This is a genomic window from Pseudaeromonas pectinilytica, assembly GCF_054780855.1.
This window is the reverse complement of the sequence record NZ_BAAGVN010000012.1, coordinates 1-52,105: the sequence shown is the minus strand read 5'-3', so window position 1 is coordinate 52,105 and position 52,105 is coordinate 1. Positions and strand designations below refer to the sequence as shown.

Annotated in this window: 45 protein-coding genes, 1 tRNA gene, 1 rRNA gene and 2 pseudogenes; 38 read left to right on the top strand and 11 right to left on the bottom strand. The window is 55.2% G+C overall.

Annotated elements, in window-relative coordinates; genetic code table 11:
- The first annotated feature begins 168 nt into the window (after positions 1–168).
- The 3 genes from ACYVG7_RS00995 to ACYVG7_RS00985 all read left to right on the top strand — a co-directional run bounded on the left by ACYVG7_RS00995 (position 169) and on the right by ACYVG7_RS00985 (position 1,259).
- A tRNA-Thr gene (locus ACYVG7_RS00995) sits at positions 169–244 on the top strand.
- 16 nt (positions 245–260) lie between these two features.
- Positions 261–375 (top strand): 5S ribosomal RNA (gene rrf / locus ACYVG7_RS00990).
- Positions 376–533: 158 nt separating this feature from the next.
- Positions 534–1,259, top strand: coding sequence for a heparan-alpha-glucosaminide N-acetyltransferase (locus tag ACYVG7_RS00985; RefSeq protein WP_460881388.1), 726 nt, complete (start codon positions 534–536; stop codon positions 1,257–1,259).
- Between the two features lie 47 nt (positions 1,260–1,306).
- Here the strand turns inward: ACYVG7_RS00985 and ACYVG7_RS00980 are convergent, their stop codons facing one another.
- Complete coding sequence (locus ACYVG7_RS00980; RefSeq protein WP_460881387.1) at positions 1,307–3,217, bottom strand: methyl-accepting chemotaxis protein; 1,911 nt, start codon at positions 3,215–3,217, stop codon at positions 1,307–1,309.
- A 51-nt stretch (positions 3,218–3,268) separates the two neighbouring features.
- Between ACYVG7_RS00980 and ACYVG7_RS00975 the strand changes: the two genes are divergently transcribed.
- The 8 genes from ACYVG7_RS00975 to ACYVG7_RS00940 all read left to right on the top strand — a co-directional run bounded on the left by ACYVG7_RS00975 (position 3,269) and on the right by ACYVG7_RS00940 (position 14,232).
- A complete protein-coding gene (locus ACYVG7_RS00975; protein ID WP_460881386.1) occupies positions 3,269–5,560 on the top strand; it encodes a patatin-like phospholipase family protein in 2,292 nt (763 codons plus the stop codon).
- A 186-nt stretch (positions 5,561–5,746) separates the two neighbouring features.
- The gene (gene acnB / locus ACYVG7_RS00970; protein WP_460881385.1) at positions 5,747–8,344 is read left to right on the top strand and encodes a bifunctional aconitate hydratase 2/2-methylisocitrate dehydratase; all 2,598 of its coding nucleotides are present in this window, start codon (positions 5,747–5,749) and stop codon (positions 8,342–8,344) included.
- A gap of 100 nt (positions 8,345–8,444) precedes the next feature.
- Positions 8,445–8,816 (top strand): YacL family protein, encoded by a 372-nt coding sequence (locus ACYVG7_RS00965; protein ID WP_460881384.1) that lies wholly within the window; start codon positions 8,445–8,447, stop codon positions 8,814–8,816.
- Between the two features lie 214 nt (positions 8,817–9,030).
- Positions 9,031–9,369, top strand: coding sequence for a P-II family nitrogen regulator (locus ACYVG7_RS00960; RefSeq protein ID WP_460881383.1), 339 nt, complete (start codon positions 9,031–9,033; stop codon positions 9,367–9,369).
- A gap of 164 nt (positions 9,370–9,533) precedes the next feature.
- Positions 9,534–10,538, top strand: a complete 1,005-nt coding sequence (locus ACYVG7_RS00955) for a Fe(3+) ABC transporter substrate-binding protein (protein ID WP_460881382.1) — start codon at positions 9,534–9,536, stop codon at positions 10,536–10,538.
- A gap of 30 nt (positions 10,539–10,568) precedes the next feature.
- Entirely contained in the window at positions 10,569–12,188 is a 1,620-nt protein-coding gene (locus tag ACYVG7_RS00950; RefSeq protein WP_460881381.1) for an ABC transporter permease, read from the top strand.
- Complete coding sequence (locus tag ACYVG7_RS00945) at positions 12,185–13,243, top strand: ABC transporter ATP-binding protein (protein WP_460881380.1); 1,059 nt, start codon at positions 12,185–12,187, stop codon at positions 13,241–13,243. The genes ACYVG7_RS00950 and ACYVG7_RS00945 overlap by 4 nt, the downstream gene beginning before the upstream one ends.
- A 65-nt stretch (positions 13,244–13,308) precedes the next feature.
- The gene (locus ACYVG7_RS00940) at positions 13,309–14,232 is read left to right on the top strand and encodes a Dyp-type peroxidase (RefSeq protein WP_460881379.1); all 924 of its coding nucleotides are present in this window, start codon (positions 13,309–13,311) and stop codon (positions 14,230–14,232) included.
- A gap of 61 nt (positions 14,233–14,293) precedes the next feature.
- On the opposite strand, the gene argR is transcribed toward ACYVG7_RS00940, so the two are convergent.
- Positions 14,294–14,764, bottom strand: coding sequence for a transcriptional regulator ArgR (gene argR / locus ACYVG7_RS00935; protein ID WP_460881378.1), 471 nt, complete (start codon positions 14,762–14,764; stop codon positions 14,294–14,296).
- A gap of 163 nt (positions 14,765–14,927) precedes the next feature.
- Between argR and ACYVG7_RS00930 the strand changes: the two genes are divergently transcribed.
- The 6 genes from ACYVG7_RS00930 (at position 14,928) to ACYVG7_RS00905 (ending at position 19,875) form a co-directional block, all read left to right on the top strand.
- Complete coding sequence (locus ACYVG7_RS00930; RefSeq protein ID WP_460881391.1) at positions 14,928–15,668, top strand: ATP-binding cassette domain-containing protein; 741 nt, start codon at positions 14,928–14,930, stop codon at positions 15,666–15,668.
- Positions 15,669–15,689: 21 nt separating this feature from the next.
- A complete protein-coding gene (locus ACYVG7_RS00925; RefSeq protein ID WP_460881377.1) occupies positions 15,690–16,427 on the top strand; it encodes a transporter substrate-binding domain-containing protein in 738 nt (245 codons plus the stop codon).
- Positions 16,427–17,146: an arginine ABC transporter permease ArtQ gene (gene artQ, locus ACYVG7_RS00920; RefSeq protein WP_460881376.1), complete on the top strand. Its 720-nt coding sequence runs from the start codon at positions 16,427–16,429 to the stop codon at positions 17,144–17,146. Before ACYVG7_RS00925 ends, artQ begins: the two co-directional genes overlap by 1 nt.
- A 1-nt stretch (position 17,147) precedes the next feature.
- Complete coding sequence (gene artM / locus ACYVG7_RS00915) at positions 17,148–17,813, top strand: arginine ABC transporter permease ArtM (RefSeq protein WP_460881375.1); 666 nt, start codon at positions 17,148–17,150, stop codon at positions 17,811–17,813.
- Between the two features lie 204 nt (positions 17,814–18,017).
- Positions 18,018–18,956, top strand: coding sequence for a malate dehydrogenase (gene mdh / locus ACYVG7_RS00910; protein WP_460881374.1), 939 nt, complete (start codon positions 18,018–18,020; stop codon positions 18,954–18,956).
- Positions 18,957–19,044: 88 nt separating this feature from the next.
- Entirely contained in the window at positions 19,045–19,875 is an 831-nt protein-coding gene (locus ACYVG7_RS00905) for a tetratricopeptide repeat protein (RefSeq protein ID WP_460881373.1), read from the top strand.
- On the opposite strand, the gene ACYVG7_RS00900 is transcribed toward ACYVG7_RS00905, so the two are convergent.
- Together ACYVG7_RS00900 and ACYVG7_RS00895 are read right to left on the bottom strand one after the other, a co-directional pair.
- A complete protein-coding gene (locus ACYVG7_RS00900; protein ID WP_460881372.1) occupies positions 19,868–21,133 on the bottom strand; it encodes an HlyC/CorC family transporter in 1,266 nt (421 codons plus the stop codon). The genes ACYVG7_RS00905 and ACYVG7_RS00900 overlap by 8 nt on opposite strands.
- 46 nt (positions 21,134–21,179) lie before the next feature.
- Positions 21,180–21,968: a cytochrome C assembly family protein gene (locus ACYVG7_RS00895; protein WP_460881371.1), complete on the bottom strand. Its 789-nt coding sequence runs from the start codon at positions 21,966–21,968 to the stop codon at positions 21,180–21,182.
- 144 nt (positions 21,969–22,112) lie between these two features.
- On the opposite strand from ACYVG7_RS00895, the gene ffh reads away from it, so the two are divergent.
- The 5 genes from ffh to rplS all read left to right on the top strand — a co-directional run bounded on the left by ffh (position 22,113) and on the right by rplS (position 25,630).
- Positions 22,113–23,486: a signal recognition particle protein gene (gene ffh, locus ACYVG7_RS00890; protein WP_460881370.1), complete on the top strand. Its 1,374-nt coding sequence runs from the start codon at positions 22,113–22,115 to the stop codon at positions 23,484–23,486.
- Between the two features lie 182 nt (positions 23,487–23,668).
- On the top strand, positions 23,669–23,917 hold the full coding sequence (rpsP, locus tag ACYVG7_RS00885; RefSeq protein ID WP_460881369.1) for a 30S ribosomal protein S16: 249 nt from the start codon (positions 23,669–23,671) through the stop codon (positions 23,915–23,917).
- Positions 23,918–23,944: 27 nt separating this feature from the next.
- Positions 23,945–24,466, top strand: a complete 522-nt coding sequence (gene rimM / locus ACYVG7_RS00880; protein ID WP_460881368.1) for a ribosome maturation factor RimM — start codon at positions 23,945–23,947, stop codon at positions 24,464–24,466.
- Between the two features lie 34 nt (positions 24,467–24,500).
- The gene (trmD, locus tag ACYVG7_RS00875) at positions 24,501–25,250 is read left to right on the top strand and encodes a tRNA (guanosine(37)-N1)-methyltransferase TrmD (protein WP_460881367.1); all 750 of its coding nucleotides are present in this window, start codon (positions 24,501–24,503) and stop codon (positions 25,248–25,250) included.
- A gap of 32 nt (positions 25,251–25,282) precedes the next feature.
- Entirely contained in the window at positions 25,283–25,630 is a 348-nt protein-coding gene (gene rplS / locus ACYVG7_RS00870) for a 50S ribosomal protein L19 (RefSeq protein WP_460881366.1), read from the top strand.
- A 65-nt stretch (positions 25,631–25,695) separates the two neighbouring features.
- Here the strand turns inward: rplS and ACYVG7_RS00865 are convergent, their stop codons facing one another.
- A complete protein-coding gene (locus ACYVG7_RS00865; protein ID WP_460881365.1) occupies positions 25,696–26,019 on the bottom strand; it encodes an isoamylase early set domain-containing protein in 324 nt (107 codons plus the stop codon).
- Positions 26,020–26,154: 135 nt separating this feature from the next.
- Complete coding sequence (gene mutH, locus ACYVG7_RS00860; protein WP_460881364.1) at positions 26,155–26,841, bottom strand: DNA mismatch repair endonuclease MutH; 687 nt, start codon at positions 26,839–26,841, stop codon at positions 26,155–26,157.
- A 690-nt stretch (positions 26,842–27,531) separates the two neighbouring features.
- Here mutH and rppH point away from each other — a divergent pair.
- From rppH to ACYVG7_RS00830, 6 genes are all read left to right on the top strand, one after another.
- Complete coding sequence (rppH, locus tag ACYVG7_RS00855; RefSeq protein ID WP_460881363.1) at positions 27,532–28,050, top strand: RNA pyrophosphohydrolase; 519 nt, start codon at positions 27,532–27,534, stop codon at positions 28,048–28,050.
- An 11-nt stretch (positions 28,051–28,061) separates the two neighbouring features.
- Positions 28,062–30,323, top strand: coding sequence for a phosphoenolpyruvate--protein phosphotransferase (gene ptsP / locus ACYVG7_RS00850; protein ID WP_460881362.1), 2,262 nt, complete (start codon positions 28,062–28,064; stop codon positions 30,321–30,323).
- Between the two features lie 150 nt (positions 30,324–30,473).
- Positions 30,474–31,268, top strand: a complete 795-nt coding sequence (thyA, locus tag ACYVG7_RS00845) for a thymidylate synthase (RefSeq protein WP_460881361.1) — start codon at positions 30,474–30,476, stop codon at positions 31,266–31,268.
- 256 nt (positions 31,269–31,524) lie between these two features.
- The gene (nhaA, locus tag ACYVG7_RS00840) at positions 31,525–32,718 is read left to right on the top strand and encodes a Na+/H+ antiporter NhaA (RefSeq protein ID WP_460881360.1); all 1,194 of its coding nucleotides are present in this window, start codon (positions 31,525–31,527) and stop codon (positions 32,716–32,718) included.
- Positions 32,719–32,843: 125 nt separating this feature from the next.
- Positions 32,844–33,776 carry a transcriptional activator NhaR gene (nhaR, locus tag ACYVG7_RS00835; RefSeq protein ID WP_460881359.1) on the top strand — a complete coding sequence of 311 codons (933 nt, stop codon included), beginning with the start codon at positions 32,844–32,846 and terminating at the stop codon, positions 33,774–33,776.
- A 43-nt stretch (positions 33,777–33,819) separates the two neighbouring features.
- Positions 33,820–34,113: an ArsR/SmtB family transcription factor gene (locus ACYVG7_RS00830; protein ID WP_460881358.1), complete on the top strand. Its 294-nt coding sequence runs from the start codon at positions 33,820–33,822 to the stop codon at positions 34,111–34,113.
- Between the two features lie 86 nt (positions 34,114–34,199).
- Here ACYVG7_RS00830 and rpsT read toward each other — a convergent pair whose 3' ends face one another.
- Complete coding sequence (gene rpsT / locus ACYVG7_RS00825) at positions 34,200–34,460, bottom strand: 30S ribosomal protein S20 (protein WP_460881357.1); 261 nt, start codon at positions 34,458–34,460, stop codon at positions 34,200–34,202.
- A gap of 198 nt (positions 34,461–34,658) precedes the next feature.
- On the opposite strand from rpsT, the gene murJ reads away from it, so the two are divergent.
- The 7 genes and pseudogenes from murJ to ACYVG7_RS00790 all read left to right on the top strand — a co-directional run bounded on the left by murJ (position 34,659) and on the right by ACYVG7_RS00790 (position 43,233).
- Positions 34,659–36,230: a murein biosynthesis integral membrane protein MurJ gene (murJ, locus tag ACYVG7_RS00820; protein WP_460881356.1), complete on the top strand. Its 1,572-nt coding sequence runs from the start codon at positions 34,659–34,661 to the stop codon at positions 36,228–36,230.
- A gap of 64 nt (positions 36,231–36,294) precedes the next feature.
- A pseudogene (gene ribF / locus ACYVG7_RS00815) lies at positions 36,295–37,255 on the top strand (bifunctional riboflavin kinase/FAD synthetase).
- Positions 37,255–40,083 (top strand): isoleucine--tRNA ligase, encoded by a 2,829-nt coding sequence (gene ileS, locus ACYVG7_RS00810; RefSeq protein WP_460881355.1) that lies wholly within the window; start codon positions 37,255–37,257, stop codon positions 40,081–40,083. The pseudogene ribF and the gene ileS overlap by 1 nt, the downstream one beginning before the upstream one ends.
- A complete protein-coding gene (lspA, locus tag ACYVG7_RS00805) occupies positions 40,083–40,595 on the top strand; it encodes a signal peptidase II (protein ID WP_460881390.1) in 513 nt (170 codons plus the stop codon). The genes ileS and lspA overlap by 1 nt, the downstream gene beginning before the upstream one ends.
- 1 nt (position 40,596) lies before the next feature.
- Positions 40,597–41,532 (top strand): 4-hydroxy-3-methylbut-2-enyl diphosphate reductase, encoded by a 936-nt coding sequence (gene ispH, locus ACYVG7_RS00800; protein WP_460881354.1) that lies wholly within the window; start codon positions 40,597–40,599, stop codon positions 41,530–41,532.
- A gap of 178 nt (positions 41,533–41,710) precedes the next feature.
- Positions 41,711–42,481 carry a BPSS1780 family membrane protein gene (locus tag ACYVG7_RS00795; RefSeq protein WP_460881353.1) on the top strand — a complete coding sequence of 257 codons (771 nt, stop codon included), beginning with the start codon at positions 41,711–41,713 and terminating at the stop codon, positions 42,479–42,481.
- A gap of 239 nt (positions 42,482–42,720) precedes the next feature.
- Positions 42,721–43,233 (top strand): DUF4184 family protein, encoded by a 513-nt coding sequence (locus ACYVG7_RS00790; RefSeq protein WP_460881352.1) that lies wholly within the window; start codon positions 42,721–42,723, stop codon positions 43,231–43,233.
- Between the two features lie 101 nt (positions 43,234–43,334).
- Here the strand turns inward: ACYVG7_RS00790 and ACYVG7_RS00785 are convergent, their stop codons facing one another.
- From ACYVG7_RS00785 to pepA, 3 genes are read right to left on the bottom strand one after another with little or no spacing between them, the layout of a single operon-like run.
- Positions 43,335–46,193 (bottom strand): valine--tRNA ligase, encoded by a 2,859-nt coding sequence (locus tag ACYVG7_RS00785; protein ID WP_460881351.1) that lies wholly within the window; start codon positions 46,191–46,193, stop codon positions 43,335–43,337.
- Between the two features lie 2 nt (positions 46,194–46,195).
- Positions 46,196–46,672 (bottom strand): DNA polymerase III subunit chi, encoded by a 477-nt coding sequence (locus tag ACYVG7_RS00780; RefSeq protein WP_460881350.1) that lies wholly within the window; start codon positions 46,670–46,672, stop codon positions 46,196–46,198.
- A gap of 49 nt (positions 46,673–46,721) precedes the next feature.
- Positions 46,722–48,224, bottom strand: coding sequence for a leucyl aminopeptidase (gene pepA / locus ACYVG7_RS00775; RefSeq protein ID WP_460881349.1), 1,503 nt, complete (start codon positions 48,222–48,224; stop codon positions 46,722–46,724).
- Between the two features lie 104 nt (positions 48,225–48,328).
- Between pepA and lptF the strand changes: the two genes are divergently transcribed.
- Positions 48,329–49,510, top strand: a complete 1,182-nt coding sequence (lptF, locus tag ACYVG7_RS00770; RefSeq protein WP_460881348.1) for an LPS export ABC transporter permease LptF — start codon at positions 48,329–48,331, stop codon at positions 49,508–49,510.
- Positions 49,510–50,580, top strand: a complete 1,071-nt coding sequence (gene lptG, locus ACYVG7_RS00765; protein ID WP_460881347.1) for an LPS export ABC transporter permease LptG — start codon at positions 49,510–49,512, stop codon at positions 50,578–50,580. Before lptF ends, lptG begins: the two co-directional genes overlap by 1 nt.
- An 89-nt stretch (positions 50,581–50,669) precedes the next feature.
- On the opposite strand, the pseudogene ACYVG7_RS00760 reads toward lptG, so the two are convergent.
- Positions 50,670–51,876 (bottom strand): annotated as a pseudogene (locus tag ACYVG7_RS00760) (IS256 family transposase).
- Between the two features lie 82 nt (positions 51,877–51,958).
- On the opposite strand from ACYVG7_RS00760, the gene ACYVG7_RS00755 reads away from it, so the two are divergent.
- Positions 51,959–52,105: transposase (locus tag ACYVG7_RS00755; RefSeq protein ID WP_460881389.1), on the top strand; the 147-nt coding region annotated here is incomplete at its 3' end.

Sequence of the window (52,105 nt, the reverse complement as noted above, 5' to 3'; positions counted from 1 at the left end):
CAGAAGTGAAACGCTGTAGCGCCGATGGTAGTGTGGCATTCGCCATGCGAGAGTAGGACACTGCCAGGCACCCAATTTGGTCGCAAGACCCGCATGCGAGAGTAGGAAATTACTTCGCAGGCAAACAATTTAGATATACGGTCAGACCGGATATCGCACGAGATACGTGCTGATATGGCTCAGTTGGTAGAGCGCACCCTTGGTAAGGGTGAGGTCCCCAGTTCGACTCTGGGTATCAGCACCAGTTTTAGAAAGTTTTATTTGACGGCCATAGCGCAATGGAACCACCTGTTCTCATGCCGAACACAGAAGTGAAACGTTGTAGCGCCGATGGTAGTGTGGCATTCGCCATGCGAGAGTAGGACACTGTCAAATACCCATTTAAGAGCCCCGCTGTTTTCAGCGGGGCTTTTTATTTGAGTGATTTTTGACTTTGATGTTGTTGTACCACAAATTTCATGTCTCAATCGACTATGTATTCGGGTGTGACATTAGGCCAATAGGGTACCTATAAGGTTTGATTAGGAGCAGGTATGGAGTCGCAGACGTTTCACCGTTGGCCCTGGCTGGATATGGTCCGTGGGCTTGCGATCCTGATGATGATCGCCTTTCACTTCTGTTTTGATCTCACTTACTGGCACTTGGCTGATTTTCAATTGTTAAGCGATTGGCGCTGGATGGCTTGGCGGAGCTGTATTGTTGGTTTGTTCCTATTCATCATGGGGATGAGCTTAGTCTTGGCTGCGGAGCACACGGCAGCGCACTTCTGGCAGCGACTGATACGGGTTGCTTGCTGTGCAGGGCTTATCTCTGTGGTCAGCTGGGTCATGTTTGCGGATCGATTCATTTACTTTGGCATTCTGCACTTCGTTGTCTTGGCTAGTTTGCTGGGGCAAGTCCTGCTACGACTGAACTTTTTAAGAAGTCGGTATTTTTGGTTACTACTAGCGCTGATCTGCCTCGGGACAGTCTGGTTACCTGGAGCTGAAGCGCTCGATCCTCGGACGCTGAATTGGCTGGGCATGGCGGCCCATAAGCCGCAAACTGAAGATTATGTACCGTTGTTGCCTTGGTTCGGGATTGTCTTGTTGGGCATGGCGCTTGCTCGTAGTCTGCAGCATAGTTCCTACCCTCAATGCAATGCTGATGTGCCGACGATCTGCCAACCTGCGGTGGTTCTAGGGCGTCATAGCCTGCTCATCTATATGCTGCATCAGCCCCTGCTGATGGTGCTGCTCTGGTGTTACTCTTCGCTTTAAAAAAATCAGGCCAGCAGTAAGCTGGCCTAATTCATCAATTTCTGATTCTAAAGGCGAAACTCACCGAGCAAGGTATCCAGTTGTTTGGCGAGCGCTCGTAGCGTTCGACTGGTATGCGTTAATTCCTCTGCAATGGCGGCGCTTTCCTGCGTCAAATTATTAATGTCATCGACATTGCGGTTGATTTCGCCGACGACACTGGATTGCTCCTCGGTCGCAGTTGCAATATGGATGTTCATGTCGTTGATTTGTTCGATGTGTTTGGCGATCCGGCTCAGCGCTTGCTCGGCAGCGCTGGCTTCGCTGACAACCTGGTGCGCGCGGATCTGACCATTTTCCATGGCCACCACAGCACGGCCTGACTCACCTTGCAGTCGATTGATTTTCTTTTGGATTTCTTCTGTGGCCTCGGCTGAACGGCGAGCCAGGGTTCGTACTTCATCAGCTACGACCGCAAATCCTCGGCCTTGTTCTCCGGCTCGAGCCGCTTCAATGGCCGCGTTCAAGGCCAGTAAGTTGGTTTGTTCCGAGATACTGCGGATGACTTCCAGAATCGAGCCGATACTCTGAGTGTGTTCAGCCAAGGTGCCAATCACAGTTCCGGCTTCCGCAATCTCGTCGGCCAGTGAGGAAACGGCTTGGCGGGTGCTGGCAACGACCTCTTGTCCGGTTGCGGATTCGGAGTTCGCTTCATTCGCGACGTCGGCCGCAATGGCGGCATTATTGGCAATCTCGGATACGGTTGCGCCCATTTCGTTGATGGCGGTTGCGACTTGGGTGGTACTGTCTTTCTGCGTCTGGCTATTGCGGAACGTGTCTTCGGCCTTATGCGCCAGCTCATTGGCGGATGTGGCCAATTGACGCGAGTTGTGAGCGACTTGGACCAGAGAGCCATGGATCTTGCCGATAAAGTTATTGAAGCCGCGGGCGACGCGCGCTAATTCATCGTGTCGGCTGGTATCCAGACGCTGTGTCAGGTCGCCGTCACCGGAGCCTAGTTTTTCAAACAGCTCTGCCAATTGCTGGATCGGGCGGCTGATACCTCCTGCCAGCCACAGAGCGAATATGCCCATGACTAACAGAGTGCCAAGTACCAGTAAAATGGTGAAGTACTGAGCCTGATGGAGCTGGGCATAGAGTTCAGATTCTGGCACCTGGGCTATGAGGTACCAATTCAGCGCGGGGATATAACTACTGGTGATAAACATGGGCTGACCATTCAGCGTTGCTCGAGCCAAGGTAAAGGATTGCTTGTTGAGCAGACTCTGGCCGTTGACTCCGAACTGATCCGTTAGCGTTTGCTGGTCAATCAGACTGGTATCTGGATGTAACTTGATCATGCCGTTGCCATCGGCCATGAAGACGAATCCGGTTTGCTCCAGGCGTTTACTGGCTAACTGGGCGATCATGCTATCGAGGGATTTTGATAATCCCGAGGCGACTCGACCATCCAGTTGTTTGTAATTGACAAATAGCTTCACCTCACCGTTTTGCTCACGAAAAATGCTGAGCATGTACGCATCGGCGGTCTGGTTATAGCTATAAAACCAACCATCTTGTTCCGGCGTTAGCAGACGTAAAAAGCCATTCTGGTTGTAATAAGCTGCACTCTTGCGATCCACAATCGAGGCATCAACCAGATCATACTGCTGACGCAGTTGTTGGAGTTTTTGAATCATCAGGGGCTCTAGTTCTTTGGGACGCTCCCCATTGAACCAGCTGGTAATTTGTGGATCGTTGGCCAGCTGACGCGAGGCGTTGGCCATGGTATCGAGATCTTTTTCTACGTCCTTGCGGATACTTTGTAACAGGGTCGGCAACTCCTGCTCAATCAGACGTTTTTCCATGATACCGCCGAGCAATGTCAGATTGAGCCCCCCGACGGCGAGAGCGGAAATCAGGACGGAGAGACAAACTCCAAGCAGGATCTTTTGTTTGATGGTCAATCTCGTTAGCATAGGTCCCTCAGTGGCTTAGGTGAGAATATCGTGAGTGTAGCGGCCGATAAAATGGCAAGGCAAAGACTGTTCTGCTTTTTCGGAATAGCATACGTTTGCGCGCTGTTTTTATGCGCCCCCCAACTACAAGCCGCCGTCCCTAAAGGCGGTGAGCGCCCTCGGATTGCCTTGGTCCTGAGTGGTGGTGGTGCCAAAGGTGCTGCTCATCTCGGGGTCTTGAAGGTTCTTGAGGAGATGCGGATCCCGGTCGACATCGTCCTGGGGACCAGTATGGGGGCTTATGTCGCCGGTATGTATGCCATGGGGTATTCGGCGGATGAAGTAACGACCAAAACGCTCTCGCTGGATTGGAGTAAAGGCTATCAAGATAAAGTCACGCGCCAGGATCTCTCGTTGCGAAAAAAGTCGCAGGCCGATGACTTTCAATTGCAAACCAATATAGGCCTCAGTGACGGTCAGGTTAAATTGCCTGAGGGTATGTATCAGGGGCAGGGGATGGCTTCACTGTTACGGGATGCAACCTCGAACCTACCGGCGTTACGAAGTTTTAATGAGCTGCCGATCCCTTATCGGGCGATCGCGACAAATTTGGAAACGGTGACGCCCGTGGTTTTGGATCACGGAAATCTGGCCGCTGTCATGCAGGCTTCCATGTCGATTCCTGGGGCTTTGAAGCCGATCGAAATTGATCACCAGCTGCTGGCGGATGGTGGCATTGTTAATAATTTACCGGTGGATATTGCGATCAAGATGGGGGCTCAGGTCATCATCGCCGTGGATATTTCCGATAAATTAAAGTCGAAAGATCAGTTGAACTCAGCGTTCGGATTGTTGGATCAATTGACCACCTATTTAACCCGTTCAGGTACAGAACATCAGCTCACGTTGTTGCGTGAACAAGACCTGCTATTAACACCGGAAGTCAGCCAGTTTTCCGTCTCGGATTTCGGTGTGATGGCGGAGATTGTCCAGCGCGGGGAGTCTTCCGCCGAAGGGATGCGTCCTCGCTTGCGCGCCTTGTCAGTTACCGAAGAGGAGTATGAGGAATATCGACAGGCCAAGCTGGATCGCCGTGCTCAGTTTGGTGGCCAGCCCGCTTACTATCTGGATAGAATCGTCATCCATAACAACTCCCGTCTCAGTGATGAGGTGATCAAGGGCATGCTGCAGGTGGAAACCGGCATGGTCCAGACCAGCGAGAATCTGGAGGCCGGCATCGAACGGATCAACGCGCTGGGTACGTTCGAGCGGGTAACCTACGAAATCGATGAGGAACAGGGGCAGAATGTGTTGGTGGTGAATGCCAACGAAAAAAGTTGGGGTCCTAATTATCTGGATTTCAATTTTGCTTTTGAAGACGATTTCAGCTCCCGTTCCAACTACTCCTATGGCGTGGCCTACACCTTGACCAATATTAATCAGCTGGGTGGGGAGTGGCGCAATGAAATGAGTCTGGGTAGCTGGAAGCATTTGCGCAGCGAATTTTATACCCCATTCGATACCGGCCAACAGTACTACTGGCAGTTCGGCGGTGGTTATGACAATGAAACCCGCGCCATCTATATGAATCAAGCCAAAGCGTTGTGGGGTGATGAGGATCTGGGTTCTTCCAATTTCGTTAATGTGGAAAATGGAACCTGGGGACTCGACACCGAGGTGGGGTGGAATCCGCAGCCCTGGAATCAATTCGCGCTGGGGATGCGTGGTGCCCGCTCCACGCTGGATGTGCAAGGGGTGGCGGCAGAGACCAAGGTCTATAGTTGGGGGCCTTATGCACGCTACAGTTATGACACGCTGGATAGCCGCTCTTTCCCCATGCAGGGCCATTATCTGACAGGGCAGCTGGATTATGTGCATAGCCAAGACGGAGATTCGACCGCCACGCTGCGGAGATGGGGTCTCGTCTCGGATATAGATTATTTGCATCCATTTACCTTGTCGGAACGGCAAAACCTGAACTTGCGTCTATCGGGTGGCAGTTCCGCCGTGAACGAGTTGCAGCCGATGTATTTGCAGGATTTGGGTGGGCTGTTCAACCTCTCCGGCTTTCAGCGGTATCAGCTGAATGGTCGATATAAACTGTTTGGCGCCTTCATCTACAGCTATCGACTACTGGATAACCATTTTGGCTCCTTTAAGTCGCCGGTTTATCTGGGATTCTCCGTAGAGCGGGGTAATGTCTGGAATGACAAGTCCGAGATCAATTGGGATGACATGCGGTCCGCTGGCAGTATCTACCTCGGCTCAGATACCTTTTTAGGTCCTATTTATCTGGCATATGGGCAAACGGATAGTGACGATGACTCTTTTTATCTGATGTTTGGGAATACCTTCGGTTTATAAGCCTTAGATATTCAGCGGGTTTATAGCGGTTATATTTTTCATTAAACCAGCAAATCTATATAGTTAGGGCCACGTTACCAGGCCCCACCGGCCGTCTCATGGATGATTGTCATTGTCAGAGACCTCGAACGCGGAGTGCGTGAGCGGTTGCGGGCAGACAACTTGAATAGATAAGAGGAATTCATCGTGCTAGAGAGCTATCGCCAACATGTTGCCGAGCGCGCCGTCCAAGGCGTTGCACCCAAGCCCCTGAATGCCGAGCAGGTTGCTGCTCTGGTCGATTTGATAAAAAATCCCCCTGCAGGTGAAGAGTCCCTGTTGCTGGATTTATTGGCTAATCGCATTCCGCCAGGCGTGGATGAAGCCGCCTACGTCAAGGCGGGCTTTCTGGCTGCCGTTACTAAAGGTGAAGCTGTCTCTCCAATACTGAGCGCCCAGTCTGCCGTCGAGCTGCTGGGTACCATGCAGGGCGGCTATAACATTCAGCCACTGATTGACTTGCTAGATGATGCGGTATTGGCTCCGATAGCTACCAAGGCGTTATCCCATACCCTGCTGTTGTTCGATTCTTTTCATGATGTGCAACATAAGCTGGAAGCCGGGAATAGCTATGCCAGACAAGTGATGGAGTCCTGGGCGAATGCCGAATGGTTTTTGTCTCGTCCCAAGCTGGCAGACAAAATTACCCTGACGGTGTTCAAGGTCAGTGGTGAAACCAACACCGATGATCTGTCACCAGCACAAGATGCCTGGTCGAGACCCGATATCCCTCTCCATGCCTTGGCTATGTTGAAAAACAGCCGTCCCGGGATTACTGCCGATCAGGAAGGGGTCGTTGGCCCAATCCAGACACTCGATGCGCTGAAAGCCAAGGGGTTCCCTTTGGTATACGTTGGCGACGTTGTGGGGACTGGCTCCTCGCGCAAGTCGGCCACTAACTCGGTGCTGTGGTTCATGGGCGATGATATCCCCAATGTACCGAACAAGCGTGCAGGTGGCTTCGTGCTGGGTGGCAAGATAGCGCCGATTTTCTTCAACACTATGGAAGATGCGGGAGCACTGCCCATCGAGCTGGATGTCAGCAAGATGAATACCGGCGATGTCATCGACATTTATACCTATGAAGGTAAGGTGACGGTGCATGGCAGCGATGAGGTGCTGGCTACTTTCGAGTTGAAGACCGAGGTGTTACTGGATGAAGTGCGCGCAGGCGGCCGGATCCCGCTCATCGTGGGTCGTGGTCTGACCGACAAGGCTCGAGACATGTTAGGCCTGCCATTTTCTGAAGTATTTAAGCGTTCACAACCGGTAGCGGATTCTGGCAAGGGGTATACCTTGGCTCAGAAAATGGTCGGTAAGGCTTGTGGCGTCGATGGTATTCGTCCTGGCACTTATTGCGAGCCGAAGATGACCACGGTTGGATCTCAAGATACCACCGGGCCCATGACTCGGGATGAACTCAAGGATCTGGCATGCCTAGGTTTCTCTGCCGATCTGGTGATGCAGTCCTTCTGTCACACTGCGGCTTATCCAAAGCCGGTTGATGTGCAAACCCACCATACTCTGCCCGATTTCATCATGAATCGCGGCGGTGTTGCTCTGCGTCCAGGGGACGGCGTGATCCACAGCTGGCTCAACCGGATGCTGTTGCCGGATACCGTGGGTACCGGTGGTGATTCGCATACCCGTTTCCCGATTGGTGTCTCCTTCCCTGCTGGATCGGGTCTGGTTGCCTTTGCCGCCGCGACCGGTGTGATGCCGCTGGATATGCCGGAGTCGGTGCTGGTTCGCTTCAAGGGAACCATGCAACCGGGGATCACGCTACGAGATCTGGTGCATGCCATTCCCTATCAGGCTATCCAGATGGGACTTCTTACCGTCGAGAAGGCCGGTAAAAAGAATATATTCTCCGGTCGGATCCTCGAGATCGAAGGTTTGCCGGAGTTGAAGGTGGAACAAGCCTTCGAGTTGGCCGATGCCAGTGCCGAGCGTTCAGCGGCTGGCTGTACCATCAAATTGGATGAGGCGCCGATCGCCGAATATCTCAACTCCAACATTGTCATGCTCAAATGGATGCTGGCAGAGGGATATGGGGATGTTCGCACCATCACGCGCCGGATCAAGGCGATGGAGGCCTGGTTGGCCAAACCGGAGCTGATGCAGGCCGATGCTGATGCCGAATACGCCGCGATCATCGAGATTGATCTGGATAGCATCAAGGAGCCGATCCTCTGTGCGCCCAATGATCCGGATGATGCCCGTTTGCTCTCCAGCGTGGCCGGTGACCGTATCGATGAGGTGTTTATTGGTTCTTGCATGACCAATATCGGTCATTTCCGGGCGGCCGGTAAGCTGTTAAACCAGTTCAAAGGCCAGCTGACGACTCGTCTATGGATCGCACCGCCGACCAAGATGGACAAAGATCAACTGACCGAGGAGGGCTATTACGGCATCTTCGGTCGTGTGGGCGCGCGTATTGAAATCCCGGGATGTTCGCTCTGTATGGGCAACCAGGCGCGTGTCGCCGATGGTGCTTCTGTGGTTTCCACGTCAACGCGCAACTTCCCGAACCGGTTGGGTCAGGGAGCGAATGTTTATCTGGCATCCGCGGAGCTAGCTGCCGTGGCGGCCATCCTGGGTCGGATCCCGAGCGTCGAGGAATACCAGGGTTACGCTCGCGAACTGGATACCTTGGCCAGTGATGTTTATCGTTACCTGAACTTTAACCAGATTGCCAGTTACACCGCGAAGGCCGACCAGGTCATTCTGCAAGTTCCGGTGTGATAGATGCTGATCGGCAGGAACGGGGCGCACGATGCGCCCCGTTTTTTTATGATATGCCCTTCTGGCGCTAGAATGAGAAGAGCAAGCTGAGGGGGCTACGATGGATTATGAATTTACCAAACAGGCGGATGGGCGTTTGCGCGTCAAATTGGCCATGGGACACGAGGCGTTTGGTCATTGGTTGAATGATGCGATCGCCACGAACCTGACGCTGTTGGCCGATGTTTTGCGTGATGTTGAACGAGTCCAGCAGGGTGAGGTTGAGATGCTGACCTTGCATAGCGCCGGGTATACCTTGCAATTGGGGGATGGTGAAGCCGAGATCTCGGCCAATGTGGTGCAATTTGAATTTGGCGATGAGTTGGAGCCAGATATGGCCTATTACGATGATGAACAGATGTCGGGCTGTGGACTGGAAGATTTTCAACGCTTGTTATTGGCGTGGCAGGATTTTGTCCAATCTGAGTCCTAAGCTGAGCTGTGGTTTGGGATGATTTTATGCTGCACCAAATTGGCGCCCAGTTCGGTGACATCCCGAACTGGGCTGCACCAATTGTAATGGAAGATGGCTGGTTAATTTGATTTTCTATATTTATCTATATGAATAATATGGATTTTATTATTGTGGCATAGACATTGAATTAGTTTGTTAAACCCAATATCAACCAGGGAGTGGGAGACAAGGTATGAAGCTTATCAGCGCAATTATTAAACCATTTAAGCTGGATGACGTGCGTGAGGCGGTAGCGGCTCTGGGCGTTGACGGTATGACAGTATCTGAAGTGAAAGGTTTTGGCCGTCAAAAGGGTCACACCGAACTTTATCGTGGTGCCGAGTATCAAGTTGATTTTCTGCCAAAAGTGAAGCTGGAAATTGCCAGCGTCAGCGAGAATGTCGAGAGTATCATCGAGGCAATCTGCAAGGCGGCATACACCGGCAAGATCGGTGATGGCAAAATCTTCGTGTATGACCTGGCCCATGTGGTACGTATCCGTACCGGTGAAGTCGACGACGAAGCCATCTAGCGGTCTCGGGTGTTGACTCCGTTCGGAGGGCACCCGCAATTTCATGATGTATTGAGCTGTACTTGAGACCCTTAGGGGTCTTTTTTATTTCTATTGAAACAATAAATGCGAATGACTATCATCAGCGTGAATTTTTTTGATTTACGTCAAGGGATGGTGGGTTTATGGGTTGGCGGCATCTGGTCAGTTTATCTCTATTGTTGGTTTTTCAGACGCAGGCGGCTGAAGAGGTCAATGTCTATTCGGCGCGTCAGGCGCATTTGATTGAACCTATCGTGCGGCAATTTACTGAGCAAAGCGGTATCAAGGTCAATCTGGTTTACGCCGAAGATGGACTGGCCGAACGACTGAAGCGCGAGGGGCGGTTAACGCCCGCCGATCTGGTTTTGACGGTGGATATTAGCCGTCTGATGGAGCTGGTTGATGCGGATCTGGTGCAACCTGTCCGTAGCCCGTCTCTGGAGCAAGCAATTCCGGCTCAGTATCGGGATCCAGAAGGCAAGTGGTTTGCCCTTACCACTCGCGTCCGTGGCATTTACAGCAGCAAAGAGCGTTTGGGGCAGTTGAGCTCCATTCGCTACGAAGACTTGGCGGATTCCAAGTACAAGGGACGCATCTGCACCCGGAGTGGCAAGCATCAGTACAATGTGGCGCTGGTTGCTTCCATGCTGGCTCACCAGGGTGAAGCCAAGACCCGTCAGTGGTTAGAGGGTGTTAAGGCGAATCTGGCACGCAAGCCTCAGGGGAACGATCGGGATCAGGTAAAAGCGATCAAGGAGGGGGTCTGCGATCTTTCTCTCGGCAACAGTTATTACTACGGCAACATGCTGGAGGATGCCAATCAGAAGAGTTGGGCTGAGGCTGTCTATCTTAACTTCCCTAATCAGGCTGACCGAGGCGCGCACGTTAATGTCAGTGGCGTGGTCATGACCAAGTATGCCAAGCACCCAGAGGCCGCTCAACGCCTGATGGAGTACTTGGTCGGGGATCAGGCGCAGCAACTCTACGCCGAGCTGAACAAAGAGTATCCGGTCAAGTCTGGGGTGGCTCTGTCGCCGTTAGTGGCTTCTTGGGGGCAATACCGTGCGGATGATTTGTCTCTGGTGACGATCGCCAAGCACAGAACCCAGGCGATGAAGTTGTTGGATGAGGTGAAGTTCGATCTCTAATCGCATCCGTTCAACCGGCGAAAAAGCCATATGAAGGCGGCTATTTGGATGGCGAGCGGCAGAGGTATTGCTCTGCTGCTCTGTTTCCCGCTGCTGGCTCTGCTGATCGAGGCCGGGTTGTCGCCTCTGGATCTGCTGGCTCATCTCTGGGCCACCGTATTGCCGACTTATCTGCTGAACTCCGCGGGACTGGTGTGCGGCACTGTCTTGCTCTGTTTACTGCTGGGGGCGCCAGCGGGTTGGTTGATAGCCCGCTGCCAAATACCGGGACGGCGTTGGTTGAATTGGGCATTGGTATTGCCACTGGCCATGCCGGGCTATTTGGTAGCCTATGTCTATACCGATCTACTCGATTATGCGGGTTGGGTGCAGCAGAGCTTGCGAAACCTGTTTGGCTGGCAACAGCCAGGGGATTACTATTTTCCGCCTATCCGCTCCCTGGGTGGGGCCATCGGGGTCTTGTCTTTGGTGCTCTACCCCTATGTGTATCTGTTGTCACGGGCCGGATTTGGCGAGTTGGCGCCGCAGCTGGTCGAGAGTGCTCGCATGCAGGGCTATGGTCACTGGCGTCGCTGGTGGCATCTGGAACTTCCGCTGGTCCGTCCTGCCATTGCCGTAGGGCTCTCCCTCGTGGCGATGGAGACGCTGGCTGACTTTGGTACTGTCTCCTATTTTGCTGTGCCAACCCTGACTACAGCCATTAATGATGTATGGCTGGGTTACGGTGAACTGGGGGCAGCAGCTCAGATCTCTTTGGGATTACTGGCGTTGGTGGGGTTGACTCTGCTGATGGAGCGAGTGAGTCGAGGTCGGCAGCAGCGCTATCAACGACAGAGCCTGCTGCAGCCGACAGCGGCCTTGGTGTTGCGGCCGATTGTGTGTGTGCTGGCCGTGGGTTATCTGCTGGCGCTGATTGTGCTGGGTTTTTTGCTCCCCTGCGGAGTCCTGATGTATTACGCCTGGCAAGTTTGGGATGGAGAGTGGCCTGCCGGTTTGTGGGATGCCAGCTTCAATAGCTTGCAGGTCGCGGGGTGGGCCGCGCTGGTCGCCTCAATCATGGCGCTGCTGATCCTGTTTAGCCAACGCCTGAACCTGAAGTTGGCTTGGCCACGCCAATGGGCTGGATTGGGCTACGCTATGCCCGGTACTGTTTTGGCCATCGGGATCCTGATCCCCCTTACTGCGACTGACTTTGGTCTTAACGCCTTGCTGGCCGGGTTGGGGCAGCCTGAGCCAGGGCTTATTTTAACGGGCTCGCTGTTTGCGTTGATCGCGGCGTATGTGGTGCGTTTTATCGCCATGGCGCTGGGGGCTATCGAGAGCAGTTATGGCCGCATTCCGCCATCGCTGGATATGGCCAGCCGTGCGTTGGGGCATGGCGCAAACAGCCTGTTGTGGCGAGTCCATCTGCCGTTACTGCGTCGAGGTATTTTGACCGGGGCTTTGCTCATCTTTATTGAAGCCATGAAGGAGTTGCCCGCCGCTTTGATGTTGCGTCCGTTCAATTACGAGACGCTGGCCACGCTGGTCTATCAATACGTAAAGGCGGAGCAGTTGGCCGAAGGGGCCTTCCCTGCGCTGTTGATCGTGGCTGTTGGTCTTTTACCCTTGTTGTTTATGAATCACTACCTTGGGGAGCGGAAGTCATGAGTGCCTTGCGAATTGAGGATCTGTATTGTCAGCACCAGCAGCAACCCGTGTTGTCTGGCATCTCGTTAACTGTGGAAGATAACGAGATCCTCTGTCTGCTCGGTGCCAGTGGCGGGGGCAAGACCACGCTGCTGCGGGCGATCGCGGGCTTGATGCCGGTCTCGCAGGGGACCGTCTGGCTGCGGGGTCGCCAAGTGGAGGGGGCGGGCATGAGTGTACCGGCCGAGCAGCGGGAGACAGGATTTATTTTCCAGGACTATGCGCTGTTTCCTCATCTAACCGTGGCGCAGAACCTGGCGTTTGCGCTCCGTCCGCTACGACTCTCCGGGGAGCAGCAGCGACAACGTATTCAGGAGATGCTGAGTCTGGTGGCACTGACGTCGCTGGCTCAACGCTATCCCCATGAATTGTCGGGTGGGCAACAACAGCGGGTGGCGATTGCTCGGGCCTTAGTCTGTCGTCCGCAACTTCTGCTGCTGGACGAGCCCTTCTCCAATATTGATGCCCAGGTCCGTTGGAGTTTGATCCGCGAGATCCGCGCCTTGCTCAAAAGCTTGAACATGGCAGCGGTCTTTGTCACACACAGTAAGGAGGAGGCGTTTGCGTTTGCCGATCGGCTGGCCTTATTGGAAAAGGGACGTGTGGTGCAAATCGGCACTCCGAAACAACTCTATCATCAACCGGCGAGCCCCTATGTCGCCGAGTTTTTGGGACGGGGTAATTTGGTCCGTTGCGACTGGCTAGCTGCTGGGCATCTGGCCAGTGCGCTCGGAGAGATCCGGGTTGAGAGCGATCCCGCTGCTTGTCCTGAGCCCTTGCTTTTTGTGCGGCCGCAATTATTAGCGGTGACCCCGGGAGGCCAGGGTGCTGTATTAGAGCAACAATTCCTCGGCAGTCATGTCCGCTGTCTTATCGACTGGCAGGGAGAACACTACGAAGCTTGGCACCATGAATGGCTGACCGAGCCTGAGTGCGGTGTGTCTCTGGCGCTGCGTCCTCATGCGCCTGTGCTCTTCTCGCGGACAGAGTGGCCTCAGCTCCATTCCCGTTTGTAGTGCACTAGCCGCTAGCGTGACAAATGGCTTATAGTGAACGCCTTGTCTTTCGAAGGAGAATGTTCATGTTCCAGCCACAAACAGGTCTCTGTGCCGAGCCCAATTCCCATGCTTATTATCTGATGTTTGATATTCAGGCTGGTGCGGAGTCTGAAATTCGGCTGGCGCTGGCGCATTTCCCCGAACTATGTGAGGAACTGGCGAGTAGCTATCCCGAGGCGAGTTTCAGTGGGTTGGTCGGCGTGGGGAGCGAAGCTTGGGAGCGGCTGTACTCCCAGCGACCGTCGCTATTGGCTCCTTTCCCGACGCTGGAACAAGGCGAGCGAGTGGCGCCTGGGACACCGTTTGACCTGTTTTTTCAGCTTCGCGCCGAGCGCGTCGATATCTTGCATCTTGCGGGTCAGCGGTTGATGGCTCGGTTGGCGGGCAAAGTGCTCTTACGAGAAGAACGGCATGGTTTCCGGTTTTTGGATTGCCGGGATCTGACCGGATTTGTCGATGGCACTGAAAATCCACAGGGCGAGCACAGAGCCGAAGTGGCGCTGGTGGCTGAAGGCCCCTTTGCGGGCGGCAGCTATTTGCATGTGCAGCGCTTCGTGCACAACATGGCCCAGTGGCAGCGATTAGCCTTGAAGGAACAGGAAGATATCATCGGCCGCACCAAACAGGACAACATCGAATATGCCTCGGTGGATAAGCCACTGACCTGTCATATCAAGCGTGTGAATCTGAAGAACAGCGCAGGCCGGAGCAAAGAGATACTGCGTCAGTCAATGCCTTGGGGCTCACTGGAAGAGCAAGGGTTGTACTTCATCAGTTGCTGTCACACCCCGGATCACTTCACCGACATGCTACGCAGCATGGTGATGGGTGATGGGGCTGGGCATTTTGATCACTTGTTGCGGTTTACTCGCGCGGTGACGGGCGCTGCTTTTTTTGCGCCATCCCAGGGTTTTCTCCGCCAGGGTGGCCTGATGGATCTCCGCTAAACAGGCTGCTGCACAATAAAAAAACCGGCGCTAGCGCCGGTTTTTTTGACCCGTCAGATCTTTAACCCGCATGCTCGAACAGCTCGAGCACCGAATCATAGAGTTCATCCATATCGGTCTCGGCGGTCGGGGTGATGAAAATCGTATCATCACCCGCGATGGTGCCGAGGATCCCTTCGGCTTTGCCCAAGGAGTCCAATAAGCGCGCGATCAGCTGGGCCGCGCCTGGACTGGTGTGGATCACCAGCAGGAAGCCGTTATGGTCAACATCCAAGACCAGATTCTTCAGCGGGCTATTGATGGTGGGGACGCCCAACTCGACCGGCAGACAGTACACCATCTCCATTTTGGCATTGCGGGTACGCACAGCGCCAAAGCGACTCAGCATCCGTGAGACCTTGGATTGATTGATATTTTCGTAGCCCATCTCGTGCAGCGCGGTGACGATCTCAGCCTGCGAGCCAAAACGTTCTTCTCTCAATAAGGCTTTGAAAGCCTTGATCAGTTGTTCCTGTTTTTCACCGGGCTTCATAGCCAACTAATATGTTGTATGGACGAGCTGTAATTTTGCATCCATATGCCAATATTTTCAAGAATTAGCCGATAATTCTGCATAAGGATGCACAAAATTCTTGCATTGACTCCCCCTGTGACTAGAATCGGCGCAAAGTATGGATAAAAGGCCGTCACTCATCATGGGTATAGAGCTCAAAGGAATCTCAAAATCCTGGCATCAGCAGCAGATCCTGCGGCAGGTTTCATTTCGCTGTGCCGCTGGCGAGACCCTGGTGCTGCTGGGGCCCAGTGGGGCCGGCAAGAGTTCCTTGCTGCGCCTGATGAACCTGCTGGATACGCCCGATGAGGGCGAGTTATTGATCGCCGGTGAGCGGTTTGAGTTTCCGGCAGTTGCCACGCAAGCAGATTATGCCAAGCGCACTCAAATTTTGCGCGGCAAGGTCGGCATGGTATTCCAACAATATCATCTCTGGCCGCATCTGAGTGTTGAGCAGAACCTGATGGAAGCGCCGTTGAAAGTCTTGGGTATGAACAAGAAAGAGGCGCAGGATAAAGCCGGTTACCTGCTCAACCAGTTGAAACTATCCGAGAAACGTCATGTCTGGCCTGCCAGTCTTTCCGGCGGACAGCAACAACGGGTGGCTATCGCTCGGGCCTTGATGATGGATCCGGCGATCCTGCTGTTTGACGAACCGACGGCGGCGCTGGATCCGGAGATCACCAAGGAAGTGGCCGATATTATTCGCAAATTGGGCGATACCGGTATCACTCAGGTGGTGGTGACTCATGAAGTGGAGTTTGCGCGCCGAGTGGCGACGCAGGTGATCTATCTCGAGCAGGGACAGATTGTGGAAATGGGGAGTGCGCAGCGTTTCGCTGAACCTCAGACGGTCCGTTTTGCTGAATTCTTACAACACTAGAACCATCCAGGAAGGTAAATCATGAAGAAGCTATTCACCGCTATTGCTGCCGTGTCATTGCTCTGTGCCCATGCCATGGCAACTGAGGTCAAGTTTGCCACCGAGGCAACGTATCCTCCGTTTGAATTTATGACCGACAAAAATGAATTTGCCGGGTTTGATATCGAACTGGCACAAGCGGTCTGTGCCGAAGCCAAGCTGAGCTGCACCTTCAGTAATCAGGCTTTTGATAGTTTGATCCCCAGTTTGAAGTTCCGTCGCTTTGATGCTGCCATCGCCGCCATGGACGTCACCGAAGAACGGGCCAAACAGGTCGATTTCTCCAATATCTATTATGAAAACTCCGCTGTCTTTGTGGCGGCAGAAGGCAAGTTTACCGATGTGGCTCAATTGGCCTCGAAAAATGTCGGTGTGCAAAATGGTACCTCGCATCAGTCCTATCTGCTGGAGCAGCTGAAGGATAAGGATGTGAAAGCCGTGCCTTATGCCAGCTATCAAAATGCGCTGATGGATTTGACCAGTGGTCGTGTGGATGCGGTGTTTGCCGATACGGCCGTAGCGGCCGAGTGGTTGAAAAGCCATGCCGGTTATCAAATGGTGGGTAAGCCCGTATCTGATGCCAAGTATTTCGGCGCCGGGTTTGCCATTGCCGTCAACAAGGGCAACAAAGCTTTGTTGGACAGCCTGAACCAGGGGCTCGCCGGTATCAAGGCCAATGGCATTTATCAAAAACTCTACGATAAGTATTTCGCCAAATAATGATCAGCCTGTTGTTGGATGCCGCCCTGATGACCTTGGGGCTGGCTATCGTGTCATTGGTTGGCGGCTTGCTGCTGGCTCTGCTGCTGAGCGCGGCTGAGTTATCCCGGCATGTTTGGCTGCGCTGGCCAGTCGCAACCCTGACAACCTTAATCCGCGGCTTGCCTGAGATCCTGGTGGTGCTCTTTATCTACTTCGGCTCTTCACAGTTGCTGTTGTTGTTGGCGGATGGCATCAATCTGGCTTGTGCGACTTGGTTGCCAGGGCAAAGCAGATGTCATGCACCGTGGGATTATGTGGAGATGAGCCCGTTCTGGTGCGGTGTCCTAGCTCTGGCACTGTTGTTTGCCTCGTATGCTACCCAGACCCTGCGCGCGGCTCTGAAGGCCGTGCCCAAGGGGCAGCGCCAGGCCGCGCAGGCCTTGGGTTTGTCTGCGGGGCATATTTTTGGGCGCATCGTGCTGCCGCAAGCGTGGCGTCATGCACTACCAGGCTTGGGAAATCAATGGTTGGTGCTGCTCAAGGATACGGCGTTAGTCTCGCTCATCGGGGTAAATGACCTGATGCGTCAGTCGCAATTGGCGGTCGCCAGCCCGAGTAGCGAACATGGTCCCTTTACCTGGTATGCCGTGGCTGCGGGTATCTATCTGCTGATCACCCTGGTCAGTGGGCGCATCCTTGAACATCTGCGTCAACGCAGCTTCCGATATGGTGGTTAACATGGCCTATCTCTCCGAGTTACTTAGCGGACTGGCAACCACGCTGGAGCTGACTGTGATGAGCTTGCTGCTGGGTGGCTTACTGGCGCTGATTTTTACCTGGCTGCTGGATCGGCGGATCCCGGTTGCCCGGCAGTTGGTCGAACTGTTTCTGGTGGTATTTACCGGCACGCCTTTACTGGTACAGATATTCCTCATCTATTACGGTCCGGCACAATTTGAGTGGATGAAGCAAAGCTGGTTGTGGGAGTTGCTGAAAGAGCCCTGGTTCTGCGCCATATTGGCTTTGGGATTAAATACGGCGGCCTATTCGACTCGCTTGTTCAAGGGGGCGCTGGATGCAGTTCCCTATGGCGAAGTGCTAGCCTGCAAAGCCTTGGGCATGACCAAAGGACAAACTCTGAATATCAAACTGCGCCATGCCATGCGACGGGTGGTTCCGGGCTATTCCAATGAGGTTATTCTGGTCCTTAAAGGCAGCTCATTAGCCAGTACCATCACCATCATGGATATGATGGGTATCGCGCAGCGCTTGAATGCCCAAACCTATGACACCTTGGGGGTTTTCGGGGTTGCTGGTGCCATCTATCTGGCCATGAACGGTAGTCTCACATTAGCATTTCGCTGGCTAGAGCGGCGAGCGTTGGCATTTGCACCCCATGAATGAGCAGAGGCTACGCCACAGTGAGAGGGGGCTTTCTAGCCCCCTTTGTTTTGTTGTAAAAATGTAATTTAGTTGTGCTTTTGCTGTTGTGCTCCCCGGCTCACAGTTCCGACATTCCTCTTTGTTCCTTCCTGTGCTTTATCCTATGGTGATGGTGAGCCACATCCATTAATTACCCTACACCATCAATAACGCTCGGAGCTCACTATGAAAGTTGCCGTTCTCGGCGCGGCCGGAGGTATCGGTCAGTCGCTTTCGTTATTGTTAAAACTTCAACTGCCTCCCGGTTTTGAATTGGCCTTGTACGATCTGGCTGCGGTCACGCCCGGTGTTGCCGTCGACTTAAGCCATATTCCGACCGATGTCCGTGTCCGCGGTTACGCTGGTGAAGATCCCACTCCAGCCTTGCAAGGGGCGGACATTGTCATCATACCGGCAGGCGTGGCGCGTAAGCCTGGAATGGACCGCTCCGATCTATTCAAATTTAATGCCGGGGTGATCCAGAATCTGGTTCAGCATTGTGCTCGCCAATGCCCGAAGGCGTTGCTGGCGATCATCACCAATCCGGTGAATAGCATCATTCCGATTGCGGCCGAGGTGCTGACTCAGGCCGGTGTGTATGATCCTCGTAAACTGTTTGGCGTTACTACCTTGGATGTCATCCGGGCAGAAACCTTTGTCGCCAATGCCATGCAGTGCAAGGCTGGTTCGCTGACGGTGCCGGTGATTGGCGGTCATAGTGGCACCACCATACTGCCGTTGTTTTCCCAGGTCGTGGGCCAACATTTTAGTCATGACCAACTCGATGAAATGACTCGTCACGTGCAAAACGCCGGCACCGAGGTCGTGAACGCCAAAGCCGGAGCGGGCTCGGCCACCCTGGCGATGGCGCAAGCCGGTTTACGCTTCTGTCTTTCACTGGTGCATGCTCGGCAAGGGGAGCCCGGGATTGTCGAATATGCGTATGTGGATGGCGGTAGTGCTCATGCCCGTTTCTTCGCGCAAGCGGTGCGAATTGGTCGCGAGGGGATAGAGGAGGTGATGGATTATGGCGCATTGAGCCGTCTGGAGCAGGATGAGCTAGATGGCATGCTCGCCACGCTGCGGGAGGAAATCGAGCTCGGAATTGCCTATGCGCGGCAATAAGGACTCGTACGCCAAACAAGGGCCTGATGGCCCTTTGTTTTTTCTCAAGGATCCGCCCTGACGGCCGATAGCCTTGTTGGAGGCGCCTATGAATCGAATTTTGCTCATCGTATTGTTGTTAAGTGTTGCATCCGGGCTGAGTGCCGAGGAGCAAGCACTAAAACCGACGACCGACATTTTTGCGGGTATGGCGTTGCCTGCTGCCCAGATTGCCGCAGAGCCGGCTGCGACTCCAACCCCTAAAAAGTTGACGGCTGAAGAGTTGGCAGAGCGTGAGCGTCATCAGCAGGCCGCGCGTGCGGCAAGCTCTGCTGCTTCGACCCTGTATACCGAGCAGACGGTGACGACGATTCCATCGGCCGCGATTTCAACCCTGCAACTGTACAGTCAGGATGAGTTGATTACCTGGATTGGCCAACACAAACACCTGCAACGTGTGGTTGCTGACCAGTGTCAATTAACACCCGACATCGAAGCGCGAGCCAAGGTGTTGATGCTGCCCTCGTACCAATACCTGTGGGCGGACATGCTGTTGACCGGCACCTGTGTGCCGAAAGATGCTGCCGTCGGGATTGGCTTTATGTGGGGGGCTGCCGAGCAGGGCTTGCCCGCCGCATTGCAGCGACTGGCGCATTACTATGAGCAAGGGCGTTATGTCCAGGTTGACAAGCAACAGGCGGTGGTACTGATGCACGAGGCTGCGGCACTCGGTTATCTGGAGGCGCAGATGGACTGGGTCAGTATGTTGAATCGGGGTATGGGCAGCCCTCTCGATTACGAAGAGGCCTATAGCTGGTTGCACCACACCATCATCACCGATGGCAAACAGCACGCCAAGGCCAAGCGTTTATTGAGCCAATTGGCGGCGAGGATGCCGAGCAATATTGTGTCTCGAGCCAAGGCATACCGGCTTAATTAAGCGAGGCGGGGGGCGTGATCCTGGCCAATTTCACCATGTTATTTTCCACCGAGAAAATCTCGATTTGATAGTCGGCGATCTGCAGTTGACGGCCAACCTGAGGTAAGTCCTCCAGGTACTCTAGGATCAATCCATTGAGCGTGCGGGGGCCGTCAGTTGAGAAATTCCACTCCAGCTCTTTGTTGATATCCCGAAGATTGGCGGCGCCTTCAATCAGGTAGCTGCCGTCGGCCTGACGGTAGATCTCTTCATTGGCGCTGGGAGCCAGACTGGTTGTAAAGTCACCCACAATCTCCTCCAGAATATCGTCCAGAGTGGCTAGGCCGCGGATGTCTCCGTACTCATCGACCACCAAGCCAATCCGCTCCTTATTCCGACGAAATTTGATGAGCTGGGTCAGCAGTGGGGTGCCGCTGGGGATGAAGTAGACCTCATGGACGGTGCGCAGTAGAGACTCTTTATTAAACTGCTCCCGGGTCAGCAAGCGCAACGCATCGCGCACATGAATGAAGCCAACCGCATCATCGAGCATGTCCCGATATAGCAAGACCTTGGTGTGCGGGGTATTAGTCAATTGGCGCTGAATGGTCTTCCAGTCATCATTGATATTGATTGCATAGATGTCGGCCCGCGGCACCATGATCTCCTCAATCGCCAGGTGCTCCAGCTCCAGCACTCCCATCAACATGTCTTGATGGTTCTGGGGGATGAGACTGCTGGATTCGTTGAGCACGGAGCGTAACTCTTCACTATTGAGCGACTCGTCTTTCCTATGCAGCTTGATGCCAAACAGCTCTAGTAGGCCGTTGGAAATGGAGTTGATGAGCCAAACCAGAGGATAGAAAGGGAGCATCAAGATCCGCAGTATGATGGCGGCCGGGTAGGCCACCCGCTCCGGATTCAAGGCGGCCAGAGTTTTGGGGGTGACTTCGGAAAATATCAGAATGACAAGGGTCAGCACCGAGGTCGCAACGGCGATGCCGTAATCGCCAAAGACCCGAATGGCCAGCAGGGTCGCGATAGAGGAGGCCAGAATATTCGCCAGATTATTGCCAATCAGTATCAACCCCAGCAGCCGGTCGGGGCGTCGTAACAGGTGTTCGACTCGCATAGCTCCGCGATGTTTGGTCTTGGCCAGATGGCGTAATTTATAGCGATTGAGTGACATCATGCCCGTTTCTGCGGCCGAAAAAAAAGCAGAAACCAGCAACATCAGCATAAGAGCCAATAATAGGGATTGGGTCGAAATGGTATCCAAACAATAGTCCTCTAGTCGTTCGGAAATGGTAACGCTGCGATATGACTCAGCTGAGTAGCACCTCTTTGAGGAACCGACTGCCGAAATAGGCCAGCAAGAGGAGAACACTGCCCAGCAAGCTGAGACTGATGAGGGTTTTACCTCTCCAGCCGTGACGATAATGTCCCCATAACAGACTGGTATACACACACCAGGCCAGCAGGGTCAGCACAGCTTTATGCCGTTGATCGGGAGCAAACATTTCATCTAGAAACAGCACTCCGCTGCCGATCGAGAGTGTTAGCAATATCACTCCGAGCAGGATCAGTTGGTACACCCGCGTTTCTACCGTCATCAGCGGAGGCAGATGAGGTAGCCCCAGACGTTTGCGCGCCTTGAGATGATAATTGAGATAGGCGAGTAACAGCGTGAACAGCGTGGCGATCATCAACACCGAAAAGGCCAGCAATGCTAACGAGATGTGCATTAACAGCTCGGGTCTTTGCTCCAGATGCAGGACATATTGCCCAGGGATCAGATTGCTGACGATTTGCAGCAACGCCGCAAAGCCATAGACCACGGGTAATAGGATCCAACCATTGAAGCGCTGTACGATCAGGCTCATGACCAGACTGATGAGCAAGGCGACTGCAGACGCTACGTTCAGCAAGCTGAGATTCTGCCCGAATCCTGTCGAAACAATCTCTTGTCCGAGTCCTGCCGCATGCAATGCCATCGCAATCCAGGCGCTACTGACCAGAGGCCAACTGATGCTGTGGCTATTGAGCAGGCGATGCAAAGCGGCCAGGCTAGCTAGCAGGTAAAACGCAAGGCAGAGCAATGATGGGATGACCATAGGGTAATTAATTGAATTGACGGTCATTAATGGACTTAAGTGGCGAGTATATCGCTGTCGTAGGTCTGCTGCCAGCAAGGCTTAAGATCTTGGGGCAAGTTGCGGTATACTCGTGCGCAATTACGCCAATCGTTGGAATAGGCCATGTTTGAGAATCTAACCGAGCGTCTGTCGAAGTCGCTGCGCAACATCAGTGGTCGGGGTCGCCTGACTGAAGACAACATCAAAGATACCTTGCGTGAAGTGCGCATGGCGTTGCTGGAAGCGGACGTCGCCTTGCCAGTGGTCAAGGAATTTGTCAGTCGAGTCAAGGAACGCGCGGTTGGCCAAGAGGTTAACAAGAGCCTGAGCCCAGGGCAGGCGTTCATCAAGATAGTGCAAGGTGAACTGATCTCCGTCATGGGTGAGGCCAATGAGTCCCTGGACTTGGCAACTCAGCCCCCTGCCGTATTGTTGATGGCGGGCTTGCAAGGTGCCGGTAAGACGACATCCGTGGCCAAGTTGGCAAAGTTCCTGAAGGAGCGGATGAAGAAGAAGGTGCTGGTCGTCAGTGCTGACGTCTATCGTCCGGCCGCTATCAAACAGCTGGAAACCTTGGCGCAGGAGATTGGTGTCGAGTTCTTCCCCAGTGATACCACACAAAAACCGATTGCGATTGCCGAAGCGGCCATCAATCACGCGCGCAAGCAATTCTTCGATGTGTTGATTGTCGATACTGCCGGCCGGCTGCACGTCGATAGCGAAATGATGGACGAGATCAAGGCCCTCCATCAATACGTCAAGCCTATCGAGACGCTGTTCGTGGTCGATGCCATGACCGGCCAGGACGCTGCTAATACTGCCAAGGCGTTCAGCGATGCCTTGCCGTTGACCGGGGTCATCTTGACCAAGGCCGATGGTGATGCGCGGGGCGGTGCAGCACTGTCGGTTCGACATATCACCGGCAAACCCATCAAGTTTATTGGTATGGGTGAAAAGGTCGACGCATTGGAACCTTTCCATCCAGATCGGATTGCCTCGCGCATCCTGGGGATGGGGGATGTGTTGTCGCTCATCGAAGAGATGGAGCGCAATGTCGACAAAGACAAGGCAGCCAAGCTTGCCCAGAAGATGCAAAAAGGCAAAGGCTTTGATCTGGAGGATTTCCGTGAACAGCTGGCCCAAATGCGCAACATGGGCGGCATGATGGGCATGCTCGACAAATTGCCCGGGGTCTCGGGCCTGCCAGATGATGTCAAAGGCAAGCTCGATGACAAGATGACCCATCGCATGGAGGCGATTATCAGCTCCATGACCCCGGCTGAACGCCGGAATCCGGAGATCATCAAGGGTTCGCGCAAGCGTCGAATTGCTGCCGGTTCAGGGATGCAGATCCAGGATGTGAACCGTCTGCTCAAGCAGTTTGATCAGATGCAACGCATGATGAAGAAGATTTCCGGCAAAGGCGGTATGCGCAAGCTGATGAGTGGTATGAAGAATATGTTGCCACCCGGCGGTTTTGGCCGTGGTCCTTTCTGATTTGCCGCGCCAATTTTACTGCGTAAGCTAAAACTCGAGTTGACCAGCCCTGCCGTGCGTGTCTTAAAAAGCGGCGGGTTTGGTTGCATTTGCTGCGGATGTAAGTAAAATTACGCGGCTTATTTTAAGCTGGGGTTCGTGTTTTCCACGGACCTCGTTCATTCAAAGTTAATGAGGACGATATGGTAACCATTCGTTTGCAACGTGGTGGCGCTAAGAAGCGTCCGTTTTACCAAGTAGTTGTGGCTGATGGCCGTTTCGCTCGTGATGGTCGTTTCATCGAGCGCGTTGGCTTCTTCAACCCGATGGCTTCTGGCCAAGCTGAAAAGATCAATCTGGACCTGGTTCGTATCCAACACTGGATCGGTCAAGGCGCCAATATGTCTGATCGTGTTGCCAAGCTGGTCAAAGACGCTTCCAAAGCGGCTTAATGTTCGAATTCTGGCTAAGGAGCCACGGTGGATAAGCCTGTAGTTGTTGGTCGCCTGGGCGCCGTTTACGGCATCAAAGGCTGGCTGAAGGTACACTCCTTCACCGATGATGCCGAGAGCATATTCGAATATTCCCCTTGGCTGACACAGCAAAATGGGGAGTGGCGCGAGATCCGGGTTTCTGGGTGGAAACGTCACAACAATGGGTTGGTCTGCAAGCTGGAAGGTATCGACCTGCGAGAAGACGCCCAAGCCATGGCCGGAGTGGACATCGCTGTTCAGCCACAAGCATTCCCTGAGTTGTCGGACGGAGAATACTACTGGAGTGACCTGATGGGTTGCCAAGTGGTGAATCTCAACGGCTATCAGATGGGCGAAGTGACTGAGTTGATGGAAACGGGCTCCAACGATGTGTTGGTAGTCAAAGCCAAATTGAATGATGCCTATGGAATGAAAGAGCGGTTAATCCCGTTTCTGGATGGGCAGGTCATCAAAAAGATTGATCTGGCTAACCGTTCCATAGAGGTCGATTGGGATCCGGATTTTTAATCGTACCCGTTGTCGGCATACATCGGAGGTTTCTATGTGGATTGGGGTGATCAGCCTCTTCCCGGATATGTTCCGAGCCATTACTGACTACGGTGTGACGGGCCGGGCCTCAAGGCAAGGCTTGCTGCAAATCAGATGCTGGAATCCTCGTGATTTCACCCACGACAAACACCACACGGTCGATGATCGACCCTATGGTGGTGGGCCTGGAATGTTGATGATGGTTCAGCCGTTGCGTGACGCAATTCAGGCTGCACGAGACGCAGCAGGTGAGGGAGTGAAAGTCATCTATCTCTCACCACAAGGTCGAAAGCTCACCCAAGCCGGTGTAGCTGAGCTCGCCAAGTCTCAGAAGTTGATTCTGGTGGCTGGCCGATACGAAGGTATCGATGAGCGCGTGATACAGACCGATATCGATGAAGAGTGGTCTGTTGGCGATTACGTGTTAAGTGGTGGTGAATTACCTGCCATGATCCTGGTAGATGCGGTATCTCGATTGGTACCGGGTGTATTGGGCGATATGGCGAGTGCCGAGCAAGACTCCTTTACCGAGGGCTTGCTGGATCACCCGCACTACACGCGACCGGAAGTGATGGAAGGATTGACGGTTCCCGAGGTGTTACTGAGCGGTAACCACGAGAGTGTTCGCACATGGCGCCTCCAACAGGCCTTGGGTCGGACCTGGTTACGAAGACCGGAACTATTAAATAACCTAGCTCTGACTGACGAGCAAGAGAGACTTCTTGCCCAGTTTGTTCGTGAACAACGTGACGAACAGCAGTAGAGTTTTCAGTTTATCCTAGGTAGGAAGAGACAATGAGCAAGATTATTCAGCAACTCGAGCAAGAACAACTGCGTTCTGACATCCCGGCTTTTGCCCCGGGCGACACCGTACGTGTACAAGTACGTGTTAAAGAAGCTGGCAAGGAACGTCTGCAGGCTTTCGAAGGCGTCGTTATCGCCAAGCGTAACCGCGGTCTGCACTCTGCTTTCACCGTTCGCAAGATCTCCAATGGCGAAGGTGTTGAGCGTGTATTCCAGACTCACAGCCCGCTGATTGCCAGCGTTGAGCTGAAGCGTCGCGGTGTGGTTCGTCGCGCCAAGCTGTACTACCTGCGTAACTTGACTGGTAAGAAAGCGCGTATCCGCGAAAAGCTCAACTAATCTCATTAGTTGCTGTAAAGAAAAAGGCTCGCCAATGGCGGGCCTTTTTTGTTGAGTCAGTGCTGTTATTGAACCACGGACACCAGCGAGTTTTCGCCACCAAATGGGTTGGTGCAATAGGCTTCGGCATCCCAATCATTATCAAAGGACTCGGAGCCATCGGCAGAAACCAGCCGGAAGCGGTACTGATAACTCTCTTTTTCATTCGTGGGCAGATTCAGCGTGGCCTTGAAAATACCATTCTTGAGTTTTTTTAACTCAACCGGTTCCCATCCAGCAAACTCGCCCAGTAAAAACACCTGCTCGGCCTCTTTCGCGGCCTCTTTTGTCACCTCAAAGGTGACCTGCACTTCCGGCTTGGTCTTGAGGAATTTTTTAGTGACAGGCATGTGATCTCCTTGAAGGTTTAATCCTGTGTCAGATAGGTGGGGATTTGGCTTCCCATGGGTATCATAAAACAAAAAATAGCCGATGTGCCGACCAGAGATCAGGAAATGGTCGAAAAATGGGCAGATGTGATCGGATTAATGTGGGAAAAAAACTTTCTGCAACAGGCGGCGGGTGAATCGGGTACGCAGGTAAAAGCCGCGTGGTCGAGTCTGGATCAGCTCCCCTTGTCGACCGATGGCCGGAGTCAGGGCTTGCCCATTGGCCGCTTTGGGTCTGAGTTGCAAGACTTCGCCGTGATGGGCCGTGATGGATTCGATCTGCCCCAAGGCTACCAGCTCCATGAGCTCCTCCCAATCTTGACGCAGCAACTGCTCTTCCTCCGCATCAGGACTCCAGATGAAGGGCGTCGCGATCCGACGCTCGGCAAGAGGGATGTGGCGGCTGCCTTCCACCGGAACCCACAACACCCGTGACAGCTTGTTGCGTACATTACTCGACTCCCAACGCAGGCCTGTGATCCCAATCAGGGGGGTCACGCAGACGAAGGTGCTTTCCAACGGATTTCCCTGTTCATCAATGGGCAGTGTTTTCAATTCAATACCTAATTCCGGAAAGTCTTGTTCTGGTTTGCTGCCAGCCATGGCTCCCAGTTGTCCTTCGATGAGTTGTCCAACCCAACCTTTGTCGCGGCGCAGGTCGCGTGGTATGGGAATATGGTCGGCTTGGCAGAGGCTGGAAAATGACTGCCCGGCTAATTGTTCGGCGCGCAGTAATAGCTCCGCCTCACTCTTGGGGGGCAGGTGCCGCAGCTCTGTGGTCATAGGCCTTCCTCCTTGGTTGAAAACTGCACGATTTCACTGCTAGTGCGGTGAATAAGCAATAGTAAAATCATATACCGATAGGTGTATGATTAAATTGGTTTTTTAAAACTAATTCTCTCTTTTTACCCAAGTTATCCTCAGCGAGGCAGGTTATCCCGTACTATCCGCAACTTGCTGCACAATCTTATCCACAAAAATCTTGAATAACTTTGTTCCAGCCAGAGAATCGCGGGATTAACCGGGATGGCTTGTGAGTTAAAGCAGAAATGTCGGCAGATAAATGATGAGATCTTGGACGGTTTTTGTGGATAACAATTGATTGCTCAAAAAGAGAGCGATCTGTTTTTTACACATGGATCCTCGAGATCCTGAATAAGATCCGGAACAGCCATATAGAGACTATGCTCAGTTTATTTATTTGAAAAATAACAGTTTAAGTTGTTGGTTATATCAAGCTTGTTACTGGGGATTGGAAAAATATGTTCTTCAGTCGTCAGCCTATACAGAGTTATACAGAATGATATCCACAGAAAACGTGGGCAAGCTGTCGGAGAGATGGGCCTCTATTGTTTATAAGTTTGATGACTTGACAAAGTTATCCAGATGTTAGCAAAAATGCGTTGTTTGCTGACAAGCAGGGAATGTGAAAAAATCGCTGTCAGATAAAGATTGAACCTTGCAGGTGCTCGCGTGATTGATGGTGACGGTTTTCGTCCCAATGTAGGAATCGTGATCTGCAATCGTAATGGACAGGTTTTATGGGCCAGACGTTTCGGTCAGCACTCCTGGCAGTTTCCACAAGGTGGCGTGGATGATGGTGAAACACCAGAACAAGCCATGTTTCGGGAGTTGTATGAGGAGATCGGACTCAGACCTGAGGATGTCACCATCCTGGCTACCAGTCGTAACTGGTTGAAATACCGGTTACCCAAGCGCCTGATCCGTTGGGATAGCTCGCCTGTTTGTATCGGGCAGAAGCAGAAGTGGTTTTTACTGCGGTTAGATGAATGCAGAGAATCTGCCATTCAGTTCGGTTGTCATGGTCAGCCGGAGTTTGATGATTGGCGCTGGGTCAGTTATTGGTACCCGGTGCGGCAAGTCGTTTCCTTTAAACGGGAAGTGTATCGACGGGTCATGAAAGAGTTTGCATCCATAGCCATGCCGTTCCTGCCTAAAAAAGAGAATCGGCGTAATACCAAAGGACGATAGGAGGAGAGTCGGTGCTAACGACACTGCGGCAAATCGTAGAGGGAGTGACCCAGGCGCCATCGTTGCATGATGCAATGAACGTTCTGGTGCGTCAGACTCGCTCTGCCATGCAGGTGGATTGTTGCACCGTCTATCTGGCTGAATCCCAGCGCCGCCGTTACCGCCTCGTGGCGACCGATGGTCTGGCGTTGGAAGCTGTGGGCAAGGTGACTCTGCCCTATGATGAGGGGCTTGTGGGTCTGGTCGGGCGACGAGAAGAGTTGCTCAACTTGGCGGATGCGGCTTCTCATCCCAATTTCAAATACCTTCCCGAAGTTGCCGAGGACGATTTCAACTCCTTCCTCGGTGTGCCGATCATGCAGCAGCGCCAGGTTCTGGGTGTCCTGGTGGTTCAGCAGGCGGATTCCCGGCAATTTGACGAGAGCGATGAATCGTTTCTGGTGACCTTGGTGGCGCAGCTGGCGGCTCGCATTCTGCATGCCGAAATGAAAGGGATGTTGCATGCCGATCAGCAATGGCGGCGCAGCCTGAAGGGGGTTGCCGCCTCCTCCGGGGTTGCCATCGCCCGGGCTTGGGTCTGGCGTCCCAAGATGGAGCTGGAGCATGTGGCCCCCAAGCAGAGTGATGACCCTGAATTACAGCTGGAGTTGTTTAACCAAGCGGTACTGCAGGTCCAGCTGGATTTGGATGCCACGGCGTTGCGTTTCCGCGAGTCGGTCAGTCAGGACTCGATGGCCATTTTCGAGATCTATCAGCATCTATTGACCGATCCCGCCTTTATTCAGCAGATTGAGGCCGAGATCGTTCGCGAAAAATGGAGTGCCGCCTCGGCCGTGCGTCGGGTCAGTGAACGGTTTATCCAGCAATTTCAGGCCATGTCTGACAGCTACTTGCGGGAGCGGGCAGTCGATGTCCGCGATGTGGCGCAGCGTCTGCTCAGTCACTTGGCCCATAGCCAAATCGATGAATTTGATTTCGACGAGCCCGTGGTCCTGCTGGCGGAAGAGGTCACGGCCTCCCTGTTGGCGGAAGTGCCTCGCGAGCGCCTGGCGGCCATGATCTCCTTGCGCGGGGCTGTTAATTCCCATGCGGCAATCCTGGCTCGCGCCATGGGAATTCCCGCGGTTATGGGCCTCGAGCTGCCGTTGGCCGGATTAGAGCAACGCTTGCTGGTGGTCGATGGTAACCGTGGCGAGCTGCTGGTCGAACCCACGCAATCGGTACTCGATGAGTATCGTCAGCTGATCCGCCAGGCCAAGGCGATGGATGATCGGCTGGGGGCGGAAAGTCATTTGCCATCGGAGACTCTCGACGGTGCCCGGATCTCGGTGTTACTGAATGCAGGATTGAATCTGGAATCGGAAAGTGCGATGCGGGATATGGCCGACGGGATCGGGCTGTATCGTACCGAGATCCCCTTCATGTTGCATGACAGCTTTCCCTCCGAGCAGGAGCAGACCCTGCGTTACCGGGAAGTGCTGGCCAATTTTTCCGGTCGTCCGGTCTGCATGCGAACCCTGGATATCGGCGGCGACAAGCCGCTGCCCTATTTTCCGATTGTGGAAGACAACCCGTTTCTTGGCTGGCGTGGCATCCGTTTGACGCTGGATCATCCGGAATTATTTCTGGCTCAGCTCAAAGCCATGCTTCGGGCTAGTGAGTCCCACGATAATCTCTCCATCATGCTGCCCATGGTGGGTTCATTATCCGAAGTCCAGGCGGCGCGTCGTTTGCTGGATCAGGCGTGGCTGGAGGTGTCGGAAGAGCTGGGGCGCAAGGGCAGCAGTGTGCGTTATCCGATGCTCGGCGCCATGATCGAGGTGCCATCCATCCTGTATATTTTGCCGGAGCTGGCGCCCTACGTGGACTTCTGGTCAGTGGGAACCAATGATCTGACGCAATATCTGTTGGCGGTTGATCGCAACAACAGCCGGGTGGCTGGGCTGTATGATGCGTTCCATCCAGCTGTGATGCGGGTTTTGCAGCAGATTGTGGGAACTGCCAATGGTCATGGCAAGACGGTCTCCATCTGTGGCGAACTGGCGGGCGATCCGCTGGGGGTACTGATCCTGATGGCGATGGGCTATCGCACCTTCAGTATGAATTTGAACAACATAGCGCGGGTCAAATATCTGATCCGCCGCGTCAAGCTGGCCGATCTGTATCCCTTGCTCGAGATGGGGCTGCATCAGGGAAGTTCGGCGGCGCTCAAGGGATTGTTTACCGGATATCTGGAACAACTCGGCTTGAACGATTTACTGCCGCCGAAGTGAGTTCAACACCACCACGCTAAAACTTTACGTTAGAATACCCGGCTTGGATCCCGCACTGTTCTGAACGATGGTGCGGCTATCTGCCATTTGCTCCGCGCGTGCCGGGGTGACAGAGAGTCCACGGTAAGCAACCGGGTTGGAGAAGAGATCATGAAAAATTATTTGGCATTGATGCAGCAGATCCTGGATCAGGGAACACCCAAAGGGGATCGGACCGGTACTGGCACCCTGTCGTTGTTCGGCCATCAGATGCGTTTCAATCTGCAAGAAGGTTTCCCTCTGGTGACCACCAAGAAATGTCACCTCAAATCCATCGTGCATGAATTGCTGTGGTTTCTGCAGGGTGAAACCAATACCCGTTATCTAAAGGAACACGGTGTCTCGATTTGGGATGAGTGGGCGGATGAGCAGGGTGAGTTGGGTCCTGTGTATGGGTATCAATGGCGCTCCTGGCCCAAAGCCGACGGTGGCCATATCGATCAAATCCAGCGCGTTGTGGACGACTTGAAACAGAATCCGAATTCCCGCCGCATCATTGTTTCGGCCTGGAATGTCGCCGATCTGGATCAGATGGCGCTAGCTCCTTGCCATGCGTTTTTCCAGTTCTACGTGGCGGATGGCAAGTTGTCTTGCCAGCTGTACCAGCGCAGTTGCGATGTGTTTTTAGGGCTGCCGTTCAACATTGCTAGCTATGCCTTGCTGACCCACATGCTGGCGCAACAATGTGATTTACAAGTCGGAGATTTCGTCTGGACCGGTGGTGATGTGCATCTGTACAACAATCATCTGGAACAGGCGCAGTTGCAACTGAGCCGTGAACCTCGCTCCTTGCCGAAGCTGGTGATAAACCGGAAACCGGATTCGATTTTTGATTACCGCTTCGAAGATTTCGAGGTTGTAGATTACGACCCCTATCCGGGCATCAAGGCTCCGGTCGCTATCTAATAAAACGGGCTGCGAAATGCAGCCCGTTTTTTTTGACAGTAACCAACCGTTCTGTGGATGGCCTGAGACTCTTGGATGATCGGACCTTGCTTGCCGGCTTATGGAGGCAATTTAGGGTTATTTTTTCACTATACGGCTCAATGTATCGGCTATCCCGAGTTATTATGCCGTAATAAGCGATTTTTGTATGTTCGGTAACCGGCATAGACTGTCGGTACTTAATCTTCTTCATCTCTAGGTTTGTAGGGTTGGCATCATGACCAATGCAATTAAAAAATTTCTTCATCTGGAGTCGGCCAGCGGGATCATCTTGATCCTGGCTGCACTCTTGGCTCTGCTCCTGGCGAATTCACCATTGGCACACCACTACCAGGCGTTTTTGGATATTGACGTTCAGATCCGCATCGGCGCGCTGGATCTGCATAAGCCGTTGTTGTTGTGGATCAACGATGGCTTGATGGCCATTTTCTTCCTGCTCATTGGTCTCGAAGTGAAGCGGGAGATGATCGATGGTGCACTGTCGAGCCGGGAACAGGCTATCTTCCCGGCGATTGCCGCTATGGGCGGTATGCTGGCTCCGGCACTGATTTATCTGCTCTTCAATCATGGCAACCCGGAAACCCACAGCGGTTGGGCCATTCCGGCGGCGACCGATATTGCCTTTGCGCTGGGGGTGATGGCTCTGCTCGGCAAGCGGGTCCCCACCAGTCTCAAGGTGTTTCTGTTGGCCCTGGCGATCATCGATGATCTGGGGGTTATCCTGATCATTGCATTGTTCTATACCTCGCAGCTGAACTTAGCGGCGTTGGCTATTGCTGCTGTGGCGGTTGGCATTCTGTTTTGGATGAATCGTCGCGGTGTGGATCGCTTGTCCTGGTACCTGCTGGTGGGAACCCTATTGTGGGTTGCGGTGCTGAAATCCGGGGTACATGCCACGCTAGCCGGGGTGATCGTCGGTTTCCTCATTCCAAATCAGGGTCGCCGCTATGTCTCGCCCCTCAAGCATCTAGAGCACAGATTACACCCCTGGTCCTCTTATCTGATCCTACCCTTGTTCGCGTTTGCCAACGCCGGGATCTCGTTGGCGGGTGTCAGTCTGGCGAGTCTGGCCACTCCAGTGCCGCTGGGGATCATGCTCGGGTTGTTTGTGGGTAAACCGCTGGGGATCTCGCTGATCAGCTGGCTGGCGATCAAGACCGGGTTGGCTCGTCTGCCGAAAGGCATCGGCATGCGACACATCTTGGCTGTGAGCGTGTTGTGCGGGATCGGTTTTACCATGTCGATCTTTATCTCCTCGCTGGCGTTCCATGGTGGCGCTGCCGATTACTCGACCCTGTCCCGCCTGGGGATCCTCAGTGGTTCGACCATGGCGGCTGTATTGGGGTACTTTTTCTTGCGGTTATCCCTCTCCTCCGCTGGTTTAGCTAAGGTTCAGGCAGCTCAAGGGTGAATCGTAGTAGGCTGACCCCAGTCGGGGTCAGCCTCATGACGGCACCGGATCGTGAGAAAGAAACACAGGATGTGATGTTGGTCTCTGCTCATCAATGATCGTTTTTTAACCCTCAAAGGCAGCTTATGTCCCATCTGAATTACAACCATCTCTACTACTTCTGGATGACTCAAAAAAAAGGTTCGGTTACTGCGGCAGCCGATGCCCTGTTTCTGACGCCCCAAACCGTAACCGGACAGATCCGCTTATTGGAGCAGCGATTGGGCGGGCGACTGTTCAAGCGCAAGGGGCGCCAGCTGGAAGCCAGCGAACTCGGGCAACTCATCTTCCAGTATGCGGACAAGATGTTTTCGCTCTCTTACGAAATGCTGGATATCGTCAATTATCGCAAAGAGAACCAGTTGCTATTTGATGTTGGCATCGCGGATGCGCTCTCCAAGCGCCTGGCCAGTCGGGTGCTCTTGTCGGCGATCCCCACCGATGGTTCCATCCATCTGCGGTGCTTCGAATCAACCCATGAATTACTCCTCGAGCAGTTGAGCGAGCACAAGCTGGATATGATCCTGTCAGATTGCCCGGTCGATTCGGCCCAGCAGGGCGGACTGTTATCGAAGAAGTTAGGGGAGTGTGGGGTCAGCTTTTTCTGCAAGGCTCCCATGCCAGCGTCACCGTTTCCTGCTTGTCTGAATGAACGCAAACTGTTGATCCCGGGGCGGCGTACCGCCATGGGGCGTCAGCTGACGCGCTGGTTTGAGGAGAAGGGATTGTCGCCGCAGATCCTCGGCGAATTTGATGATGCGGCCTTGATGAAGGCGTTCGGCTTCTTCAACCAGGGGATTTTTGTCGCGCCATCCATCTACCAGAGCGAAATTCTGGAAGGGGAAGAGGTTGAGCTCGTTGGCCAGACTCAGGATCTGAAAGAAGAGTACTATGTGATTTTTGCCGAGCGCATGATCCAGCATCCGGCGGTCAAGATGATCTGTGAAAGTGACTTCTCCTCCTTGTTCAGTGGTGAGGAAGATATCTCACGTTTTAACCCTGCACCCTTGTCGATCTAGCTGCTATGATGCGCCGATGACGAGGTCCGCGCAGGATGGATGCATGCAGATTGAAGAGATGCAAACCCAGGCCAGTAAGGCGGTGGGATTATTAAAGGCCTTGGCCAACGAGAATCGGTTGTTAATTCTGTGTCATCTGCAGGAGCGCGAGCTCTCGGTTGGCGAGATCAATGACTCTTTGGGATTGAGTCAATCAGCACTCTCCCAGCATCTGGCCATTCTGCGTCGAGATGGCCTAGTGACGACGCGCAAAGCTGCACAGACCGTCTTTTATTCGCTCAAGAGTGAGGAAGTCCGGGCTGTGATTTCAGTCCTGCATGGCCTCTATTGTCGCTGATCACCTGTAGCTAGGCCGTTTGGCGTTGAAAAGGGATAAAAAAAAACCGGCGCAAGCCGGTTTCTTTTTTCATCGCATATCGCGTCTTACAGTGCCTTGATTTGGGCAGCCAGACGAGACTTGTGACGAGCAGCCTTATTCTTGCTGATCAGGCCCTTAGTGGCCATACGGTCCAGAATAGGCTGAGCAGCTTCGAAAGCGGCTTGTGCGATAGCCTTGTCACCGGCGGCGATAGCAGCAACTACTTTTTTAACGTAGGTGCGGGTCATAGAGCGACGGCTGGCATTGTGCTTGCGGGCTTTTTCTGCCTGAATCGCGCGCTTCTTAGCAGATTTGATGTTAGCCAAGGTAAAACTCCTAAAACTGTCTTAGCGAGTATGCTGAAAAGGCCGAGAAATATGCCTTCTCAACCTGAGAATGTCAAATGGTTTGTGCAAATAACCACCGCAACCCTGTGACATGTAGCATCCGGGGTGGCAGGTCGTTAAACTGTCGGCCGATTTTAGCAGCTTTCACCGCGCAGTCACGGTTTTTGAGGAGTTATAGTGAGCAAGAAGCTGATCCGCTCCGGATTGTTAGTCTCAGGCGCGACTCTGGCGTCCCGGATCCTCGGTCTGGTACGGGATATTGTCATCGCCAACCTGTTGGGGGCCGGTGCCGCTGCGGATGTGTTTTTCTTTGCCAACCGTATTCCTAACTACCTGCGTCGACTCTTCGCCGATGGGGCCTTCAATCAGGCCTTCGTCCCTGTGATGACCGAATACAAGGCCAAGGGCGACAAACAGGCGGTTCGAGAGCTGCTGGCGGCAACTATGGGTACGCTGGGTGCCATCATCTCGGTGGTCACAGTGCTCGGGGTCCTGGGATCGACGGTACTCTCGGCACTATTTGGCTGGGGCTGGTTTATGGACTGGTGGCAGGGCGGGCCGAACGCCGAGAAGTTCGAGTTGGCCAGCCTGCTGCTGAAGATCACCTTTCCCTATCTGTGGTTTGTGACTTTTACGGCCATGTCCGGGGCTGTGCTCAACACTTTCGGCCGCTTCGGTGTCTCGTCGTTCACGCCGACCTTCTTGAATATTGTGCTGATTATCGTCGCACTCTGGGTTGCGCCGCAGATGGACGAGCCGGAAATCGGTTTGGCCATCGGGATTTTTATTGGCGGCCTGGTGCAGTTGCTATACCAGATCCCTTATCTGATGAAGATGCAGATGCTGGTATGGCCCAAATGGGGTTGGCATCACCCGGGGGTAGTGAAGATCCGCACCCTGATGATTCCGGCCTTGTTTGGTGTCTCGGTCAGCCAGATCAATTTGATGATCAATACGATGCTGGCTTCGTTTCTGGCCACCGGTGCCATCAGCTATCTCTACTACTCCGATCGGCTGCTGGAATTCCCGCTGGGGATGTTCGCGGTGGCGATCAGTACTGTGATCCTGCCCGCGCTCTCCAAAGGCCATGTGGATCAGGATCCGCTGCGCTTTTCGCAAACCATGGATTGGGGGGTGCGCATGGTGCTGTTTCTGGGCTTGCCGGCCATGGGCGGTATCATGGTGTTGCGGGAGCCCATCTTGCGGGTGCTGTTTATGCGGGGTGAGTTCGGCCCCCACGAGGTGATGATGTCTGGTGCCAGTCTGTTGGCATCGACCTCCGGCTTGTTGTCATTGATGCTGGCCCGGGTGCTGGCTCCGGGGTTTCATGCCCGCCAGGATACCAAGACTCCGGTGCGCTACGGCATTCACTCCATGATCGCCAACATGATCTTCAACTTCATCTTCATTTTCCTGACACCGTTGGGCTATGTCGGTCTGGCGTTATCCACCGCTCTGTCGGGAACCGTCAATGCCATCTCGCTGTTTCAGGGGCTCTACCGTCGCCACGTCTATCGGCCGGGGCGGAGCACCCTGTTCTTCATGCTGCGCTTGAGCGCGGCTACGGCAGCCATGTATCTCCTGCTCTGGTGGCTGAGTCCGTCCCTGGAGGTCTGGGTCAAGTGGTCTATGTGGCGCTCGGGACTGGAGCTGTGCAAGCTAGTCGTCGTCGGTGGTCTGTGCTATTTGCTGACGGCAGGCCTGTTGGGGATCCGCCCGCGTGACCTGAAAACGGTCAACGAGGGCTGAAAGCCGGGGCGCTTCGTTATATAATCCGGCGATTTCACCGGCAAGGACAGGACATCAGGCCGCTATGCAGTTGATCCGCGGTATCCACAATTTGCGTCCCGAACATCAGGGATGTGTGCTGACCATCGGCAATTTTGATGGTGTACATCTTGGGCATCAGGCGGTGCTACGCCAGTTGCAAGCCAAGGCGCAAGCGTTGGGATTGCCCGCCTGCGTGATGCTGTTCGAGCCTCAGCCCATGGAGTTGTTTGCCCGTGACGGGGCTCCGGCCCGGCTGACGCGGCTGCGTGACAAGTACATGGCACTCAAGGATCTCGGGTTGACCCGCTTGTTGTGCATCCGTTTTGGCCTCGAATTTGCCAATCTGGAGCCCGAGCTGTTCATTGAGGAGATACTGGTGCGCCGTCTGGGCGTCAAGTATCTGGTGGTGGGTGACGACTTCTGTTTTGGTCGCGGCCGCCGCGGTGATTTTGCCATGTTGCAGCAGGCCGGTGAGCGTTACGGTTTCGAGGTGGTCAGTACCCATAGTTTTTGTGTGGCCGAACAACGTGTCAGCAGTACTAGGGTACGCGAGGCGCTGCGTGATGACCGCCTGGCCGAGGTGCATGCCATGTTGGGTGAGCCCTATACCGTCAGTGGGCGGGTGGCGCACGGCGACAAGTTGGGGCGCACTATCGGTTTTCCGACGGCGAACGTGCACCTCAAACGTCAGGTCGCGCCGGTCAGTGGCGTGTATGCGGTAGAAGTGTTATTTTCCGGCCACACCCATTATGGCGTGGCCAATGTGGGCACCCGTCCCACGGTAAACGGCCGACGGCCACAACTTGAAGTACATATTTTCGATTTTTCGGGCGATCTCTATGGCCGACACATCCGTGTCAGACTGTGCCACAAGCTTCGTGACGAGAAAAAGTTCGACTCTTTTGCCGCCCTGCATGCGCAGATCCGCGAGGATGCTGCCACGGCCCGCCGTTATTTCGGCCTCGCGGCAACCCTTATTGAATCATGATGGAACCCAGGACTGATGAGCGACTATAAACATACCCTGAATTTGCCGGAAACCCCGTTTCCGATGCGTGGCGATCTGGCCAAGCGTGAGCCGGAAATGCTGAAAGCGTGGTATGAGCAGGATCTGTACGGCGTGATCCGTACGGCCAAGAAGGGCAAGAAGTCTTTCATTCTTCATGATGGCCCCCCGTATGCGAATGGCAACATCCATATCGGTCACTCGGTCAACAAGATCCTCAAGGACATCATCATCAAGTCCAAGGGCATGGCGGGTTTTGATTCCCCCTATGTTCCGGGTTGGGATTGCCACGGTCTGCCGATTGAACTGAAGGTTGAAGGGCTGGTGGGCAAGCCGGGTGAGAAGGTCTCGGCCGCCGAATTCCGGGCTGAGTGCCGTACCTATGCCAAGAGCCAGGTCGAAGCCCAGAAAGCGGACTTCGTGCGTCTGGGGGTGTTGGGCGATTGGGACCACCCTTACCTGACCATGGATTTCAACACCGAAGCCAACATCATCCGTTCACTGGGTAAAATCATCCAGAATGGTCATCTGCACAAGGGCTCCAAGCCGGTGCACTGGTGTACCGATTGTGGCTCGGCTCTGGCCGAGGCGGAAGTTGAATATTACGACAAGAGCTCGCCCTCCATTGACGTCCGTTTCAAGGCGTTGAATGAAGAACAAGTGGTGGCGGCTTTTGATTGTGCCGAGGGGCATCCGGGACAAGGTCCTGTGTCCGTCGTGATCTGGACCACCACCCCCTGGACCTTGCCCGCCAACCGCGCCGTGGCACTCCATGCCGAGCTGGACTATGCGCTGGTGCAGGTGGAAGGCGAGCAGCCGGAACGTCTGATCCTGGCAGAAGCCTTGGTCAAGGATGTGATGGATCGTGCCGGGATCAATCAGTACCACAATCTGGGCTACTGTAAGGGTGCCGATCTGGAGCTGTTACGCTTCCAGCATCCCTTCTACAGCTTCGATGTGCCGGTGATCCTGGGTGAGCATGTCACCATCGATTCCGGCACAGGTGCTGTTCATACCGCGCCGGGCCACGGTCAGGAAGACTTTGTGGTCGGTCAAAAATATGGCCTGGAAGTTGCCAATCCTGTGGGTGGCAATGGTGTCTATCTGCCGGATACCGAACGCTTTGCTGGTCAGCACGTGTTCAAGGCCAACGCCTCTGTGGTTGAAGTGCTGAAGGAAACCGGCGCTTTGTTGCATCATCAGGCCATCCAGCACTCCTATCCCCATTGCTGGCGCCACAAGACCCCGATCATCTTTCGTGCCACACCCCAGTGGTTCATCAGCATGGAGCAGGCGGGTCTGCGTCAGAAGGCGTTGTCCGAAATCAAGGGCGTGAAGTGGATCCCCGAGTGGGGTCAGAACCGTATCGAAGCCATGGTCGAGAACCGGCCGGACTGGTGTATCTCCCGGCAACGGACCTGGGGTGTGCCTATCGCCCTGTTCGTGCACAAAGAGACCCAGGCGCTGCATCCTCGTTCCGTTGAGCTGATGGAAGAGGTGGCCAAGCGCGTCGAAGTCTCCGGTATCCAGGCCTGGTGGGATCTGCAGCCGGCCGAACTGCTCGGCGAAGAAGCCGCTCAGTACGACAAGGTACCGGATACCCTGGATGTCTGGTTTGACTCCGGCTCCACCCACTCCTCGGTGGTGGATGTGCGTCCCGAGTTCAACGGCCATGGTGCCGACATGTATCTGGAAGGCTCGGATCAACACCGAGGCTGGTTTATGTCCTCGCTGATGATCGGTGTGGCCATGAAGCATCAGGCTCCCTACAACCAGGTACTGACCCACGGCTTCACCGTGGATGGTCAGGGCCGCAAGATGTCCAAGTCGCTGGGCAACGTGGTGAGCCCGCAAGAGGTGATGAACAAGCTGGGTGCCGATATCCTGCGCTTGTGGGTTGCCTCCACCGATTACACCGGCGAGATGACGGTTTCCGACGAGATCCTCAAGCGCTCCGCCGATGCCTATCGCCGGATCCGCAACACCGCCCGTTTCCTGCTGGCCAACCTCAACGGCTTCGATCCCAAGCAGCATATGGTCGCCGCGGACGAGATGGTGGTGCTGGATCGCTGGGCTGTGGGCTGTGCCCTCAAGGCTCAGGAAGAGATCATCCAGGCGTATGCCGATTATGACTTCCATCTGGTAACCCAGAAGCTGATGCAGTTCTGTTCCGTGGAGATGGGCTCCTTCTATCTGGATATCATCAAGGATCGCCAATACACCGCCAAGGCGGACAGTCTGGCCCGTCGCTCCTGCCAGAGCGCCCTGTATCTCATCGTGGAAGCCATGGTGCGCTGGATGGCGCCGATCATGAGCTTCACCGCCGACGAGATCTGGAAACTGTTGCCGGGCGAGCGTAGCCAGTTCGTGTTCACCGAAGAGTGGTTCGATGGCCTGTTTGGTCTCAATGATGGCGAAGCCATGGATGATGCCTACTGGGCGGATCTGCTGGCAGTACGCAGCGAAGTGAACAAGGCCCTGGAAGCGGCGCGTGCCGACAAGCGTATCGGCAGCTCCCTGCAGGCGGAAGTGACCCTGTTGGCCGAACCGGCGCTGGCCGAGAAGCTGGTGCGTCTGGGTGATGAGTTGCGGTTCGTGCTCATCACCTCGCAAGCCAAGGTGGAGGCCGTAACGGCCGCTCCGGCGGATGCCCAGGCCACTGAGCTCAGCGGTCTGTGGTTGCAGGTTGCTGCTACCGAAGCCGCCAAATGCGAGCGTTGCTGGCACCATGTGGCCGATGTCGGCACCATTGCCGGTCACGAGGGGATCTGTGGTCGTTGTGTGACCAACGTCGAGGGTGACGGCGAAACTCGGGCCTTTGCATGATGATAGCGAGCTGGAAACAAAGTGGACTGCGCTGGTCATGGCTGGCTCTGGTCGTGGTGGTGCTGGATCAGCTGGCCAAGCTGGCGATCCTCGATGGTCTGCCGTACGGCGGACCGGGGATCAATGTGCTGCCGTTTTTCAATATCGTCCATGTCTACAACACGGGCGCGGCGTTCAGCTTCCTGGCGGATCAGCCGGGTTGGCAGCGTTGGTTCTTCGCGCTGTTTGCGCTGGGAGTTTCCGCGGCCATGGCCGTGGGGCTGCGGCGTCAGGCGGCGAATCAGCTCTGGTTGAACCTGGCGTTCGTACTGGTGATTGGTGGGGCGATCGGCAACCTGATCGATCGGCTGGCCTACGGCCATGTGGTCGATTTTCTGCTGTTTTACGGCTATGGCTACTTCTTCCCGGCGTTCAACCTGGCGGACTGTGCCATCACGGTCGGTGCCGTCATGATAGTGCTGGATGGTCTGCGCAAGAAGCCGGCACCGTCGGACGAACAGAAGGCGAGTTAAGATGAAGATCCTGCTTGCGAACCCCCGTGGCTTCTGTGCTGGCGTCGACCGGGCGATCAGTATCGTCGAGAATGCGCTGCAGAAGTTCGGTGCACCCATCTATGTGCGTCACGAGGTGGTGCATAACCGCTACGTGGTGGAATCACTGCGTCAAGCCGGGGCTATCTTTGTCGAGGAGCTCTCCGAGGTGCCGGATGATCACATCGTGATCTTCTCCGCCCATGGTGTCTCCAAGGCGGTGCGCGAAGAGGCCAAGCAGCGCGGGCTGCGGGTGTTTGATGCTACCTGTCCTCTAGTGACCAAGGTGCATATGGAGGTTCATCGCGCCAGCCGCAAGGAGCAGGAGGTGATCATGATAGGTCACGCCGGTCATCCCGAGGTGGAGGGCACCATAGGCCAATACGAGAGCCAGCAGGCGGGTATGTATCTGGTGGAAGATGCAACCGATGTGGCCGCGTTGCAGGTCAAGGATGCCAGCCAGCTGCATTTTGTCACCCAGACTACCTTGAGTGTCGATGAGACCAAAGAGGTGATCGCCGCCCTGCAGAGCCAGTTCCCGGCAATCCAGGGACCGCGTAAGGATGACATCTGCTACGCCACCCAGAATCGTCAGGATGCGGTGCGCGAGCTGGCGGCTCAGGTCGATCTGTTCATCGTGGTCGGGTCACGCAACTCCTCCAACTCCAATCGTCTGCGCGAGCTGGCCGAGCGGCTGGGGACGACCGCTTATCTGGTCGACGAGGCGGCGCAACTGCAAGTTGACTGGTTCTCCGGGGTTGCCTCTGTGGGGGTGACGGCCGGGGCTTCGGCGCCGGAAGTGCTGGTCCAACAGGTGGTCTCCCGGCTGCAAGAGATCGGCGGTGGCCAGATCGAGGAGTTCAGCGGCAAGGAAGAGGATGTGATCTTCGAAGTGCCTCTCGAGCTGCGACTGGATTAATGCTCCACGCATCACCGGAACCCCCGCCCTGCGGGGGTTTTGTTTTTTCATGACTCACTCCGGGCCTTTGCAGCATTTCACACATCCAGAGGATGAAAACAGGTATAAAGGTGCCGAAAGGAGCTGAGACTCCAACCGGTAGGGAATTCACAGCAACAAGCAGGAGCGCGAGAGCAGCATGGGTGAGTTTATTGCAGTAACAGAAATGGATGAAGCCGCCGAGGCGACGCCGTGGCAAGAGCCGCGGCGGGTTAGGGTTGGACGAGGTTGGGGCTGGATTTATGGCGCGTTTGGCCTGTTCAATCGGGGCATGGGGGTCAGTGTCGGCATCTGTCTGTTCAGTCTGGTGCTGTCGATTGCCTCGGGGATCATCCCGGGTGGTAGCCTGTTGTACCAGCTGTTCAGCATGGTATTTGCCGCCGGTCTGATGTCCGTCGCTCACCGGGCCCATACCATGGGTTATATCTCCTTCAACGACTACTTCGAGGGCTTTCGCCAGCAGATGGGGCAACTGGTGCTCACGGCGGTGATTTATTTAGCGCTGATCCTCGGGATGACCATTCTGGTGGTGATTGCCGCCTTTGTGTCCATCGGTATCGAGCAGCTGATGAATTTTGACGAGGTGGTCGAGAGCGATCCGGCCATGGCCCTGCAGCTGTTGCTCTGGGTTCTGGTTGGTATTGCCTTGCTGATCCCGTTGATGATGGCGGCCTTGTTTGCGCCGGCGCTGGTCTTCTTCCATCAGGTTGCCCCTTGGGAGGCTCTGAAGCTGAGTCTGCGTGGCTGCTGGCGCAATTTTTGGCCTCTGACCTGGTGGGGGATTCTGGCAACCCTGCTCTTGCTGCTGGGGGCCATGATGTTGCTGGTGGGTCTGCTGGTGGTGGTACCTGTTACGGGCTACTCCCTCTATGTCGCCTATCGCGATATTTTCCTCCACGACGAGATTTAATGGAGCTTCTGTTGCTTTCATGCCAGTCATGTAAGAAAAATGCAGGCAGGTTCCCTTTCACCAACACGCCGTGAATACATCCGTGTAGGCTCGATGGCGGCATCCCTGCCGCCAACGGTTGGTTCAATGGGAACACTCCCTGCCTTATCTAATCAGCATTACTTTTATTGCTCCTGTCTTTTCGGGAACAAAAGCCCTAATGCGACCCCACTACCATCTGCATTGCTTCTGGAACACTTATGCCGTTTACACCGTTACATATGGGCCCGGCGCTACTGCTCAAGGTTGGTGCCGATCGACGATTCAGCCTGTTCGCCTTTGGTTGTGCCCAGATCCTGATGGATATCGAACCTCTGCTGGGATTGATCCGCCATGCGCCAATTCTTCACGGCCGCACTCACACGCTAGCCTGGGCGTTGCCCATAGGTCTGGGCGCCGCTCTGCTGGCGCGTCTGTTGCGTGGCGTTGTGTTGCGACGCTGGAACCGGGAGGTGAGCCATTACCGGCTGCGCTGGCTCTCGGTGCCGGTTTCATGCTCCTGGGGAATGTTGTTGTGGGGCGGTCTGCTCGGCACCTACAGCCATCTGCTGCTGGATGGGCTGATGCATGGCGATATCCAGCCATTGTGGCCTCTGTATGCGGGAAACCCCTTTTATGGCTGGATCAGCATCGCCACATTGCAGAGTGTCTGCCTGTGGTCGGGAGGGCTGGGCGCTGGGCTCTTGCTGGTGCGATGCTGGTGTCGGCGGTGAGCACTTCTAGAGCGTGATGAACTATTCCAGTATCGGCATACAACAAGACCCCGGCTTTGGGCCGGGGTCTTGGTCTTTACGGGTCAGGAACTCGGGCTGGCTTACAGCGCCTTGATGATTTCCTGCTGCTCTTTTAGCTTGGTCAGCTGCACCTGATAGTCGGCCAGCTTCTCGCGCTCCTTGGCCAGGACCGCTTCCGGCGCCTTGGCGACAAAGCCTTCGTTGCCGAGCTTGCCTTCGATGCGACCGCACTCCTGGGTCAACTTGGCCACTTCCTTCTCCAAGCGGGCCAGTTCGGCTTCCTTGTCGATAAGACCGGCCATGGGGATCAAGAGCTCGGTAGCGCCGATCAGCTTGGTGACGGAGACAGGCGCTGCATCACCGGCTGCCAGCACGGTAATAGACTCCAGCTTGGCCAGAGACTTCAGCGTGCCCTCGTTGGCATTGGCGCGGGCGGCATCCACCGCATCAGCCTTGAGCAGGACTGTGAGCGGTACGCTCGGGGCGACCTTCATCTCGGCACGGATATTCCGGATGCTGATGATAAATTGCTTCACCCACTCCTGGTCCGCCAGTACGGCTTCATCTACCTGGGCGGCATCGAAGGCAGGATAGGCTTGCAGCATCAGGGTATCACCTTCGCTGTAGCCAACACCGGCGAGCGGTGCCACGTTCTTCCAGATCTCCTCGCTGATAAACGGCATCAGCGGGTGTACCAGACGCAGCAGGGTTTCCAGCACGCTCACCAGGGTGTGGCGGGTCGCCTGCTGCTGGGCTGGAGTACCGTGCCAGAGTACCGGCTTGGTCAACTCCAGATACCAGTCGCAGAACTGGTTCCAGATAAACTCATACAGCACACCGGCGACCTGATCGAAGCGGTAGGTGTCCATGGCATGGCGTACATCACGGATGGTCAGCTGCAGTTGGGACTGGATCCAGCGATCCGCCAGACTGTAATCTGCCGCGGCTGCCGGGCTGCAATTTTGATCTTCGGTGTTCATCAGCACATAGCGGCTGGCGTTCCACAGCTTGTTGCAGAAGTTGCGGTAGCCGTCGAGGCGCTTCATGTCCCAGTTGATGTCGCGACCGGTCGAGGCCAGTGCCGCCAGGGTGAAACGCAAGGCGTCGGTACCGTGGGCCTCGATGCCGTCCGGGAACTGTTTCTCGGTGCGCTTGCCAATCTTCTCGGCCAGCTGGGGCTGCATCATGTTGCCGGTGCGCTTCTCCAGCAGTTCGGGCAGGCTGATGCCGTCGATCATATCCAGCGGATCCAGCACGTTGCCCTTGGACTTGGACATCTTCTGCCCCTCTTCGTCCCGGATGAGGCCGGTGACGTAGACGGTCTTGAACGGTACCTGCGGCGAGCCATCTTCATGCTTCATGAAGTGCATGGTCATCATGATCATGCGCGCCACCCAGAAGAAGATGATGTCGAAGCCGGTGACCAGCACATCGGTGGGGTGGAAGGTGCGCAGATCCGGGGTCTGCTCCGGCCAGCCCAGGGTGGAGAAGGTCCACAAGGCTGAGCTGAACCAGGTATCCAGCACGTCCTCGTCCTGACGCAGTTTCACATCTGCACCCAGGCCATACTTGCTGCGCACTTCGGCCTCGTCGCGGGCGACATAAACCTTGCCGGATTCGTCATACCAGGCCGGGATGCGGTGACCCCACCACAGCTGACGGGAAACGCACCAGTCCTGAATGTCACGCATCCAGGAGAAGTACATGTTCTCGTACTGCTTGGGTACGAACTGGATGCGACCGTCTTCGACCGCCTCGATGGCGGGTTTGGCCAGCACGCCGGCGCGCACATACCACTGGTCGGTGAGCATGGGCTCGATGGGCACGCCGCCGCGATCGCCGTAAGGCTGTTGCAGCACATGATCCTTGGTTTCAGCCAGCAGTCCCAGCTCGTCCAGCTTGGCCAGAATGGCCTTACGAGCGGCATAGCGCTCGAGCCCGGCAAACTCGGCAGGTAGCTCGGCCGGATAGGCAGTGCTCGGGTGGCCGCTGGAGTCATAGACTTCGGCCAGCGCACGGACATGGGCATCCAGAGTGAAGATGTTGATCATCGGCAGGGCGTGGCGCTTGCCCACTTCGTTATCGTTGAAGTCGTGAGCCGGGGTGATCTTCACACAACCGGTGCCCTTCGCCATGTCGGCGTGTTCGTCGCCGACGATCGGAATGCGACGGTTCACCAACGGCAGTTCGATAAACTTGCCGATCAGATTCTTGTAGCGCGGATCTTCCGGGTTCACGGCGACGGCGGTGTCACCGAGCATGGTTTCCGGACGGGTGGTGGCGACCACCAGGAAGTGCTCGCCGTCGCGGGTCTGCTGGCCATCGGCCAGCGGGTAGCGCAGCATCCACATGGAGCTTTTGACTTCGCGGTTTTCCACTTCCAGATCGGAGATGGCGGTGTGCAGCTTCGGATCCCAGTTCACCAGACGCTTGCCGCGGTACATCAGATCTTCGTCATACAGACGGACGAAGACTTCCTGCACGGCGCGGGAGAGGCCCGGATCCATGGTGAAGCGCTCGCGATCCCAATCCACCGAGGTACCGAGACGGCGCATCTGGCGGGTGATGGTGCCGCCGGACTCTTCCTTCCACTGCCAAATCTTGTCGATAAAGGCATCACGGCCATAGTCGTGACGGGTCTTGCCCTCTTCGGCGGCGATCTTGCGCTCGACCACCATCTGGGTGGCGATCCCGGCGTGGTCGGTACCGGCTTGCCACAGGGTGTTTTTGCCCAGCATGCGCTGATAGCGGATCAGGGCATCCATGATGGTCTGCTGGAAGGCGTGACCCATATGCAGGCTGCCGGTGACATTCGGCGGCGGTATCATGATGCAGTAGCCATCCTGGCTGGTATCGCCGTGGGGCTTGAAGTAGCCCTGGGATTCCCAGTGCTGATAAAGCGCCTGTTCGATGGCGCTGGGGTTGAAGGTCTTTTCCATGGTTAGTCGGTCTCGGGTCTGTCAGTCGCCTGGACTTGGGCTGCGTTGGGCGCAGGCTGGGTCTGTAGCGTGAAGCCAGCGGCGCGATACTGCTTGTAGCGTTCGCGGGCCAGCTGCTTGAGGGTGTCGTCCGTGGGGACAAAATCTATCACTTCGGCGAAGCGTCCTGCAAATGCCGGTGCCTGACTGCCCAGATTAATCAGCAGTTGGCGGTTGCGGCGCGGCAGGCCGGTGCCAATTTCTACCGGTGCCTGATGGGCGGTGGGCTCTTCGGAGAGACTGTGGGGGACAAAGCTGTCCGGATCCTGTTGCCAGAGCATTTCATCCAGCTGCCAGGCTTGCTGCTGGGTTTCGACACACACAAACAGGCTCTGGCCGCGCCGGTAACGGTCGGTGGCCAACTGGCAGACCAGGGTGAATAGCTCATCCTCGGTCGGCTGGTCGGTGTCGGGTAACAGGTAGAAGGTGGCTGCTTTCATCACATATCAAGGGGATGGCTCCATCCCCTTGTCTCCTTGGCTGGACGGATTATTCGTCCTGATCGACACCGGCACGGCTCAACAGGAACTGGGTCAGCAACGGCACTGGACGTCCGGTGGCTCCCTTGTCCTTGCCGGACTTCCAGGCGGTGCCTGCGATGTCCAGATGGGCCCAGTTGTATTTCTTGGTGAAGCGTGACAAGAAAGCGGCAGCCGTGATGGCACCGGCAGGACGACCGCCAATGTTGGCCATATCGGCAAACGGGCTTTCCAGCTGCTCCTGATACTCATCCCACAGCGGCAGACGCCAGGTCTTGTCACCGGAGAGCTCGGCGGCACCCAGCAACTCGTGGGCCAGCGGATTGTGGTTCGCCAGCAAGCCGGTGGTGTGATGGCCCAGCGCCACGATACAGGCCCCGGTCAGGGTGGCGATATCGATGACGCATTCCGGCTCGAAGCGATCCACATAGGTCAGGGCGTCGCACAGCACCAGACGGCCTTCGGCATCGGTATTGAGCACTTCGATGGTCTGGCCGGACATGGAGGTGAGAATATCGCCGGGGCGATAGGCCTTCCCATCGGGCATGTTCTCGGCACCGGCCAGCACGCCGATGACGTTGATCGGCAGTTGTAGGTCGGCTAGCGCATGCATGGTGCCCAGTACGGAGGCGGCACCGCCCATGTCGTACTTCATCTCGTCCATGCCATCGGCCGGTTTGATAGAGATACCGCCGGAGTCGAAGGTCAGCCCCTTGCCGATGAGCACAATTGGCTTGGCATCCGGATGGCCCTTGTACTCCATGATCGACATCATGGCTTCATTCTCGGAGCCCCGGGCTACGGCCAGGTAGGAGTTCATCCCCAGCTCCGCCATCTGCTGCTCGCCGATCACCTTGGTGGTGATATTCGGGCAGGCATCGGCCAGACGGCGGGCCTGGGAAGCCAGATAGGCGGGGGTGCAGACGTTGGGCGGCATGTTGCCGACATCCCGGCATACCTTGACGCCCTTGGCCACGGCCAGACCGTGCACGATCGCCCGTTCACCGGTTGGCAACTCGCGGCGGGTCGGTACATTGAAGACCAGCTTGCGCAAAGGACGGCGCAGCTCAGCCTTGTTGGTCTTGAATTGATCGAAGCTGTAGAGACCTGCCTGGGTGGTCTCGATGGCCTGACGCACCTTCCAGTAGGTGTCGCGACCCTTGACGTGCAGCTCGGTGAGGAAGCAGACCGCCTCCATGGAGCCGGTTTCGTTCAGGGTGCTGATGGTCTTTTGCATGATCTGCTTGAACTGGCGCTCATCCAGTTCACGCTCCTTGCCACAGCCGACCAGCAAGACGCGCTCGGAGAGCACGCCCGGTACTTGATGCAGCAACAGCATCTGGCCGGGCTTACCCTCCAGATCGCCGCGGCGCAACAGGGCGCTCAGATAGCCATCGCTGATGCGATCCAGCTGCTCGGCGACACTGGAGAGACGACGGGGTTCAAACACGCCGACGACGATGCAGGCACTGCGCTGCTTCTCGGGGCTGCCGCTTTTTACGCTGAACTCCATGGAGACTCCTTGGTCCTAAAGACAAAGTGCGAGGTTTATTCGATAATATGGCATCGAGTCGTGGCCCCGGTGGCCAATAAACGACCGGGTTTACCAGGTAAAATATGCCAAAATGGAATTTTCAGGCCTATTTTTTAGCGATTCGCTCGAAATTACAAGTTTTCCCAGAGGCTAGCGTGATCCTGTCCCGTTACATCTTTAGAGAAACCGTCAAAACCCAGGTCGCCGTACTCGGGATTTTGTTGATGATTTTCCTCAGCCAAAGCTTCATCCGCATCCTGAGTCGCGCTGCCCGTGGCGCGCTTCCGACTCAATTGGTGACGGAAGTGCTGGCACTGAATATTCCGAGCATGGCGCTGTTGATGCTGCCCCTGAGCTTATTTATCGCCATCTTGTTCGCTCACGGTCGTCTGTATGCCGAAAGTGAGATGACGGTGATGCGGGCCGTGGGCATGACGCCGACGAGTACCATGGCAGTGACCCAACTGCTGGCGGTGATCACCATGGGGGTGGCAGCGCTGAATACCATGTGGATCAGCCCCTGGGCCGAGGAGCAGCAATACCGGTTGCTGGATAAGGTCAAAGCCGATCCTGGCCTGTTTGCCCTCGACAGCGGCCGCTTCATGAATCTGGATAACGGCAAGGTGGTGGCCTATATCGATCGCCTCGAAGGCGAGGGGGTCAAGGAGCTCAGCCGCATCTACATTCTGCAGCAGGGCGATGCCAAACAGGCGCCGACCGTGGTGGTCTCGGATACCGGCAATATCCAGCGCGATGGCAATGGTTTGCAATGGCTGACCCTGAACGATGGCAAACGCTACGAAGGGCCCACCGCCAAGGGGGAGTTCAAGATCTCCGAGTTTGCCGAATATCGCAGCTGGATCCAGGATCGGGAAGATGTGGCCGCCAGCAATCGCAAGCTCTCGGCCATGCCGATGCAGGAGTTGCTGGCCAGCGACAACCCGAAAGCGACCGCCGAGTGGCAGTGGCGGGTGGCCCTACCGCTGTCGATCCCCATTCTGACGTTGATCGTGGTGCCCATGGCGGTGGTCAATCCGCGCCAGGGCCGCTACGCCAAGTTGCTACCGGCTATCTTGCTGTACTTGAGTTATTTTCTGCTGCTGTCGGCAGGCAAGGCGGCGCTGGAGCGCAGCTCCCTGCCACCATTCCCTGGTCTGTATAGCGTGCCGCTGTTGTTTGTATTGCTGTTTGCCCTGCCGTTGAACCTGGTGAATACCAGCTGGTACAACCGTCTGCGGCTGGGTATCAAGGGAGGCAAGGCCTGATGTTTGGCATTCTCGATCGTTATGTCGGCCGCAGCGTGCTGATGTCCATCCTGCTGTGTACCCTGGTGCTGGTCGGGCTTTCGGCGCTGATCAAATATGTGGAGCAGATGAAGAGCGTCGGCTCCGGCGGTTACGATGCCATTACCGCCGGTTGGTATGTGCTCTATTCCATTCCCAAGGAGCTGGTGCTGTTCTTCCCCATCGGCGCCCTGCTCGGCGGTGTGATAGGGCTCGGCCAGCTGGCCTCCAGCTCCGAGCTGGTGGTGCTGCAATCGGTGGGGCGCTCCCGCTTCAATATCGTCATGGCGGTGCTGAAAACCGTGCTGCCGGTGATGATCCTCATCATGCTGGTGGGCGAGTATCTGGCCCCCATCACCGAGCGCCGCGCCGATGACCTCAAGAGCATGGCGGTCTCCGGTGGCCAGATGACGGTCTCCTCGGCCGGGGTCTGGATCCGCGAGCAACAGGACTTTATCAACATCGCCGCCGTGCTGCGCGATGGCACCCTGCAGGGCATTACCCGCTACCGTTTCGGCTCCGGCCCTGAGCTGCTGGAAACCGCCCAGGCCGAGCGCGGCCATTATCAGGATGGGCAATGGCAGATGGAGCAGGTGCACCGCACCTTCTTCACCGACAAACAAAAAGTGGGCAGTGAAGTGGTGGCGGCTGAGTCCTGGCAGATGGGCCTGACCCCGGACAAGCTGGAGGTGGTGGCGATAGCCCCCGATGAGCTGTCGGCTTCCGGTCTGTATGACTACATTCGCTACATGAAGCAGAGCGGGCAGAAGGTGGAGCGCTACCAGCTGGAACTCTGGCGCAAGGCGCTGGCCCCGCTGGCGGTGATCGCCATGATGCTGTTGGCCGCCAGTACCGTATTTGGTCCGCTGCGCTCTGTGCCCATGGGCGCACGCATCATCACCGGGGTAATCCTGGGGTTCGCCTTTTATGTGGCCAATCAGGTATTTGGCCCCATGAGCTTGGTCTATAACGTGCCCCCGGCACTGGGTGCCTCGGCCCCCAGCCTGTTGTTTATGGGCGTCGCCTTCTACCTGCTGAAACGCCGCAGCTAGGGCTGGCGGCAGGCCGAGGGCTATCTACACAGATGGCCCTGGGATTGTGGAAGGTGTGGCGAGGGTGTTCAATATTCTGTGTCAGCCGATCATAGGTCAATATGATCATCCAATCTGCCGGGGAAATGGATCGATAGCTGCGACAGCGTCAGATTCCAGTTCTGGATGGGGAGCGTCCAGCGTTCTGATGCCTGCAACATACCGGCGTATAACAGCTTGAGCAAACTGTTTTCATTGGCGAAACCGCCTTTGGTTTTCGTCAGTTTGCGGAACTGCCGGTGTACCGCCTCGACCGCATTGGTCGTGTAGATGGCGGTCCTGACGTACTCCGGGTATTTAAAATAGGCCGACAGCGTCTGCCATTTATTGCGCCAGGATTTAATGACGACCGGGTATTTCTCGCCCCACTTGGCCTCCAACTCATCCAGCGCCGATTCAGCCGCACTCAGGGTAGCCGCTTTGTACACGCACTTCAGATCAACCATAAAGGCTTTCTGGTTCTTGCTGGCAACATATTTCAATGAGTTGCGGATCTGGTGAATGACGCAGTGCTGAACTTCCGTTCGAGGGTAGATACTTGCAATGGCCTCAGGGAAGCCCTTCAAGCCATCAACGCAGGCAATCAGTATGTCTTTGATACCCCGGTTATGCAGATCGGTCAGCACGCTTAACCAGTGGTGGGCCCCTTCATTCTCTGACAGATAAAGGCCGAGCAGCTCTTTTTTTACCTTCGACATTCAGGCCCAAAATGGTGTAAACGGCCTTGGTGATATAGCGGCCATTTTCCTTGATCTTGTAGTGAATGGCATCGAGCCACATCACCGGATAAATCGCATCCAGCTCACGATCACGCCAGGCTTGTAACTCAGGCAGCAGCTTGTCAGTCACGGCATTGAGCGTACCGTTGGACAGATGGATGCCGTACAACTCTTCGATATGCGCCCGGATATCCTGGTAACTGGTTCCAAGCGCAAACAGGGCGATGATTTTGCGCTCCAGCTCATCCGTTAACTGGGTCTGGTGTTTTTTGACGATTTGCGGCTCAAAGGTACCGGCCCGATCACGGGGCGTATTGAGTTCAAAGCGTCCGGCGATGCTTTTGATGGTCTTGGATGTTGAGCCGTTTTTGCGATTGGCCGTTTCATCTTGGGCGAGATGCTGCTCAAGTTCAGCCTGCATGGCCGCTTCGGTCAATTGCTTGATGAGCGGCGTAAGAATACCGTCTTTGCCAGTGAGATCTTTACCGTCACGCAAGGCCTGCAACGCGGCTTCGATATCGAACGATGGTTTGGTCATGTGTCATCTCTTTTCCTGATTACCACCATGATTCAGCCCTTCAGGACTACACTTAAAGGGTTCTGTTCTGGAGGGTTAAATCATGGCCAGAAACAAGGTTCAATTTCAAAAAAGCATGAGCATTTATACCTTTATTCAGCGTTATGGCGATGAAGCGCAGTGTCAGCAGCGACTTTTTGACATTCGCTGGCCACAAGGATTCCAGTGCCCAAACTGCGGACATACCCAT

What these genes read in the sequence shown, in the direction of transcription:
- ACYVG7_RS00985 (WP_460881388.1), top strand. Translation starts at nt 534, where the DNA reads ATGGAGTCGCAGACGTTTCACCGTTGGCCCTGGCTGGATATGGTCCGT.
- ACYVG7_RS00980 (WP_460881387.1), bottom strand. Translation starts at nt 3,217, where the DNA reads ATGCTAACGAGATTGACCATCAAACAAAAGATCCTGCTTGGAGTTTGT.
- ACYVG7_RS00975 (WP_460881386.1), top strand. Translation starts at nt 3,269, where the DNA reads ATGGCAAGGCAAAGACTGTTCTGCTTTTTCGGAATAGCATACGTTTGC.
- ACYVG7_RS00965 (WP_460881384.1), top strand. Translation starts at nt 8,445, where the DNA reads ATGGATTATGAATTTACCAAACAGGCGGATGGGCGTTTGCGCGTCAAA.
- ACYVG7_RS00960 (WP_460881383.1), top strand. Translation starts at nt 9,031, where the DNA reads ATGAAGCTTATCAGCGCAATTATTAAACCATTTAAGCTGGATGACGTG.
- ACYVG7_RS00955 (WP_460881382.1), top strand. Translation starts at nt 9,534, where the DNA reads ATGGGTTGGCGGCATCTGGTCAGTTTATCTCTATTGTTGGTTTTTCAG.
- ACYVG7_RS00950 (WP_460881381.1), top strand. Translation starts at nt 10,569, where the DNA reads ATGAAGGCGGCTATTTGGATGGCGAGCGGCAGAGGTATTGCTCTGCTG.
- ACYVG7_RS00945 (WP_460881380.1), top strand. Translation starts at nt 12,185, where the DNA reads ATGAGTGCCTTGCGAATTGAGGATCTGTATTGTCAGCACCAGCAGCAA.
- ACYVG7_RS00940 (WP_460881379.1), top strand. Translation starts at nt 13,309, where the DNA reads ATGTTCCAGCCACAAACAGGTCTCTGTGCCGAGCCCAATTCCCATGCT.
- argR (WP_460881378.1), bottom strand. Translation starts at nt 14,764, where the DNA reads ATGAAGCCCGGTGAAAAACAGGAACAACTGATCAAGGCTTTCAAAGCC.
- ACYVG7_RS00930 (WP_460881391.1), top strand. Translation starts at nt 14,928, where the DNA reads ATGGGTATAGAGCTCAAAGGAATCTCAAAATCCTGGCATCAGCAGCAG.
- ACYVG7_RS00925 (WP_460881377.1), top strand. Translation starts at nt 15,690, where the DNA reads ATGAAGAAGCTATTCACCGCTATTGCTGCCGTGTCATTGCTCTGTGCC.
- artQ (WP_460881376.1), top strand. Translation starts at nt 16,427, where the DNA reads ATGATCAGCCTGTTGTTGGATGCCGCCCTGATGACCTTGGGGCTGGCT.
- artM (WP_460881375.1), top strand. Translation starts at nt 17,148, where the DNA reads ATGGCCTATCTCTCCGAGTTACTTAGCGGACTGGCAACCACGCTGGAG.
- mdh (WP_460881374.1), top strand. Translation starts at nt 18,018, where the DNA reads ATGAAAGTTGCCGTTCTCGGCGCGGCCGGAGGTATCGGTCAGTCGCTT.
- ACYVG7_RS00905 (WP_460881373.1), top strand. Translation starts at nt 19,045, where the DNA reads ATGAATCGAATTTTGCTCATCGTATTGTTGTTAAGTGTTGCATCCGGG.
- ACYVG7_RS00895 (WP_460881371.1), bottom strand. Translation starts at nt 21,968, where the DNA reads ATGGTCATCCCATCATTGCTCTGCCTTGCGTTTTACCTGCTAGCTAGC.
- ffh (WP_460881370.1), top strand. Translation starts at nt 22,113, where the DNA reads ATGTTTGAGAATCTAACCGAGCGTCTGTCGAAGTCGCTGCGCAACATC.
- rpsP (WP_460881369.1), top strand. Translation starts at nt 23,669, where the DNA reads ATGGTAACCATTCGTTTGCAACGTGGTGGCGCTAAGAAGCGTCCGTTT.
- trmD (WP_460881367.1), top strand. Translation starts at nt 24,501, where the DNA reads ATGTGGATTGGGGTGATCAGCCTCTTCCCGGATATGTTCCGAGCCATT.
- rplS (WP_460881366.1), top strand. Translation starts at nt 25,283, where the DNA reads ATGAGCAAGATTATTCAGCAACTCGAGCAAGAACAACTGCGTTCTGAC.
- ACYVG7_RS00865 (WP_460881365.1), bottom strand. Translation starts at nt 26,019, where the DNA reads ATGCCTGTCACTAAAAAATTCCTCAAGACCAAGCCGGAAGTGCAGGTC.
- mutH (WP_460881364.1), bottom strand. Translation starts at nt 26,841, where the DNA reads ATGACCACAGAGCTGCGGCACCTGCCCCCCAAGAGTGAGGCGGAGCTA.
- thyA (WP_460881361.1), top strand. Translation starts at nt 30,474, where the DNA reads ATGAAAAATTATTTGGCATTGATGCAGCAGATCCTGGATCAGGGAACA.
- nhaA (WP_460881360.1), top strand. Translation starts at nt 31,525, where the DNA reads ATGACCAATGCAATTAAAAAATTTCTTCATCTGGAGTCGGCCAGCGGG.
- nhaR (WP_460881359.1), top strand. Translation starts at nt 32,844, where the DNA reads ATGTCCCATCTGAATTACAACCATCTCTACTACTTCTGGATGACTCAA.
- ACYVG7_RS00830 (WP_460881358.1), top strand. Translation starts at nt 33,820, where the DNA reads ATGCAGATTGAAGAGATGCAAACCCAGGCCAGTAAGGCGGTGGGATTA.
- ileS (WP_460881355.1), top strand. Translation starts at nt 37,255, where the DNA reads ATGAGCGACTATAAACATACCCTGAATTTGCCGGAAACCCCGTTTCCG.
- lspA (WP_460881390.1), top strand. Translation starts at nt 40,083, where the DNA reads ATGATAGCGAGCTGGAAACAAAGTGGACTGCGCTGGTCATGGCTGGCT.
- ispH (WP_460881354.1), top strand. Translation starts at nt 40,597, where the DNA reads ATGAAGATCCTGCTTGCGAACCCCCGTGGCTTCTGTGCTGGCGTCGAC.
- ACYVG7_RS00795 (WP_460881353.1), top strand. Translation starts at nt 41,711, where the DNA reads ATGGGTGAGTTTATTGCAGTAACAGAAATGGATGAAGCCGCCGAGGCG.
- ACYVG7_RS00790 (WP_460881352.1), top strand. Translation starts at nt 42,721, where the DNA reads ATGCCGTTTACACCGTTACATATGGGCCCGGCGCTACTGCTCAAGGTT.
- ACYVG7_RS00785 (WP_460881351.1), bottom strand. Translation starts at nt 46,193, where the DNA reads ATGGAAAAGACCTTCAACCCCAGCGCCATCGAACAGGCGCTTTATCAG.
- ACYVG7_RS00780 (WP_460881350.1), bottom strand. Translation starts at nt 46,672, where the DNA reads ATGAAAGCAGCCACCTTCTACCTGTTACCCGACACCGACCAGCCGACC.
- pepA (WP_460881349.1), bottom strand. Translation starts at nt 48,224, where the DNA reads ATGGAGTTCAGCGTAAAAAGCGGCAGCCCCGAGAAGCAGCGCAGTGCC.
- lptF (WP_460881348.1), top strand. Translation starts at nt 48,329, where the DNA reads ATGCCAAAATGGAATTTTCAGGCCTATTTTTTAGCGATTCGCTCGAAA.
- lptG (WP_460881347.1), top strand. Translation starts at nt 49,510, where the DNA reads ATGTTTGGCATTCTCGATCGTTATGTCGGCCGCAGCGTGCTGATGTCC.